This window comes from Streptomyces marokkonensis, assembly GCF_039539045.1.
In the GTDB taxonomy this organism is placed as follows: Bacteria; Actinomycetota; Actinomycetes; order Streptomycetales; family Streptomycetaceae; genus Streptomyces; species Streptomyces marokkonensis.
In genome coordinates this window covers 35,526-77,327 of record NZ_BAABCQ010000014.1, presented here as the reverse complement: position 1 = coordinate 77,327, position 41,802 = coordinate 35,526, and the positions used below count along the sequence as shown (strand labels likewise).

Here is a 41,802-nt window from a genome sequence, read left to right as displayed (position 1 = left end):
GGTTCCGACTCTATCAGATCCTTTCGGGCCTGATTCCCAGTCAGCGGGGTTTGTCGTGGCTTTCTGGACTTTCGCCCGTCGGCCTTTCGACATTCACTACGTTAGTCGATTCCTCCGTGGACTCATAATCGAGTCCCGCGAGCTTGAATTCAGGCATGCGAGCACGCCGAATTCGCCCCCGCTGAGGGGAAGTTGTTGCTAGTGGGTTGGCCGCTTCCGGCTGCAGGCGATTGCCGTACCCGGGTCAAGCGGCTCGGACTACGTTACGCGTCTCCCAAGGGGGAGTCAACTTCGACGCCGCCCTCACCGCCACGCAGGCGAGACCTACTCCCGGTGGGGGCGAGAGGCCGAATGAGCCGCGTCGGCTCCCTACGGACCGTCGTCATGCAGGTCTGCCGGCGAGCCACGTATCCGGGTGGGTTCTACCGCTCGTCGGCGAGCGAGGCGCACAGCGGCTCAGGCTCCGGCGGACGGCTTGGCTCTCGGGCTCAGTCGGTACGCCGAGACCGTCGGATCACCGGCGAGGTAGAACCGGTGTTGCCAGTCGTGGGCCTTGCTCACGCCTACCCGAGGACCAACCCGGACGAGTGCGGCAGGCACCGACTCACCCTCGGACAACACGACCGAGGCGCCTGTCAGGAGATCTGCGCCGTTGTGCTCCGCCGTGATGCCGAGTGCCTGGCAGAAGTTCCCCGGACCCCGGGCAAGCCGTGGACTCTCGACTCTCTCCCCTCGTCGCTTGCGTGCCAGGTCTTCCCCCTCGATGACCCTGCCTGCCCGGATGAGGACAGCCGAGGCGATGCCGTCCGTCCCGGTGACGACGTTGGCGCACCAGTGGAGTCCATGGGACCGGTAGACGTACAGGTGTCCTGCGGGTCCGAACATGACGGCGTTACGGGGAGTCCTGCCCCGGTAGGCATGGGAAGCGGGGTCGGCCGCACCGGAGTAGGCCTCGGTCTCCGTGATGGCGAGGCCCACGGTTCCCTCGGGGGTCCTGCAGGTGAGGACGCTCCCGAGCAGCTTGGGGGCGACCTCTTCAGCAGGATGGGCGAGGAGATCAACGTTCATGCTGACTGCCTTGACATGCCGTAGGTGTAGAAGACGTACACGTGGCCGGGGGACCGGACATCACGTCGTCGCGGGGTGTGCGACCGCGGCGGGCGTGGGAGCCGGGGCCGCTCTGACCGTCGCATGCCTCGACCTCTGTCAGGCGGAGGGCGATCGGACCGTCCGGGGCACTGCCTGCCAGGACGCGGCCCAGGAAGCCGGGGGCCACCCCGAGAACGGGGCGGTCGAGGAAATCTCTGGGGAGGCGCGTACGGTCGGGGCTCGCGATCATGCCGTCCGAGCGTAACGCAGACGGGTCCGTGCACGGGGTGGCCAGGGGGCGTACACCTTGCCAGGGTATGGCGGTGTGGAACCGGCCACCGCCGGATCGCGTTTGTAGGGATCAAGGGTTCACACACTGCCTGGAGAGGGAGAGACATGGCGTTCAAGAAGCTGCTCGCGAGCCTGGGGGCCGGCGGGGCTTCGGTCGAGACCGTGCTGAGCGAGGTCAACGTCGTTCCGGGCGGTGTCGTCCAGGGCGAGGTGCGGATCCAGGGCGGGTCCGTCGACCAGCAGATCGAGGCGCTCTCGGTCGGTCTGCAGGCCAAGGTCGAGGTGGAGAGCGGCGACCAGGAGCACAAGCAGGACATCGAGTTCACGAAGAGCCGGCTCGGTGGTGCCTTCGAGCTCAAGGCGAACGCGGTGCACGCGGTGCAGTTCGGCCTCGAGATCCCGTGGGAGACGCCGATCACGACGATCGACGGGCAGACCCTGCGCGGGATGGACATCGGCGTCACCACGGAGCTGGAGATCGCGCGTGCCGTGGACTCCGGTGACCTGGACGCGATCAACGTGCACCCGCTGCCGGCGCAAAAGGCGATCCTGGACGCGTTCATCCAGCTCGGCTTCCGCTTCAAGAGCGCGGACATGGAGCGCGGCCACATCCGGGGTACGCGGCAGAAGCTGCCCTTCTACCAGGAGATCGAGTTCCTTCCCCCGCAGCAGTACCGGGGGCTGAACCAGGTCGAGCTGAGCTTCGTGGCCGACGCGCAGGCGATGGACGTCGTGCTGGAGATGGACAAGAAGCCCGGACTGTTCAGCGAGAGCAGCGACACGTTCCGTTCCTTCAAGGTGGGGCTGAACGACTACCAGGGAACCGACTGGGTCGCGTACCTCAACCAGTGGCTGTCGGAGGTCGGCAGCAAGCGCAACTGGTTCTAGAGGGGGCTGTTCTAAGCTCGGTCGTCTCTGCACCACAAGATCAGGAGGTACCGAGGTGACCGAGCTCGAGCGGCGTCCGCTTCCCCATGACTTCCACCCGTCCGTACCGTCGTTCACGGTCACGAGCGAGGACGTCCAGGAGGGCGCGACGCTCAAGGACGCTCAGGTCCGCGCGGCCGGCAACACCTCGCCGCAGTTGCGGTGGAAGGGTTTCCCCGCCGGGACCAAAAGCTTCGCCGTGACGTGCTACGACCCGGACGCCCCGACGGGCAGTGGGTTCTGGCACTGGGTGGTGTTCGACATCCCGGCCTCGGTGACCGAGCTGCCGGTGGGCGCGGGCAGCGGCAGGTTCGAGGGACTGCCGGACGGTGCCGTACAGGCACGCAACGACTTCGGCAGCAAGGACTTCGGCGGTGCCGCGCCGCCGGCCGGGGACGGGCCGCACCGGTATGTGTTCACGGTGTACGCCGTGGACCAGGAGAAGCTGGGGCCGGACGCGGAGGCCACTCCGGCGTTCGTCGGGTTCAATCTGCGGTTCCACACGATCGCGCGTGCCCAGCTGATCGGTGAGTACGAGGTCCCCGCCGCGAGCTGAGTGTCCCGAGCGTTCATGGAACGTTTGCCCGCCTCTGGTCTTGGAATGGATCAGGGGCGGGCATTTTTTGTTGTGGGGGTGGCGGGGGCCCGTCCCCCGTAGGAACAGCAGATATTGCGTTGTCCATCTCGGCGTGCCCGGCCAGAGTTGATCCCAGCCCGCCAGGGGGTGGGCCGGTGCGCACGGGAGGTGGGCTGGTATGCGGGACACGCTGGTACTGAACGCGAGCTTCGAGCCGTTGTCGACGGTGACGCTTAATCGAGCCGTCGTTCTGGTGCTCCAGGACAAGGCCGTCGTCGAACAGGCCCACCCCGAACTGCGGATGCGCGGAGCCGCGCTCGACATACCGGCGCCCCGGGTGATCAGGCTGTGCCACTACGTACGGGTGCCCTTCCGAAGACGCGCGCCGTGGTCGAGGCGGGGGGTGCTGGTCCGGGACCGGCACCGGTGCGCGTACTGCGGGCGGCGGGCGACGACCGTCGACCACGTGGTGCCGCGGTCGCACGGCGGGCAGGACACGTGGCTGAACACGGTGGCCTCGTGTGCCGAGGACAACCACCGCAAGGCGAACCGGACGCCGGAGCAGGCGGGTATGCCACTGCTCCGGGTGCCGTTCGAGCCGACGCCTGCGGACGCGATGTTGCTGGCGTTGGGACAGGACGATTTCGCCACACTGCCGGAGTGGCTGGCCCAGCCGGCCGCGTAGTCCTTGGTCCTTGGTCCACCACTACGTCGATGGGGGCGCACCTCTGGCGAGAGGTGCGCCCCCATTGACGTAGTGGGTGCTGCTGTCAGTCGATGGGCGGCTTCTCACGCCGCTCCTGGGCCGGGACGCTCGCACCGGCGCCGCTGTTGCCAGAACCACCGCCCAGGCCGCCGAAGTTGCCCATGGCGCCGGACAGGCCCTTGAGGGCGTCACCGATCTCGCTGGGGACGATCCAGAGCTTGTTGGCGTCGCCCTCGGCGATCTTCGGGAGCATCTGAAGGTACTGGTAGGAGAGCAGTTTCTGGTCCGGGTCGCCGGCGTGGATGGCCTCGAAGACCGTGCGGACGGCCTGGGCCTCGCCCTCGGCGCGCAGGGCCGCGGCCTTGGCCTCGCCCTCGGCGCGCAGGATCTGGGACTGCTTCTCGCCCTCGGCACGCAGGATCTCGGACTGCCGGACGCCTTCGGCCTGGAGGATCGCGGCGCGCTTGTCGCGGTCGGCGCGCATCTGCTTCTCCATCGAGTCCTGGATGGAGGTGGGCGGTTCGATGGCCTTGAGCTCGACGCGGTTGACGCGGATGCCCCACTTGCCGGTGGCCTCGTCGAGGACGCCGCGCAGGGCCGCGTTGATCTCCTCGCGGGAGGTGAGGGTGCGCTCCAGGTCCATGCCGCCGATGATGTTGCGGAGTGTGGTGACGGTCAGCTGCTCGATGGCCTGGATGTAGCTGGCGACCTCGTAGGTCGCGGCGCGGGCGTCGGTCACCTGGTAGTAGATGACCGTGTCGATGTTGACGACCAGGTTGTCCTGGGTGATGACCGGCTGCGGCGGGAAGGGGACGACCTGTTCGCGCAGGTCGATGCGGTTGCGGATGGTGTCGATGAACGGGACGACGATGTTGAGGCCCGCGTTCAGCGTCCGTGTGTACCGCCCGAAGCGCTCCACGATGGCGGCGCTTGCCTGTGGGATGACCTGGATGGTCTTGATCAGGGCGATGAAGACCAACACCACCAGGATGATCAAGACGATGATGACCGGTGCCATCGTGGTTGTCCGTCCCCTTCTCCGCCTCGGCGCTCCGGCAGATCCTATTGATCCTGACTACTGGCCCCGACTACTGACCCTGACTACTGCTGATCCTACGGCTGTTGAGGATCTTGCCGGCCGAGTCTGACAGACCGTCGTGTACCCCGGGGGATGTTCGGTCCACTTTCGCCCGGCGAGGTCACATGATGATCGCCGTGGCCCCCTCGATTTCCACGACGTCCACTTCCTCGCCCGTCTCGTAGGCACGTCCGGTGTCGAGTGCACGTGCCGACCAGACCTCTCCGGCGAGCTTGATCCGGCCACCGGAGCCGTCGACCCTCTCCAGCACCACGGCCTGTCTGCCCTTCAGGGCGTCCACGCCGGTGGCGAGTCGGGGCCGTTGGGAACGGTGTCGGGCGGCGATGGGCCGTACGACGGCGATGAGCGCGACCGAGACGATGACGAAGACGAGTACCTGGACGACGACGTCCACACCGAACCCGGAGGCGACGGCGGCGGCGACCGCGCCGACCGCGAGCATCCCGAACTCCGGCATCGCGGTCACGACGAGCGGGATTCCGAGCCCTGCCGCGGCGACGAGCCACCACACCCATGCGTCGATGTCGTTCACACGGTCATGGTAGGTCCGCAGTGCGTACTGGGGACAGGGCGCACGGGGGGCGGGTCAGGACAGAGGGAGCCCCTGGGCTGTCCAGCGGTCGCCGACCTGCTCGACGACGAGCGGCAGCCCGAAGCAGAGGGACAGGTTGCGGGAGGTGAGCTCGAGCTCCAGCGGGCCGGCGGCCATGACCTTGCCCTGACGGATCATCAGGACATGGGTGAAGCCCGGGGCGATCTCCTCGACGTGGTGGGTGACCATGATCATCGAGGGGGCGATCGGGTCGCGGGCGAGGCGGCCGAGGCGGCGGACGAGGTCCTCGCGGCCGCCGAGGTCGAGGCCGGCGGCCGGCTCGTCCAAAAGCAGCAGCTCAGGGTCGGTCATCAGCGCGCGGGCGATCAGCGTGCGCTTGCGCTCGCCCTCGGAGAGGGTGCCGAACTTCCGGTCCAGGTGCTCGGTCATGCCGAGGCGGTCGAGGAAGGCCCGGGCGCGCTGCTCGTCGATGTCCTCGTACTCCTCCTGCCAGCCGGCCGTCATGCCGTAGGCGGCGGTCAGCACGGTCTGCAGGACGGTCTGGCGCTTGGGCAGCTTGTCGGCCATGGCGATGCCGGCCATACCGATGCGCGGGCGCAGCTCGAAGACGTCGGTGCCGGGCTCGCCGAGCGTCTCGCCGAGGATGGTGGCGGTGCCCTTGCTCGGGTAGAGGTAGCTGGACGCGACATTGAGGAGGGTGGTCTTGCCGGCGCCGTTGGGGCCCAGGATGACCCAGCGCTCACCCTCCTTCACCGACCAGGAGACCTGGTCCACCAGAGCCCGGCCCTCGCGGACCACGGATACGTCCTGAAGCTCCAGAACATCGCTCATGAGCGCGTTGTCTCCCCTTGCATTGTGGCCGGTCTCGGCTGTCGCGTACGCCTGTGGCTCGGGCCGCCGCGCCGGTGGGCGCAGGCCCTCCAGGAAATCTACGCCACCGGTCGGCTTCACTGTTCCATCGGTCCGGTCCTTAGGGTGGGGGCATGCTCTCGGAACCACGCGCAGGGCGCCTTGCCGCCTGGGGAAATGCCCTTATTGCCGGAATGGTCTCGCCGGATGACGCCGCGCTCGCGGTTGTCGGTGAAGACGCGGTACATCGGGTGGAGGGGCTGCCGGGTGAATCGGCGCCGGTCGGTCTCACGCTGGCGCTGGGACGGCTGCGGGCTCTGGGAGCGAGCGGGCTGCGGGTCGCGCTGCCCGCGCCGGGGCATCCGCTGGGGCTGAGTGGTCCGCCGGACTTCAACGCGCGAGCGCTGGAGGCCGAGGAGGCGGTGATCTGCCAGGGTGCCGCGCTGGGACTGGTGCCGGAGGTCTACGAGGCCGGGCCCAAGGGTGATGTGCATGTCGAGGTCGTCTGGCACTGTCTGCCGGTGCGGGAGGCGCCGCCGGCCGATGTGCCCTCGCTCGGGGAGGCGGAGCGGGAGCTGGCGGAGGCATTGCGGGACGCGACGGCGGTGCTGACGCGGCTGGATGTCGCCGGGTCGGGGCCGGTGGCGGAGGCGGCGGTCACGGCGTACCGGGCGCGGGCCGAGCGGGGGCGGGAAGTGCTGGCGCCGGGGTATCCACCTCGGGCGATGCGGGTGCTGGAGTTGGCGCAGAGGGTGGGGGCGCTGGTGTCGCTGGCCTATGAGAACGGTCACGGGGGTGCGGTGAGCGCCGCTGAGATGGCGGCGCGGGGAGAGGCGTTGCGGCCGGTGGAGCGGACGGCCCGACGGGCACAGGTCGCGGCGTACAACTCCGTTGTGGAGGAGCGGGAGCGGGGGGTGCGGTGACGTCCCCCGGTTGTGCGGGGGCGTTGCTCTGAGGAAGGGCCCGGCATTGGCGCGGGCCGGGGGTGCGCGGCCCGGCGCTGCGGGGTGCCTCCCCCAGAAGGGGCACGTCCAGCGCCCACCCGTGCCGCACCAGCGGCACGACTGCCCTCAGCGGGGTGGGGGACGCGACCGGCCTCCCGGGGGTGGACCCGGGAGGCCGTGGTCGGCTTGGTGGCCTGGGTCAGTGGTTGACGCCGAGGTTGCCGAAGGCCGGGTTCAGGACGCCGATGACGTTGACGCTGTTGCCGACGGCGTTCACCGGGATGTGGACCGGCGCCTGGACGACGTTGCCGGAGGCGACACCGGGGGAACCGATGGCCTCGCCGTGGGCGACGGAGCCGTCGGTGGCGGAGGCCATGCCCGCGCCGGCGGCGATCAGCCCGCCGGCCACCATCGTCACGGCCGCTGCCTTCTTCAGGTTCTTCACTTACAAGCCCTCCTTGCGATTGCCGCGGCAGTCGCCGCGGCACGCACTGGAGAACGGCCGGACCCCACAAAGGATGCGCCATATGGGGGACATTCCCACGACGGTATGAATCTCCGACCGGACGGGAACCCTCCAGGCTGCCGTCGCGTACCGGGGCAGTCGGTTCTGGGGCAGTCGGTCCCGGGTCAGCCGGTCACGTCGTGGCGCACGGCCCACAGCGCGGCCTGGGTGCGGTCCGCGAGGTCGAGCTTCATCAGGATGTTCGAGACGTGGGTCTTCACGGTCTTCTCCGAGAGCACTAGCGCGCGGGCGATCTCCCGGTTGGAGCGGCCGTCCGCTATCAGGCCCAGCACCTCGCGCTCCCGCTCCGTGAGCGCACCCGCTCTGCCCTGTCCGGAGTTGCTCTCCTCCTGGGACAGCAGGGCGCCCGCGACCTCGGGCTGGAGCAGGATGTGGCCGGCGTGGACGGAGCGGATGGCGCCCGCCAGCGCGTCGGGATCGACGTCCTTGTAGACGTAACCGGCCGCGCCCGCCCGCAGCGCCGGGACCACCGTGCGCTGCTCGGTGAAACTGGTGACGACCAGCACGCGCGCGCGGTTGTCCAGCTCGCGGAGTCTGCGCAGCGCGTCGACGCCGTCCATGCCCGGCATCTTGACGTCCATGAGGATCACGTCGGGTTCCAGCTCCTCGGCGCGGTCGACTCCCTCGGCCCCGTCCGCGGCCTCGCCCACCACCTCGATGTCGTCCTGCACCTCCAGGAAGGTGCGCAGGCCCCGGCGGACCACCTGGTGGTCGTCGACGAGCAGTACCTTGATTGCGTCAGCCACCGGGGACCTCCATCTCGATCGTGGTGCCCTTGCCGGGCGCTGATTCCACGGTCAGCGTGCCGCCGACGCCGTTCGCCCGGTCCCGCATGGAGACCAGGCCGAGGTGGCGTCCCGCGCGGCGCACCGTACGCGGGTCGAAGCCGCTGCCGTCGTCGGTGACCCGCAGCACGGCTCCGGTGCCGCGCCGGTGCAGCGTCACGTCGACGTGTTCCGCCGCGGAGTGGCGCAGGGCGTTGTGGAGCGCCTCCTGGGCGACGCGCAGCATCGCCTCCTCCTGGGCGGCGGGCAGGGCCTTGACCCCGCGCCCGGCGAAGGTCACCCGTGCGGCGTGGGCACGGTCGAGGACCTGGATCTGGGTGCGGAGGGTGGCGACGAGGCCGTCCTCGTCCAGTGCGGCCGGGCGCAGCTCGACGACGGCGGCGCGCAGTTCGTCGGCGGCCTCCGCGGCGAGCGCGGCGACCTGTTGCAGCTCGCCCTTGGCGCGCGCGGGGTCGCGGTCGACCAGGGTGGCGGCGGCCTGGGCGGTCAGGCGCAGGGAGAACAGTTTCTGGCTGACCGCGTCGTGCAGTTCGTGGGCGAGGCGGGAGCGCTCCTCGGCGATGGTCAGCTCGCGGCTGCGTTCGTACAGGCGGGCGTTGGTGAGGGCGATGGCGGCGTGCTGGGCGAGGATGCCCAGCAGTTCCTCGTCGTCCTGGGTGAAGCCGCAGCCACCGTCCGGTTTCGCACAGTTCTTGTTGGCCAGGAACAGCGCGCCGATGACCTCGTCACCGTCCCTGATCGGCAGACCCAGGAAGTCGACCAGGTCGGGGTGGGCGGACGGCCAGCCCTCGAAGCGGGGGTCCTTGCGGACGTCGCCGAGGCGCTGGGGCGTGGCCTCGTGCAGCATCGCGGCAAGGATTCCGTGTTGGCGCGGCAGGGGGCCGATGGCCTTCCACTGCTCCTCACTGACGCCGTCGACCACGAACTGGGCGAACCCGCCGTGGTCGTCGGGGACGCCGAGGGCGGCGTACTGCGCGTCGAGCAGCTCGCGGGCGGAGGCGACGATCGTCTTGAGGACGTCGCGCACCTCGAGGTGCCTGCTCATGGCCAGCAGCGCGGAGCTGACCGCGGCGAGGCCGGACCGGGGGCCATGACTCATGACCTCACGGTACCGGCGGGGTGTGACACCGGGATCGGACCTGTGACCGCCGTCACCTAGTGCGATGGGCCTGGGCCTCAGGTCCCCCGGCCGGTCCTGGGCCGGAGGACCCCCGGCCGGTCCTGGGCCGGAGGGCCCCCGGCCGGTCCTAGGGCGAAGGACCCCGCATGGTTGCGGCTCCTGGCCGAGGTGGCTGGTACGGCCCGGTTCCTACGTTGAGGAGCACGCCGCGCCGACCAGGAGGCGTGGACGACGAGGGGACCTGTCATGCCGGTCGCGATCATCACGGGAGCTTCGAAGGGACTGGGCCGGGCGCTCGCCGGGGCCTTGGCGGCACGGGGGTGGGACCTGGTGCTCGACGCCAGGACGCCGGAGACGCTCGAGGAGACGGCGGTGGCGCTGAAGGTGTACGGCACGCGCGTGACGGCGCTGCCCGGAGATGTCACCGACGCCGGGCACCGGGCCGGGCTGGTCGCGGCGGCACGCCGGCTGGGCGGGGTGGACCTGCTGGTCAGCAACGCGAGCGCGCTGGGGGCGGAACCGCTGGTGCGGCTGGAGGAACTGCCGACGGCCGGGCTGCGGCGGGCGCTGGAGGTGAACGTGGTCGCCGCGCTGGGCCTGGTCCAGGAGGCACTGCCTTCGTTGCGGGCGGCCCCGGCGGGCGCGGTGCTGACGGTCGGCTCGGACGCCGCGGTGGAGGCGTACGAGATGTGGGGCGGCTACGGGGCGTCCAAGGCGGCCCTGAACCAGCTGGCGGCGGTGCTGGGCGTCGAGGAGCCGGGGCTGCGGGTCTGGGCGGTCGATCCCGGGGACATGGCCACGGACCTGTACGCGGCGGCCGTACCGGACGACGACGGTCCGCGGCCCGATCCGGTGAGTGTCGTACCGGCACTGCTCAGGCTCCTGGACGAGCGGCCGGCCAGCGGTCGCTACGGGGCTGCGCTGCTGGAGGGAGTGCGATGACGCGGGCGACGGGAGTCCGCCCGCACGAGCCCGTCGGAGCGTGGGAGAGCGTTCCCGAGGAGCTGTCGGCGCGGGTGCCCGCCGAGCAGCGGGGGCCCGGGCTGGGCCGGGACGGCGTACGGCTGCTGGTGTCGCGTGGCACCGAGGTGTCGCATCACGGGTTCCGGGAGCTGCCGGAACTGCTGCGGGCCGGCGATCTGCTGGTCGTCAACACGTCGGCCACGCTGGCCGCCGCGGTGGACGGGCACATGGGGAACGCGCGCGTGGTGGTGCATTTCTCCACGCCGGGGGACGACGGCCGGTGGGCGGTGGAGCTGCGGGATCCGGACGGGCGGGGCACCACGCGCGCGCGTGTGGGGGGACCAAGAGGGGCGGAGGTGCGGCTGCCGTGCGGTGCTCGGCTGGTGCTGGAAGAGCCGTTGAGTACGCGCGGGGAGCGGTTGTGGTGGGCTCGGGCGTCGGGGGCGGAGGTGCCTGTGGTGCTGCGGGAGCGGGGGCGGCCCATTCGTTACTCCTATACGGAGCGGGATCAGCCGTTGTCCGCGTACCAGACGGTGTTCGCGCGGCCGGCCGCGGACGGGTCGGGGAGCGCGGAGATGCCGAGCGCGGCGCGGCCCTTCACGGCGCGGCTGGTGGCGGAGCTGGTGAGCCGGGGGGTGCTGTTCGCGCCGGTGACGCTGCACACCGGGGTGGCTTCGGCCCAGTCGTACGAGCCGCCGTATCCGGAGCGGTTCTCCGTGCCGGAGGCGTCGGCGCGGCTGGTCAACGCTGCGAAGGCCGGGGGCGGCCGGGTGGTCGCGGTGGGTACGACGGCCGTGCGCGCGGTGGAGTCGGCGGCCGGCGCCGACGGGGTGGTACGGGCTCGGGCGGGGTGGACCGGTCTGGTCGTGACTCCGGAGCGCGGGGTACGGGTGGTGGAAGGGCTGCTGACGGGGCTGCACGAGCCCGAGGCCTCGCATCTGCTGATGCTGGAGGCGGTGGCGGGGCGGGCGGCGATCGACCGCGGGTACGAGGCGGCGGTGCGGGAGCGCTACCTGTGGCACGAGTTCGGGGACGTCCATCTCCTCCTGCCGTAGAAGCGCCGTGCACAGCCCTCACAGTTTGCATTGCTCCAGCAACCACCGGTGAGAAAGGCGAGGGGTCGATGTGAGCCCGCACATAGGGTCCACGTCACGTACGAAGGGGGGTAGGAGAGAGACTCGTCCGTTTTGACCGGGCCGACAGTCCAGACTGCCCCGTTTTACCCGACCCTGATCCACTACCCCGGATCGTACGTCACACCTTTGCCTCCGAATTTTGCGGCCGCTAAGAATTGCTCTCGTCGCTCAACGCGGCGGGCCTCGTCCCGCGGCGTTTGTGCCGGAAGCACCAACTGTCCCCACCGGACGAGAGCGACCTCCGCGCTATTCGAAGAGGTCTATCCCGCCATGCCCAAGAACATCTTCACCCGTGGTCGCAGTCTTCCCCTGAACCGCAAGCACAAGATCGCGGTCGCCGGTGTCGGCACGCTCGGCGCCGCCGCCGTCGCGCTCACCGCGGTCCCGGCCAGCGGTCAGACGACCACGAGCGAGGCCGCTCCGACGGCCAAGGTGGCGTACAGCACCGAGCAGATCCAGGACGTGCACGCCGGTGTCACCGGCCAGCTCGCCGGTGCCAGCCAGAAGGTCGCCTCCATCGAGGCGAAGCAGGAGGCGGCCACCACGGCCACCTCCCCGAAGAAGGCCGCTGCCGAGAAGGCGGCGGAGAAGCGCACGGCCAAGGAGAGCACGAGCCGGTCCGCCGAGCGCGCCGAGGCCAAGCAGTCCCCGAAGAAGAGCTACGCCGACAACCTCGACGGCTGGATCCGCGAGGCCCGGGACATCATGAAGAAGCACGACATCCCGGGTACCTACGAAGGCATCCACCGCAACATCATCCGCGAGTCCTCCGGCAACCCGAAGGCCATCAACGACTGGGACATCAACGCCATCAACGGCATCCCGTCCAAGGGCCTGCTCCAGGTGATCCCGCCGACGTTCGAGGCCTACCACGTGCCGGGTACCTCCAAGAACATCTACGACCCGGTCGCCAACATCGCCGCCGCCTGCAACTACGCCGCGGACAAGTACGGCACCATGGACAACGTCGACAGCGCGTACTGAGGTCGGCGCGGACCTCTTCACGCCGGCTCGAACCGAACGCCGAAGGGCGGCACCCTCCTGACGGGGTGCCAGCCTTCGGAGCCTCTCGCCCGCGGGTTACTTGCGCATGACCTCAGGCTCGTGGCGGCGCAGGAAACGCGCCACGAAGAAACCGCAGATCACTCCGAGAACGATCAGCGCCGCCATGTTCAGACCCCAGGCACCGACGGTGTGCTCCCACAGCGGATCCACCTCGGCGCCCTTCTCCGGCGGAGCGACCTTGTTGAGGTCCAGCGTGGCGCCGGCCGCGGCGACCGCCCAGCGCGACGGCATCAGGTACGAGAACTGGTTGACGCCGACCGCCTCGTTCAGGGCGAAGAGGCAGCCGGTGAAGACGACCTGGATGATCGCGAACATGACCAGCAGCGGCATGGTCTTCTCGGCGGTCTTCACCAGCGAGGAGATGATCAGGCCGAACATCATCGAGGTGAAGCCCAGCCCCATGATCGGCAGGGACAGCTCGACGAGCGTCAGCCCGCCGAGGACCAGCCCCTCCTCCGGAATCTCCCGGGTGGCGAAGCCGATGATGCCGACCAGCAGGCCCTGCAGCACGGTGATCAGGCCGAGCACGAAGACCTTCGACATCAGATACGCGGACCGGGACAGGCCGGTCGCGCGTTCCCGCTCGTAGATGACCCGTTCCTTGATCAGCTCACGGACCGAGTTCGCGGCGCCGGCGAAGCAGGCGCCGACCGCGAGGATCAGCAGGACCGTGGTCGCCGTGCCGTTCGGGACGACCCGGCCCGCCGCGTTGGGCGCGTTGGGCAGCAGGCCCTTGTCGGCGTCGATCAGCAGGCTCACCGCGCCCAGCACGGCCGGCAGGATCACCATCAGGGCGAGGAAGCCCTTGTCGGAGACGATCACCGAGGTGTAGCGCCGCACCAGCGTGACGAACTGGGACGTCCAGCCCTGCGGCTTCGGCGGCTTCATCGCCTGCATCGTCGGCACCTGTACGGACTGCGGCGCGACGGCGTCGATGTCAGCGGCGTACATCTGGTAGTGCTGCGAGCCCTTCCAGCGGCCCGCCCAGTCGTAGTCGCGATAGTTCTCGAAGGCGGAGAAGACGTCGGCCCAGGTGTCGTAGCCGAAGAAGTTCAGCGCCTCCTCCGGCGGGCCGAAGTAGGCCACCGAACCGCCCGGCGCCATCACCAGCAGCTTGTCGCAGATCGCCAGCTCGGCCACCGAGTGGGTGACGACGAGGACGGTGCGGCCGTCGTCGGCGAGGCCGCGCAGCAGCTGCATGACGTCGCGGTCCATGCCCGGGTCGAGACCGGAGGTCGGCTCGTCCAGGAAGATCAGCGACGGCTTGGTGAGCAGCTCCAGCGCGACGGAGACACGCTTGCGCTGGCCACCGGACAAGGAGGTGACCTTCTTGTCCTTGTGGATGTCCAGCTTGAGCTCGCGCAGCACCTCGTCTATCCGGGCGTCGCGCTCGGCGCCCGTGGTGTCGGCCGGGAAACGGAGCTTGGCCGCGTACTTGAGCGCCTTCTTGACGGTCAGCTCCTTGTGCAGGATGTCGTCCTGCGGGACCAGACCGATGCGCTGACGCAGCTCGGCGAACTGCTTGTACAGGTTCCGGTTGTCGTAGAGGACCTCGCCCTGGTCGGCGGGCCGGTATCCGGTGAGTGCCTTGAGCAGGGTCGACTTGCCGGAGCCGGACGGGCCGATGACCGCGATCAGCGACTTCTCGGGCACGCCGAAGGAGACGTCCTTGAGGATCTGCTTGCCGCCGTCGACCGTGACGGTCAGGTGGCGGGCGGAGAAGGACACCTCACCGGTGTCGACGAACTCCTCGAGGCGGTCCCCGACGATCTGGAACGTCGAGTGGCCGACGCCCACGATGTCGGTCGGGCCGAGCAGCTGGGAGCCGCCCTTGGCGATCGGCTGACCGTTGACGTACGTGCCGTTGTGCGAGCCCAGGTCGCGGATCTCCATGCGCCCGTCGGGCGTCGAGTGGAACTCCGCGTGGTTGCGGGAGACCTGCAGGTCGGACACGACCAGGTCGTTCTCCAGGGCACGGCCGATGCGCATCACGCGGCCGAGCGAGAACTGGTGGAACGTCGTCGGACTGCGGTCCCCGTGGGCCGGCGGCGCCCCCGCCGCGCCGCCGGGCCCCTGCTGCTGGGGGAAGTGCGGTGCGGCTTGCTGTTGCCGCTGCTGCTGCTGTTGCTGTTGCTGTTGCTGCCAGCCGGCCTGCTGCTGCCCGTGCTGCGGGGGCTGCTGCTGCGGGGCCGCCTGTTGCTTCACGGCCTGCTGCGGCGGCTCCTGTGCCGGCGCCTGCTGGGCCCAGCCCGCGTTCGCGCCCTGAGCGGCGTACGGCTGCTGTGGCTGGGCCTGCGGCGTGCCGGCGGCGGCCTGGGCGCCGGTCAGGCTCAGACGCGGTCCGTCGGTCGCGTTGCCCAGGTTCACCACCGTGCCGGCGCCGAGCTCCATCTGCTGGATGCGCTGCCCGTGCACGAACGTGCCGTTGGTACTGCCGTGATCCTCGACGACCCAACTGCGGCCGTCGAAACGGATCGTGGCATGCCGCCAGGAGACCCTGGCGTCGTCGAAGACAAGCTCCCCCTGCGGATCGCGTCCGAGCGCGTATGACCGGGACGGATCGAGCGTCCAGGTCTGTCCATTGGATTCCAGTACGAGTTCCGGCACTCCATGCCCCACTGAGTTGTCCCCCGATTTGCCCCCGTCGCGGGGAGTCTAGGGATGTCGAACATCGGGGGGAACTATTTCAGGCTCGGCCCCCTGACCGAAAGTCGGGCCTTGTGAAAACTGCGCGGGCGCCCGTCGGTCGTTCCCGTTGACGGGGTTGAAACCTGCCCGGACAGTGGTATTCCACGCGAGGGGGACATGCGCGGCAACTCGGCCGCGCAGCGGATCGGGGGGTCTGCCATGAGCGTGTCCACGAGCGGCGAGGCCAAGGGGTACGGCACCAAAGTGCCGTGGGGAGATGTCCTGCTGTCCGCGATCGCCTCGGTGAGCTGGGCGCTGATCGGCATGGCGGGAACGGCCGCGCTCGGTCTGCGGCTGCTGGACGCGGACGCGGCGGGCTCGCTGGGCCCGATGACCGCGGCGGTCGTGGCGCTCGGAGCCGGCGGTTCGGTCACACCGGCCGGCGATGTGTCCGCGTTCGGGCTGAAGGGGGCCCAGGCCCACACGGCCATCGAATTCACGCCACTGGGCGTGGGGCTGGTCGGTGCGCTGCTTCTGTCGTTCTTCTTCCTCCGGTCCCTGCGGGCGGCCGGGGTCGTGGTCGCGCCCGCGGAACTCCTCGCGCGCGCGGGGGCGGTGATCGCCCTGTTCGTGGGGATGATGGGCGGACTGGCCTGGGCGGGTCACGACGTCATCACGATCGACGGCGGCTCGCTCGGACTCGACGACCTGCCCGGCGGGGGTGATGGTGGCGGTGGCGGTGGCGGTGGCGGTGGCATCGAGATTCCGGGACTCGGTGACCTGGGCGACATCGGCGGACTGCTGCCCGACCGGATCGGTGACCTCGTGGACGCCGAGGCGGCCGTCGGCTTCTCCGTCGACACCGCGCCGACGCTGCTGGGCGGCCTGGTCTGGTCCGCCGGAGTCCTGCTGATCGCACTGCTGGCCTCGCGCCGCGCTCCCCTGCCGCGCGGGTGCGGGGTCGTGCACCGGGTGGTACGGCCGGCCGTGTCCGCCCTGGTCACGGTGGCGCTGACGGCGGTGGTGGCGGGCTTCGCGGCGGCGGCCTACGCGGCGGTCGGCGACGACCATCCCCGGCGGATCGCGGGGGCCGCGCTGCTGGGCGCACCGAACGGGGTGTGGCTCGGCGTTCCGATCGGCCTGTTCGTGCCGTGGGACGGGCGTGCCACCGGTGAGCTGGTCCGGGCTCTCCCGGCTCCGCTGGACGAGTTGCTCGGCGCCGGCACCGAGCAGCCGGTCACCCTCGGGCGGTTGGCGGAGCTGGACGAACGGGTGTGGCTGCTGGGAGTGGCGGCGGTCCTGATGATGCTGCTGGCCGGGGTACTGACGGCGGTACGGACACCTGTGGCGCGGGACGAGGCACGCTTCGTGGCTTTCGTCGGGCGGTGCGCCGTGCGGCTGGGTGCCCTGACCGCGCTGACGCTGCCGTCGCTGGCCCGGCTGACGGAGGTGTCCGTGGACGCCTCGCTGTCGGTGCTCGGCGTCGACGCCTTCGGCGCGGGCGTCGACCTGCGCGGGCACCTCGGTACGGCCCTGCTGCTGGGTGCCGGGTGGGGCGCGGGGGCGGGGGCCGTGGGGGCGTTGCTGGCATGGGCGAGCGGGGCGGCGGGGTCGCGGGCTACGGCGTTGGCACGGGGTGCCGGGACGGCGGGAGCGAGTGGCGCGGACGGCGGTGGCGCAGGCGGTGGCGGTGGCGGTGGCGGTGGCGGTGGCGGTGGCGCTACGGCTTACGCGGGGTCACCGTCCTCGGGACCGTACCGGCCGGGGGCGCCACACCGGCCGCCCGACCCGGGCAGCAATCCGTACCTGCGACCGCGGGAAGGGCCTAGCGCGGGGGCGGAGGAGCCCGAGGACGCGTGGCCTGCCGGGTCGTGTACGCGTCCGCCGTCCGACCTGGGGCATGCGCCGGGTGCCGGGCGGCCCGCTCCCGGGACCCGGCCGCCCGGCGGTACGGGGCAGGGACAGGGGGGCGAGGGCCGGCGACCCGAGAGCACGGGGCAGCGGCCCTGTAGCGACGAACAGCAATCAAGCGACGACGTGTACGGCGCTCCCACGGTGGCCGGGCCGTTGAGGCCGCGGCCGGGAACACCGCAGCGGCCTCCGCGCCGCGGGGAACGGCCCGGAGGTCGACCGCCGTCCCGGTGGGGCGAGGGGCCGGTGCCCCCGCCTCCCCCGCCCCCTCCTCCCCCGCCTCCGGCACCACCGCGACGGCCCGGGGACGGGCAGTGAGGAAACCGGATCCGAGCGGGCGAGCCATGGCCGCCGAACGTGGTTCCCACAACGGGGCCGCCGGACGGCTGGAATCACCGTCCTGCGCGCCTCCGCAGTCTCCGCAGTCTCCGCAGTCTCCGCGTTCTCCGCGGCCTCGGCGGCCTCGGCGGCCTTCCACGGCCTTCCGCGCGGCCTTCCGCGGTCCGGTGAACGGCCACAACCGGTGGCCGTCCCCACCGGGTCCGCTCCCACGCTCCTGTCCGTCAGGCGGACCTCGGGGGCGGGAGGCACCGGGTGCCGGATACGGTTGGAGCACCATGAGCGCTTCGCAGACCTCTGACGTTCCCACGCTTCTCGTCAAGATCTTCGGCAAGGACCGACCGGGCATCACGGCCGGCCTGTTCGACACCCTCGCCGCCTACTCCGTCGACGTGGTCGACATCGAGCAGGTCGTCACCCGTGGCCGGATCGTGTTGTGCGCGCTCGTGACCGAGCCGCCCCAGGGTCTGGAGGGCGGTCTGAGGGCCACCGTCCACAGCTGGGCGGAGTCGCTGAAGCTGCAGGCGGAGATCATCTCCGGTATCGGCGACAACCGTCCGCGCGGTCTCGGCCGCTCCCTGGTCACGGTGCTCGGACACCCGCTCACCGCGGAGGCGACGGCCGCCATAGCGGCCCGGATAACCGAGTCCGGCAGCAACATCGACCGTATCTTCCGGCTGGCCAAGTACCCGGTGACCGCCGTCGAATTCGCGGTGTCCGGTGTTCAGACCGAGCCGCTGCGCACCGCGCTGGCCACCGAGGCCGCGGCGCTCGGTGTGGACGTCGCGGTCGTTTCGGCGGGACTGCACCGGCGGGCGCAGCGCCTGGTCGTGATGGACGTGGACTCGACGCTGATCCAGGACGAGGTCATCGAACTGTTCGCCGCGCACGCCGGTTGCGAGGACAAGGTCGCCGAGGTGACGGCGGCCGCGATGCGCGGGGAACTGGACTTCGAGCAGTCACTGCACGCGCGCGTGGCGCTGCTGGCGGGGCTGGACGCCTCGGTGGTGGACAAGGTGCGCAGCGAGGTGCGGCTGACACCGGGTGCCCGCACCCTGATCCGTACGCTGAAGCGGCTCGGCTACCAGGTGGGGGTCGTCTCCGGCGGCTTCACGCAGGTCACCGACGATCTGAAGGAGCGGTTGGGACTGGACTTCGCCCAGGCCAACACGCTGGAGATCGTCGACGGCAGACTGACGGGCCGGGTCACCGGGGAGATCGTGGACCGGGCGGGCAAGGCGCGGCTGCTGCGCCGGTTCGCCGCCGAGGCCGGCGTACCGCTGGCGCAGACCGTGGCGATCGGGGACGGGGCCAACGATCTGGACATGCTGAACGCGGCCGGGCTCGGCGTCGCCTTCAACGCCAAACCGGTGGTGCGCGAGGCGGCGCACACGGCGGTGAACGTGCCCTTCCTGGACACGGTGCTGTACCTGCTCGGCATCACCCGGGAAGAGGTCGAGGCTGCGGACACGCTGGACGAGGGTCTCCTCGATGGCCTCGGACTGCCCCTCGACGGGATCTGACCGGGGATCTGACCCACCTGATCCGGCCCACCCGCCCGACCGGGTGGTCTGCCCCACTCGCTCCAGGCGCCTCGTACGGTCCGGCCCGGACCGCCTCGTACGGCCGGGGCCCGGACCGCCTGGGTGCCCAGCCCCGGCCCTTGTCCCGCGGGGTCGATTCAGTCGGTCGGCGCCCAGTAGTCGACCAGGGAGGCCACGCCCGGCTCCACGTCCTTCCAGGAGCCCGTGAAGGTCAGGACGGCGAAGGCCGCGGTCGGGAAGCCACGGCGGCCCATCCGCTCACGGACGTCGTCCTCGGCCGAGCCGGCCAGGATCTCGGCGAGTGCCTCCATGCCCGGGTTGTGGCCGATCATGAGCACGTTCCGCAGGTCGTCGGGGGTTTCGTTGAGCACGGCGATCAGCTCGCCGGGTGAGGCCTCGTAGATCCGCTCCTCATAGACGGTTTTCGGTCGCTGCGGGAACTCCTGGACTGCGAGCTTCCAGGTCTCGCGGGTCCGGGCCGACGTGGAGCACAGGGCCTGGTCGAAGGGGACGCCGGTATCCGCCAGCCTGCGTCCGGCCTCTGCGGCGTCCTTGCGGCCCCGATCGGCGAGCGGCCGCTCGTGGTCGGTCACCTGTGGCCAGTCGGCTTTCGCATGCCGGAAAAGGATGATCCTGCGGGATTCTGCGACGCTCATGGCATCCAGCTTCGCATGAAACAGGCCACGAGGCGCAGGGAGTTGACATGCGGGTTCACCGCTCTGAGCGCACCCGGAGGGGGCCGGTCCGGCATCAGCGGGCGGTCAGCTGCTGCACCCGTTCCAGGAGGTGGGCGATCGCGGGTTCACCGGCGGTGGCGTGGGCCTCGGCGGGATTCAGTATCAGCAGGAGCAGCGCGACGAAGGCGAGCACGGGCAGGGCGAGGGCCCACCAGGGCAGCCGGATCTCGACACCGCCCCGGGTCGTCCGGGGAGGCCGGGTGTGGGTAGGGGCCGACATGAGTGCCTCCGCTGGTCTTCGAGCGTCCCTGGACCGTGCTCCGCGGCCCGCCTGCCGTGCTGCGGGCACATCTCGAAACTACGGAGTCCGCGGGCCCCAACCCATCCGGAAGTCCACCCACTTGACCCTGACCCTCGCCCCCTAGGGGATGGTGGGGTCAACCCCACCATCGGGCGAAGGAGGGCGGGATCACGGTGAGGCGATCGTCGCGACGATGCCGATGATCACGAAGATCGCGAGGAAGCCGCCGAAGACGAACAGCATCTTCTTCTGGCCGTGCTGGGGGTTCGGGTCGAGGACTGGCATACCGCCAGTCTCCCATCCGTCGCCCGCACCGGAGCAGGCGGGCCGCATCCTGGGGGCGGGCCGGCCACCGACCGGGACGGGCAGACCACCGACCGGGACGGATCGGCCGCCGACCGGGACGCACCGGCCGCTGCTGGGGTCAGCGGGCCGCTTCCTCCTCCACCGTGCGGTCGCGTCCCGCCAGGAAGCCCACCAGCATCTGCGGCACCATCAGGGCACTCATCAGCGCGATCGGCATGCCCCAGCCCCCGCTGTGCTGGTAGAGCACGCCCACCAGCAGCGGCCCCGGGATGGAGATCAGGTAGCCGGTGCTCTGCGCGAAGGCGGACAGCTGGGCGACGCCCGCGCCCGTCCTGGCCCGCATCCCGACCATGGTCAGCGCGAGCGGGAAGGCGCAGTTGGAGACGCCGAGCAGCAGGGCCCAGGCCCAGGCACCGCCGGCCGGGGCGAAGTACAGGCCGGCGTATCCGGCGAGCCCGCACACGCCCAGCACCAGCACGATCGGGCCCTGGTGGGGCAGGCGGGTGGCCACGCGCGGGATGACGAAGGCGAGCGGCACGCCCATCACCATGATGACGGCGAGCAGGAGCCCGGCGGTGCCGGCGGACACACCCGCGTCCCGGAAGATCTGCGCCATCCAGCCCATCGTGATGTAGGCCGCGGTGGCCTGGAGGCCGAAGAAGACGGCGAGGGCCCAGGCCGTACGGCTGCGGGTGATCCTCAGTGGAGGCTGCTCGGCGGGCTGGGCCACCGGTCCGCCCGCACGGCGCGCGGCCGCGGGCTCCGCGGGGTTCTCTGCGATCTCGTCGCCTGCCTCGTCGGCGTCCTTGGAGGCGTTCCGGGCGGGCGAGGGCTCGGACGGCGCCTTCCGGTCGCGTACGAAGGGGATCCACGGCAGGACGGCCACCACCGCCAGGACGGCCCAGACCGCGAGGCCGGGCTGCCAGTCCCCGCCCAGCGCGTTCGTCATGGGCACGGTCGCCGCGGCGGCGATCGAGGTGCCGAAGGCCAGGGCCATCGAGTACAGGCCGGTCATGGAGCCGACGCGGTCGGGGAAGAAGCGCTTGACGATGACCGGCATAAGCACGTTGCTGACCGCGATGCCCATCAGCGCGAGGGCCGTGGCGGCCAGGAAGCCCGCCGTGCCGCCGGCGTACGGGCGTATGAGCAGGCCGGCGGTGATGGCGACCATGCCCGCGCAGACCACCGCGCCGGGCCCGAAGCGGCGGGCCAGCCGCGGGGCGGTGACCCCGAAGACGGCGAAGCACAGTGGGGGCACGGAGGTGAGCAGTCCGGCCACACTGCCGCTCATGCCGAGCCCGTCGCGGACCTCTTCCAGGAGCGCGCCCAGGCTCGTGATGGCGGGGCGCAGGTTGGCCGCGGCCAGGACGATGCCGAGGAGGAGCAGGCGGGTCGTCCACGTCGTCCACGCGCGCGTGCCGGGCGGGCCGGGCGTCCTGCCGGGTACTCGGGCGTCACGTTCGGCCGCCTCGCGGCCGAGGGGCGCGGACTTCGAGGTCTCCGTCCGAGTCACCGTCCGGGTTTCGTCACTAGCCATGAGACCCATCATAGAATCATGGGATGATTGGTTGTCCATCCGGTGTTCTCCCCGGTGGCTGCCCGCCGCCGGGTCCCGCGTGCGAAGGTGAGCCATGCCCCTGAGCCATCCCCGTCGTTCCGCGCTGTCCGAGCAGGTCATCGCGGCGCTGCGCCAGCAGATCGCCTCGGGCGAGTGGCCGGTCGGCTCCCGCATCCCGACGGAGCCCGAACTGGTCGAACAGCTCGGTGTCGCCCGGAACACGGTCCGTGAGGCGGTCCGCGCGCTGGCCCACAACGGTCTGCTGGACATCCGCCAGGGCTCCGGCACGTACGTCGTGGCGACCAGCGAGCTGGCGGGCGTGATGCAGCGCCGCTTCTCCGACGCCGACCCCCGGCACATCGCCGAGCTGCGTTCCACGCTCGAGTCGGCCGCTGCCCGGCTCGCCGCCGAGCGGCGCACGGAGAAGGACCTCAAGCAGCTCGACGCGCTGCTGGTGCGCCGCGAGGAGGCCTGGGAGTCGGGCGCCACGGAGGCGTTCGTGACGGCGGACGCCACCTTCCACCTGGCCGTCGTGGCCGCCTCGCACAACGACGTGATGACCGCGATGTACGCGGATCTGGGCGAGGTGATGCGGGACTGGCTGCGCGTGGACGTCGGCAGCGAGCTCACCCCGGAGTCGCACATGGACCACACCCGGCTGGTGGACGCGATCCGCTCGGGGGACGCGGTGACGGCCGCCCAGGAGGCCGCCGGTTATCCGTTCCTGTGCCGCCCGGGCCGCTTCAGTGCGCCCTCTGGTGGCTGACCCACGCCGCCCGGACCTCCTTCCAGCAGCGTCCGTCCAGACGTACGGTCTGCGCGGGCCCGGCCGAAACCGCCGAACCGTCGCTGTCGAGGTCCCACCAGCGGACGCACTCGATGTGCAGGCGCACCCGGTCGGGTCCCGGATACGGGTTGTGGCAGTGGGCGGTCACCCGGGAGCCGTCGACGCGGACCCTGCACTCGGCGCCGAACGGCTCCTGTGACGCGGAGTCCCCGGCGTCGCCCGTGTCCCCGGCGGGCACGCGCGCGTGGGACACCGCTTGGGACGGCAGGACCAGCACGCAGGCGAGGGCGGCGGTCACCGAGGCCAGGCGGGAGAGCAGACGCACAGGGGACCCCCTCGGCCGTGCGGGGAACTGGGGAGGCAAAGCGCGTGGTGGACTCGTACCCCAGCGTGTGCCGCAGGCCCTCCCACCGCCCGGCCGACTGGGCCGAACGGGTGACATGCCGGAGGCCCGCACCCGTGAAGGATGCGGGCCCCCGGAGAAGCAGCCGGTCAGGCGCCGACGGCGTGCAGACCGCCGTCGACGTGGACGATCTCACCCGTGGTCTTCGGGAACCAGTCGCTCAGCAGCGCGACGACACCGCGGCCGGCCGGCTCCGGGTCCTTCAGGTCCCACTCCAGCGGAGCGCGGTTGTCCCACACGGAAGCCAGCTCGGCGAAGCCCGGGATGGACTTGGCGGCCATGGAACCGATCGGGCCCGCGGAGATCAGGTTGCAGCGGATGTTCTGCTTGCCCAGGTCACGCGCCATGTAGCGGCTGGTGGCCTCCAGGGCGGCCTTGGCCGGGCCCATCCAGTCGTACTGCGGCCAGGCGTACTGCGCGTCGAAGGTGAGGCCGACGACCGAGCCGCCGTTCTGCATCAGCGGCAGGCAGGCCATGGTCAGCGACTTCAGGGAGTACGCCGAGACGTGCATGGCGGTGGCGACCGACTCGAACGGCGTGTTGAGGAAGTTGCCGCCGAGCGCGTCCTGCGGCGCGAAGCCGATGGAGTGGACGACGCCGTCGAGGCCGCCCAGCTCCTCGCCGACGATGTCGGCCAGGCGACCGAGGTGCTCGTCGTTGGTGACGTCCAACTCGATGACCTTGGTGGGCTTGGGCAGCTTCTTGGCGATGCGCTCGGTCAGCGTGGGCCGCGGGAACGCGGTCAGGATGATCTCGGCACCCTGCTCCTGGGCCAGCTTGGCGGTGTGGAAGGCGATGGAGGACTCCATCAGCACACCGGTGATGAGGACGCGCTTGCCCTCGAGAATTCCGCTCATGATGATCAGTGACCCATTCCCAGTCCGCCGTCAACGGGGATGACGGCTCCAGTGATGTACGAGGCGTCGTCCGAGGCGAGGAACCGCACCGTCGCGGCGATCTCCTCCGACTGCGCGTACCGGCCGAGCGGCACCTGCGCGAGGATCTTCGCCTGCTGCTCCTCGGTGAGCTCCCGCGTCATGTCGGTGTCGACGAAGCCCGGCGCGACGACGTTGAAGGTGAGGTTGCGCGAGCCCAGCTCACGGGCGAGGGAACGCGCGAAGCCGACCAGGCCCGCCTTGGAGGCGGCGTAGTTGGCCTGCCCCGCGGAGCCGAGGAGCCCGACGACCGAGGAGATGAGCACGACACGGCCCTTCTTGGCCCGCAGCATGCCGCGGTTGGCGCGCTTGACGACGCGGAAGGTGCCGGTGAGGTTGGTGTCGACGACGGAGGTGAAGTCCTCCTCGGACATGCGCATCAGGAGCTGGTCCTTGTTGATGCCCGCGTTGGCGACCAGGACCTCGACGGGACCGTGTGCTTCCTCGATCTCCTTGTAGGCCTGCTCCACCTGCTCGCTGTCGGTGATGTCGCACTTGACGGCCAGGCAGCCCAGCTCCGCCAGGGCGGCGGGCGGCTCACCCGAGCGGTACGTGATCGCGACCTTGTCGCCGGCGTCGGCGAAGGCGCGGGCGATGGCGAGGCCGATGCCCCGGTTGCCTCCGGTGACGAGAACCGAGCGGCTCAACGGATCACCCTTTCAATAGCGGTCTGGTGGCCGCCCGAACACCCGGTTGACGGGCGGCGATGACAGGCGGCTTCCTCGAAAACCTATCGGTCACCACACGTCCGCAAAGACTCGGGCACCCACAGTGGCTTACGGGACTGACTGTCGGGTCCCTACAGAAACGGTCCGGGTGTCAGCCGTCCGGCACGGCCGCCGAGGTCGCCCCGGCGACACTGCTGCCGGCCGGGCCACGGAGGCGGGGCGCGCGGAGAGGACACTGCCCGGGAAATGGGGCGACTGGTTCACCAGGGCGGCGATGCCCGCGCCGCACGTCCCCGATTTCGATTTGAGCGTCCCCGATTTCGATATGAGCTCTGTTCGATATGAGCTCTGTCGGTCGGGGCGTATAACCTCGTAGTCGGCTGTCACCCGACTGCCCGAAGGTCATCAGCACGCGTCAGCACGCGTGAACACGTAGGAGACACGAGAACCGTGACGGACATCGTCGACGAGCTGCAGTGGCGCGGGCTGTTCGCCCAGTCCACCGACGAGAACGCATTGCGCAAGGCGCTCGCGGACGGTCCCGTCACGTTCTATTGCGGTTTCGACCCGACCGCGCCGTCCCTGCACGTGGGGCACCTGGTGCAGGTGCTCACCGTGCGCCGGCTCCAGCAGGCCGGTCACCGGCCGCTGGCGCTGGTCGGTGGCGCCACGGGTCAGATCGGCGACCCGCGCCCGACCGCGGAGCGCACGCTGAACTCGCCGGAGACCGTCGCCGGCTGGGTAGCCCGGCTGCGCGGCCAGATCGAGCCGTTCCTGTCCTTCGAGGGCGAGAACGCGGCCGTGATGGTCAACAACCTCGACTGGACCGAGGGGCTCTCCGCGATCGAGTTCCTGCGGGACATCGGCAAGCACTTCCGGGTCAACAAGATGCTGACCAAGGACTCCGTCGCGCGGCGGCTGGAGTCCTCCGAGGGCATCAGCTACACGGAGTTCAGCTACCAGCTCCTGCAGGCGATGGACTTCCTCCAGCTCTACCGGAGGTACGGCTGCACGATGCAGCAGGGCGGCAGTGACCAGTGGGGCAACCTCACGGCCGGCCTGGACCTGCTGCACCGGCTGGAGCCGGACGCCACCGCGCACGCCTACGCGACGCCGCTGATGACGAAGGCGGACGGCACCAAGTTCGGCAAGACCGAGGGCGGCGCCGTCTGGCTCGACCCGGAGATGACCACGCCGTACGCGTTCTACCAGTTCTGGCTGAACGTGGACGATCGGGACATCTCGAAGTACATGCGCATCCTGTCCTTCCGGTCCCGTGAGGAGCTGGAGGAGCTGGAGCGGCAGACCGAGGAGCGTCCGCAGGCCCGGGCCGCGCAGCGTGCGCTGGCCGAGGAGCTCACGACACTGGTGCACGGCGCCGATCAGACGGCCGCCGTGATCGCGGCGTCCAAGGCCCTCTTCGGCCAGGGCGACCTGACGGAGCTGGACGACCGGACGCTGGCCGCGGCCCTCTCCGAGCTGCCGCACGTCAGGGTCGCCGAGCTGGGTCCGGTGGTGGACCTGTTCGCCGAGGTCGGCCTGGTCGCCAGCAAGTCCGCCGCGCGCCGCACGGTCAAGGAGGGTGGCGCCTACGTGAACAACGCCAAGGTCACCGGTGAGGACGCGGTCCCCGCCGCAAAGGACCTGCTGCACGGGCGCTGGCTGGTGTTGCGCCGCGGCAAGAAGAACCTGGCGGCGGTGGAGGTCACCAGCGCCTGAGCGCGGCACTGCCCGCGCCCGAGCGTGCGTACGAGGGGCGGTTCCGGTGCCGTGCGGCTGCCGGAGGCCGCCCCTTCGTCGTACGGGTGGTCGTACGTGGCATCAAGCCCGTTCGCGCCGCTTGTTCCCCCGCACCGCCATGTAGATCGCGTCGCCCACGGCCACGATGACGACCGCGGCCACCAGCTGGAAGACGTGCCGCCACCAGTCGATGCCGGAGGTCGCGTCCACGCCGGCCGCCCGTGCGATCGCGTTGCCGGCGATCGCGCCGAGCATGCCGAAGATGGTGGTCAGCCACAGGGGGCTGTGCTGCTTCCCGGGAATGATCGCCTTGGCGATCAGACCGAGCACGAATCCGACGATGATCGCCCACAACCAGCCCATGACTGCCTCCTCATACGGCTCTACGCGAGCATTACCGCCAGTGTTCGGCCGTACCGCGTACGGCGCATGCCGGATACGGCCGAACGGGGTACCGGACTACGCGGCGCGGCGCACGCCGTGCGCGCGGATCGGGGGTGCCCCGGTCTCGTAGGCGACGCAGGCGCGGCGTAACGTGGGGAGTTGTCCGGGACCGGAGTCCCCGAGCGGCCGCGGACAGGAGCGGGCGGGGAAAGTCCGATGCGGGCGGATGGTGGAACCAGATGCGGAAGCAGAGTGCCGGCGGCAGCGCCGAGGTGTTCCGGATCACCGGGGCCCGGACGGGTCTCCAGGAAGACGTGCGCGGGCGGCAGCGCCGCTACATCATCTCGATGTCGGTCCGTACGCTGTCGGTGATCCTCGCGGTCTGCCTGTGGAACGTGGAACGGCACGTCGCGATCGTGGCCCTGGTCCTCGGGGCGGCCCTGCCGTACGTCGCGGTCGTGATCGCCAACGCCGGGCGCGAGAACGCGCCATCGTTGCCGTCGACGTTCGTGGCGGCGCAGACTGCCCCGATGATCATGCCGCCACGTGCTGAGGACGGTTCGGCGAAACCCGTTCCGGAGGACGCCAGGGCCGACCCGGCGCCGGGCCCGGCCGGTGAGCCACGTGGCCGGGCGTGACCCCTGGGCGGGCGCCGAGACCGACGCCGAGGCGGCCGTCGATTCCACGCCAGGTCGAAGAAGTGCTCAGATGAATCGGGTGGTTCCGGTGCCGGGCCACGGGTGACCCGTGACATACTTCGTACTCGCTCCGCATCCCCCGTCGGAGCGACGGACCGACGCCGGGCAGCTCCCCCCGTGGCTGCTCGGCGTCGCCTTTTTCCGGGGCCGTCTCCGCGTTGTCGCGTGGTCGTTCTGTTGTCTTTCGGTAGTCGTGATTCGGTAGTTGTAATTCGGTAGTTCTGATTCGGTAGTTGTGGGACGAAACTGTGAGTGACGAGACGAGCGCGATCTGCTCCGCCAAGGGCTGCCGCACCGCCGCCGAGTGGGTGCTGGCGTGGAACAACCCGAAGATCCACACGCCGGAGCGCCGCAAGACGTGGATCGCCTGCGACGAGCACCGGGAGCATCTGTCCCAGTTCCTCGGGGTGCGGGGCTTCCTGAAGGACGTGGTCCCGCTGGCCGACTGGGAGGCCCCCGCGGGCTCCTAGCCAGGGCGTGCCGCCCGGGCTCCTAGCCAGGGCGTGCCGCGGGCGGGCCCTGAGCAGGCCTGGAGCTGACCCTGAAGGCCTCTGAAGGCCCGCCCTCACGACCCTGGGCAGGCCTAGCCTCCGATCGCCGACATCGGCCGGTCGGGCTGGACGAAGGTCGGGTCGTCGAGGCCCGCGCCCGCCTTCTTCCCCCACATGGCCAGCCGCCAGACGCGGGCGATCTCCTCGTCGGGAGCGTCGGAGCGCAGGGCGGCACGCAGGTCGGTCTCCTCCGTGGCGAACAGGCAGGTGCGCACCTGGCCGTCGGCGGTCAGACGGGTGCGGTCGCAGGCCGAGCAGAACGGGCGGGTGACGGAGGCGATGACGCCGACGCGGTGTGGGCCGCCGTCCACGAGCCAGCGCTCGGCGGGTGCCGAGCCGCGCTCCTCCGAACCCTCGGCGGTCAGCTCGAAACGGGTGCGCAGGGAGGCCAGGATGTCACCGGCGGTGACCATGCCCTCGCGCTTCCAGCCGTGCTGGGCGTCCAGCGGCATCTGCTCGATGAAGCGCAGCTCGTAATCGTGCTCGACGGCCCAGGCCAGCAGGTCGGGAGCCTCGTCGTCATTGAGGCCCGGCATCAGGACCGAGTTCACCTTGACCGGGGTGAGCCCGGCCTCGCGGGCGGCTTCCAGGCCTTCCAGGACGTCCTTGTGGCGGTCCCTGCGGGTGAGGGTCTTGAAGACGTCCGGGCGCAGGGTGTCCAGCGAGACGTTGACCCGGTCCAGGCCCGCGGCCTTCAGGGCGGGTGCCGTGCGGCGCAGGCCGATGCCGTTGGTCGTGAGGGACATCTGGGGGCGCGGCTCCAGGGCGGCGACGCGCTCGACGATGCCGGTCAGGCCGGGGCGCAGCAGGGGCTCGCCGCCGGTGAAGCGGACCTCCTCGATACCGAGGGAGGTGACGGCGATGCCGATGAGGCGGACGATCTCGTCGTCCGTGAGCAGGTCGGGCTTGGCCAGCCACTGGAGGCCCTCTTCGGGCATGCAGTAGGTGCAGCGCAGGTTGCAGCGGTCGGTGAGCGAGACCCTCAGGTCGGTGGCCACTCGGCCGTAGGTGTCGATGAGCACGTGGGCCCCCTCCCTCGACGCGGATCGGCGGAGCCCTTCCACTTCTCTCCTCCGACACCTGCGAGCCTACGTGACGGGTCCGACATCGACAGCGGCCCGATCCCACGACGTGGGACGCGGCCGCGTCGTAGAGATCTACGAGCGGCCGCGTCCCCGGTGGCGCTGCGCGGGGCCCGCTGCGTGGCCCCGTACGCGGTATTCAGTACCCGATGCAGCACGTGGGCCCGTGCGTGGCCCTGTGCGTGGGCCCGTGCGTGGGCCCGTGCGTGGCTCAGTGCGCTCCGGTGCCGGTCAGGGACCGGACCTCGAGCTCCGCGTACTTCGCCTCGTCGGGCTCCTCCTTGGACAGCATCGTGCCGAGCCAGCCCATCAGGAAGCCGAACGGGATGGAGATGATGCCCGGGTTCTTCAGCGGGAACCAGGCGAAGTCGACGTCGGGGAACATCGCCTTCGGGTCGCCGGAGACCACGGGTGAGAAGAGCACCAGGCCGACGGCGACGATCAGCCCGCCGTAGATCGACCACAGGGCGCCCTGGGTGGTGAACCGCTTCCAGAACAGGCTGTAGAGGATGGTCGGCAGGTTGGCGGACGCGGCGACCGCGAACGCCAGGGCGACCAGGCCGGCCACGTTCAGGTCGCGGGCGAGGGCACCGAGCGCGATGGAGGCGATACCGATGAAGACGGTCGACCAGCGGGCCGCCCTCATCTCCTCCTTCTCGGTGGCCTTCCCCTTGCGGATGACGTTGGCGTAGATGTCGTGCGCGAAGGACGAGGACGAGGCGAGGGTGAGACCGGCGACCACGGCGAGGATGGTCGCGAAGGCCACCGCCGAGATCGTGGCGAGCAGGATCGCGCCCCAGGCCGAGTCGACGCCGCCCACATGCAGGGCGAGCAGCGGCGCGGCCGTGTTGCCGGACGGGTTGGACGCGATGATCTCCTTCTGCCCGACGAGCGCGGCGGCGCCGAAGCCGAGCGCGATGGTCATCAGGTAGAAGGCGCCGATGATGCCGATCGCCCAGTTCACGGACTTACGGGCGGCCTTGGCGTTGGGCACCGTGTAGAAGCGGATCAGGATGTGCGGCAGGCCGGCCGTGCCGAGCACCAGGGCGATGCCCAGGGAGATGAAGTCGAGCTTGGTGGTGCCGCTGGCGCCGTACTGGAGGCCGGGCTCCAGGAAGGCGGCGCCCTTGCCGCTGTTCTCGGCGGCCGTGCCGAGCAGGTCGGAGATGTTGAAGTTGAACTTCAGCAGCACCAGGAAGGTGATCAGGATGGTGCCGCCGATCAGCAGCACGGCCTTGACCATCTGGACCCAGGTGGTGCCCTTCATGCCGCCGATGGAGACGTACACGATCATCAGCAGGCCGACGAGGGCGACGATGAGGATCTTGCCCGCGTCGGAGGTGATGCCGAGCAGCAGCGAGACGAGAATGCCCGCGCCCGCCATCTGGGCCAGCAGGTAGAAGATCGACACGACGATCGTGGAGGTGCCGGCGGCGGTACGCACGGGACGCTGGCGCATGCGGTAGGCGAGCACGTCGCCCATGGTGTAGCGGCCGGAGTTCCTCAGCGGCTCGGCCACCAGGAGCAGGGCGACCAGCCAGGCGACCAGGAAGCCGATGGAGTAGAGGAAGCCGTCGTAACCGAAGAGGGCGATGGCACCGGCGATGCCGAGGAAGGACGCGGCCGACATGTAGTCGCCGGAGACGGCGAGTCCGTTCTGGAAGGCGCTGAACTGGCGGCCGCCCGCGTAGAAGTCGGCGGCGTCCTTGGTCTGGCGGCCGGCCCAGACGGTGATGCCGAGCGTCGCTAGGACGAAGATCGCGAAGAGCGTGATGATGAGCGGGCGGTGCTCGCTGGCCTCGTTGGCGGCGAGCTGGGTGGCGAGAACGGTCTGTGCGGGGCTCATGCGCCGCCCTCCATCCGGGACTTGATGGCCTCGGCCTTGGGGTCGAGCTTCGCGGCGGCGTACCGCGAGTACCACCAGGCGATGAGGAACGTGGTGACGAACTGGGCGAGACCGAAGACGAGGGCGACGTTGATGTTGCCGAACAGCTTGGTGCCCATGAAGCCGCCGGCGTAGTTCGACAGCAGCACGTACAGCAGGTACCAGGCCACGAAGGCGATCGTCAACGGGAACGCGAAGGAGCGGAAGGAGCGGCGCAGTTCGGCGAACTCGGCGCTCTGCTGCACTTCGGAGAACTCCTCGGCGGACGGAAGTGGGCGTTCCTCTTTCGAGGGGGGCGGTGCGTCGGTGGCCACGGAGTCTCCTCGTACGACGGACATGACGGCTTGGACCTCGGTGTTCATACGGGGGCCTGATCGTGCTCGGGCTCCCTGTCCAACGACACGGCGCCCCACGGGGACCGGTTCAACACGCGGGGCACTTTCCGAAGTCACCCGTGGCGGGTCATTGCTGGCCAGGGACTGCGGGGGATAGCTTCGCCCTGCACCACTCCGTCATGTACCTGCCCGAGCACCACCTGTGTCTCGGGCCGGTTTCGTTTCCGGATGATGTGGAGACCCCATGGATCATCTGCATGCGCCGCGTTCGTCGCGTTCCCCGCGTCCCTCGCGGTCCTCGCGTTCCAGACGGCGGCTCGCCCTCGCCGTACCCGTCGTGCTGTCGCTGACCGCGTCGCTCGGCTTCCTGCCCGCGGCCGCCTCGGCGGCCCCGCAGGCGGAAGCCGCCGCCGAGGCCACGCGGGCCGGCCTGGCCGAGGACGCGCCCAGTCTGGCGTACGTCGTCAACACGCGGACGGACCACCGCACGATCGCGTCGGTGAAGCGCGCGATAGCCAGGGCCGACGGCAGCGTCGTGGCCACGTACCAGAAGATCGGTGTGATCGTCGTCCACTCGGCGAACCCGGACTTCGGGGAGCGGATACGCAAGGCGCGCGGAGTGCAGTCGGCGGGCGCGACCCGCACCGCGCCGCTGACCGCCGCCGGGACGACGGACCAGGGCGCCGCGGAGATACTCTCCGCCGAGCAGGCGGCGCGGACCGCGAAGGCGTCCGAGGCCGCGGGGGTCGGCGAGCCGCTGGAAGCCGAGCAGTGGGACCTGCGCGCGATAGGCGCCGACAAGGCCGCGAAGATCAACCCGGGCAGTTCCAGGGTCACCGTCGCCGTGATCGACACCGGTGTCGACGACACCCACCCCGACCTCGCCCCCAACTTCTCCGCCTCGCAGTCCGCCAACTGCGTCGGCGGCAAGGCGGACACCAGTGAGGGCGCCTGGCGGCCGTACACCGCCGACGACTACCACGGCACCCACGTGGCGGGTGAGATAGCCGCCGCCCGCAACGGCACGGGCGTCGCCGGTGTCGCGCCGGGCGTGAAGGTGTCGAGCATCAAGGTGAGCGACCCGGACAACGGCCTCTTCTATCCCGAGAACGTCGTGTGCGCGTTCATGTTCGCCGCCGACCACGGCGTGGAGATCACGAACAACAGCTACTACGTGGACCCCTGGCTGTACAACTGCATGGACCACCCCGACCAGCGCGCGATCGTCGACGCGGTCAACCGGGCCCAGCTGTACGCCCAGCGCAAGGGCACCCTGCACCTCGCCTCCGCGGGCAACTCCAACCACGACCTGGACTCCGACGCGATCGTCGACGACTCCAGCCCGAACGACACCACGCCGGGGACGCGGACCATCGATCCGCACGAGTGCTACGACATCCCGACCCAGCTGCCGGGCATCGTCACGGTCAGCGCCACGGGCGTCGACAAGGAGAAGTCCTACTACTCCACGTACGGCAACGGTGTCGTCGACATCGCGGCGCCGGGCGGTGACGGGCGCTACCAGATCCCGGACACGCCGTCGAAGAACGGCCGCATCCTGTCGACCATGCCGAACAACGAGTACGCCTGGCTCCAGGGCACGTCGATGGCCTCGCCGCACGCCGCGGGCGTCGCCGCGCTGCTGAAGTCGGAGCACCCGTGGGCGTCCCCGGCGCAGTTGCAGTGGCTGCTGAAGGCCCAGGCGGACAACCCGGGCTGCCCGGCCTCCTACGACCAGGACGGCGACGGCACGCAGGACGCCGACTGCGAGGGCGGCAAGCGGGTCAACGGCTTCTACGGCTTCGGCATCGTCGACGCGCTGCGCGCGGTGAAGTGACCGGCTCGTCCGGCCCCGAACGCCCGCACCTCCGCTCACGAAGTTCCTCGGACCAACTGGAGACATCGCACATGACAGCGTCCCACCCGCGTCACCGCCGCGCCCTGGCGATCCCGGCCGGCCTGGCCATGGCCGCGTCGCTCGCCTTCCTGCCGGGCGTCCCGGCCTCCGCCGCGCAGGCCTCCGAGGCCGCTCGGGCCGCGTCCTCCGGATCGGCCGACCCGGCGTCCTCGTTCAGCTACGTCGTCAACGTCCGCCCCGGGCACGGCCCCTCGGCGAAGGTCGAACGCGCGATAGCCAGGGCCGGCGGCACGATCGTGACGTCGTACGACCGGATCGGCGTGGTCGTCGTCCACTCCGCCAACCCGGACTTCGCCAAGACCGTCCGCAAGGTGCGCGGGGTGCAGTCGGCCGGTGCCACCCGCACCGCCCCGCTGCCCTCGGCCGCCACGACCGACACGGGCGCACCGAAGGTGCTGGGCAGCCAGGAGATCGCCGCCGCCCGGGCAGCCGCCCAGGACACCGAGGGGCAGGACCCGCTGCAGCCCCTCCAGTGGGACCTGCCCGCCATCAAGGCGGACAAGGCGCACGAGAAGTCGCTCGGCAGCAGCAGGGTGACGGTGGCCGTGATCGACACCGGCGTGGACGACACCCACCCGGACATCGCCCCCAACTTCGACCGGGACGCCTCCGTCAACTGCGTCTCGGGCAAGCCGGACACCACCGACGGCGCCTGGCGGCCGAGCGCCGCGGAGAGCCCGCACGGCACGCATGTGGCCGGGGAGATAGCCGCGGCCAAGAACGGCGTCGGCATGACCGGCGTGGCGCCCGGGGTGAAGGTCGCCGGCATCAAGGTGTCCAACCCCGACGGCTTCTTCTACACCGAGGCCGTGGTCTGCGGCTTCATGTGGGCGGCCGAGCACGGCGTCGACGTGACCAACAACAGCTATTACACCGACCCCTGGTACTTCAACTGCAAGGACGACCCGGACCAGAAGGCGCTCCTGGAAGCCGTCACCCGGGCCTCGCGGTACGCGGAGCGCAAGGGCGCGGTCAACGTCGCCGCGGCCGGCAACGAGAACTACGACCTCGCGGCCGACGAGATCACCGACCCGTCCTCCCCCAACGACTCCACGCCCTCGGACCGGGTGATCGACCCGTCCGAGTGCCTCGACATGCCGACTCAGCTGCCGGGTGTCGTGACGGTCGCGTCGACCGGTGCGAAGGACCTCAAGTCGTCCTTCTCCAACCACGGCCTGGGTGTCATCGACATCGCCGCGCCCGGTGGCGACTCGACGGCCTACCAGACACCGGAGCCGCCCGCCACCAGCGGACTGATCCTCGGCACGCTGCCCGGCGGCAAGTGGGGTTACATGGCCGGTACGTCGATGGCGTCGCCGCACGTCGCGGGTGTCGCCGCCCTGATCAAGTCGACGCACCCGCACGCCTCCCCGGCCATGGTCAAGGCCCTGCTGTACGCCCAGGCCGACGCCACGCCGTGCACCAAGCCGTACGACATCGACGGCGACGGCAAGGTCGACGCGGTGTGCGAGGGCTCGAAGAACCGCAACGGCTTCTACGGCTGGGGCATGGCCGACGCGCTGGACGCGGTGACCTGGTAAACGGCACGCGCGCGTGAAGCGGGCCGGGGCTGCCCCGGCCCGCTTCACGCGTATTTCTCCTCGCCGGTTCCGTCTTCCTCCTCACCGGCCCCCCTGCTGCCCGCCGCCGGGCTGCGGGGTCCTGGACCTGACCCGGGTCATCGCGGGCCGGCCGCCACCCGCACGCTCGCCCTGCTCGGCGCGGACACACTGGGTCCGGATCCGCCGGAACTGCCGGAACTGCCGGAACTGTCCGACCGCATTCCGACACGCGCTTCGAGAAGCGGTCGGCGACGCTCGGCTCGGCCGACATCGTCGCCGGGTACCGGCCGGGCGCGCTGGACCGGTTCGGGCTGTCTCCCGAGGCGCTCGTCGGGCGCAGGCCGGGCCGGTCGTGGCACAGCTGTCGGCGTGGGGCGCGTACGGGCAGTGGGCCGGGCGGCGCGGCTTCGACAGCCTGGTACAGGTGGCCACCGGGACCGCCGCGGTGGAGAGGACGGCCGAGCGGCCGGACGCTGACGCGGGCGCCGACCGAGCGGTCCTACGAGGACGGCAGCCGACCCGTCCGGGTGGCGCCGGCGCGGACCGCGGCCCGGCCGACCGGCGTCATCCGGCCGGGCGGCACGGACGGCACGGACGGCACGGACGGCACGGACGGCGTCGGACGGCGTCGGACGGCGCGCGGTGGATGTGACGCGTTCCTCATCCTTTCCCCGGCCGTCCCGAACCGTACGGCGGCCGAAAACGTCCTCATGTACGGAATGCCGGACCGCCAGTTGTTTTCCGGAACTTGCCCGGATCTGGGGGAGCTGGTGAAGATCTCGAGGTGACCTTGACAAGACCCCCGTCCCGGACCGCCGACACCGGACGGCACGCGCGGCCCTCCGGTGCCGGCCGGACCACGGCCGTGCTCCTGTTGGTGGTGCTGGCCGCTCTGATACCCGCCCTCGGCCCGTCTCCCGCCCTGCACGGCACAGGGGAGGCCGAAGCCCCCGGCACCGGCGGAATAGCCCTGCTGCGCACGGTGCTCTTCGCCGCGCTGAGCGTTCCGCTCGGCGAGCTCTTCGTGAACCGGCTGGCCCGGTCACTCCCCGACACTCCCCCCGAACGGCCCCGCAGCTGGTCCCCCTACGCGACCTCCGTGGGTTTCGTCGCCGCGCTGGGTCTGGCCTCGGTCGTCGCCACGGGCAATCTGGTGCCGGACAGCGTCGCCGACATCGACGTCGGCGGCCTCTACGAGTCCCGTGACGGCAAGCTCGCGCTCCTGGAGGTCAACGGGTTCCTCGCGGCCGGCCTGTGCGCCACCTCGCGCCGGCCGGGCCTCCAGGTCTGGCCGCTGGCCGCCGTGGTCGTCGCGGAGGCGCTGCGCGCACATCCCACGACCGAGTACAGCCCACTGATCGGCTCCGGTCTGACCCTCGTCCATCTGACGTGCGCGTCGCTGTGGGTGGGCGGCCTGCTGTACGCGCTGCGGACCCTGCGGTGGTGGCGGGGCTCCGAGGCGGGCCCGGCCCTGCTGGGACTCTACGCGCGCGTGGCGGCCGTTCTGCTCGCCGCCGTCACGGCGACGGGGGTGTGCAGTTCGCTGCGCCGGATGCCGGCGGGCACGATCACGGACCAGCTGACGGACACGGCGTACGGGCGGGTCCTGCTCGCCAAGGTGATCCTTGTGGCCGCCGTCGCCGCCCTCGCTCTGTGGGCCAGGATCCGGCTGACCCGCGCGTCCGACCCGCTGACCGCCTGCTCCCCCGCGCGCGCGGAGGTCGTCGCCCTGGGTGTGGTGGTCGCGGTGTCGGGACTTCTGACGGCCCTTCCGGTACCGATCCGGTGGTGACCGCGCGCCGGCCGCCCGGGGCCTCGTCCTGCGTGGGTTGCGTCACACGCGGGACGACGACATCCGGCGTGTCGCCTGCTTCGCACCGATGCCCCGCATCCGCCTCCGCGCCCGTAGCCTCGTGTCTCCTCGCGCCTTCCCACGTCGCCTCACTCCAGCCCTCCTCCAATCCTCCCCGACCGCGCGGAACTTGACGGAGGAACCGTTTCACCGGGCGGCAGGGGGCACCTGCCGGGCCGGAGTGTCAGTCGCGGCCCGTATCCTCATGGACCATGCTCGAAGACCACACGACCGCAGCGTCGCCCGCCACGACGTGGCCGGCCGCGTATCCGCAGGGGTACGCGGTCGTCGACGTGGAGACCACCGGCCTGGCCCGCGACGACCGCATCATCTCCGCGGCCGTCTACCGGCTGGACGCCCGCGGTGAGGTCGAGGACCACTGGTACACCCTGGTCAATCCGCAGCGGGATCCGGGCCCGGTGTGGATACACGGGCTGACGAGCGAGGTACTCCGGGGCGCACCGCTCTTCCCGGACGTCGCCGAGGAGTTCGCGGCCCGGCTCGACGGGCGGGTGCTCGTCGCGCACAACGCCGTCTTCGACTGGCAGATGATCGCCCGCGAGTACGCGCGCGCGAAGCGCGAGGCGCCGGTGCGCCAGCGGCTGTGCACCATCGCGCTCTCCAAGGAACTGGGCCTGCCCCTGCCCAACCACAAGCTGGCGTCGCTGGCCGCCCACTTCGGCGTCGTACAGCAGCGGGCGCACCACGCGCTGGACGACGCGCGCGTGCTGGCGGAGGCGTTCCGGCCCAGTCTGCTCGCGGCGGTGGCCGGCGGCGTCAGGCTGCCGCTGCACGAGTGCCGGCCGCTGACCGAGTGGTCGGACCGGCCCACACCTGTGATCGGACAGCAGGCGGGCTACGGCGGCCACCGGCCGACCAGTTGGCGCCCTTCCCGCAAAAGACCCGCATGCCCCCACCCCAACCCCGGCCGGTACGAAGAGGGCAAACGACTCAAGCAGGGCATGCGGGTCGCCTTCTCGGGTGACACCTCCGTCGAGCGGGACCTGCTGGAGGACCGCGCGACCGAGGCCGGACTGCATGTGGCCACCAGCCTGTCCCGGCTGACCAGCCTGCTGGTCACCAACGATCCGGACTCGGGCACGTCGAAGGTGGTCAAGGCCCGCCAGTACGGCACGCCGGTGGTGGACGAGGCGGCGTTCGGTCAGCTGCTGGCGGATGTCGAGCCCGCGGGCGGCTGAGCCGTACGTGAGTCGTACGCAGGACGGCGCGTGAGCCGTACGGACGAGTGATTCCGGGCGACTCGCCCGCCGTCCGCTCGCCCACGTCACGGCGACGGCTCACCCTGTGGCCCATGGCGACATGCGAAGTCTGCGGCAACAACTACGGAATGACCTTCGAGGTCCACGCCCAGGGAGCGGTGCACGTCTTCGACTGCTTCTCCTGCGCGATCCACCGGATGGCCCCCATCTGCGAACACTGCCGGGTGCAGATCATCGGCCAGGGCGTCGAGGTCGAGGGCCACTGGTACTGCGGCGCCCACTGCGCCCGTGCCGAGGGAAGGGCGGGGGTCGTCGACAAGGTCTAGAGGCCCACGGCCCACGGCCGCGCAAGGCCGTACCCGCCGCATCGCACCCCACGACCGAGTTGTACCGTCGTGGGGTGTACCGGTTCCTGTTGTCCCGCCAGTGGGTGATCCTCACCCTCGTGGTCCTCGCGCTCATCCCGACGATGATCGAGCTGGGCTTCTGGCAGCTGCACCGCCACGAGCGCAGGGTCGAGCTGAACGGGGAGATCGCGGACTCCCTGGCGGCGGATCCCGTGCCGGTCGAGTCCATGACCTCGCCGGGAGCGAAGGTCGACGACGAGGACCGCTATCGCAGGGTGACCGCGAAGGGGCGTTTCGACCGGGCCGACGAGGTCGTCGTGCGCCGCCGCACCAACGCGGACGACCGGGTCGGCTACCACGTCCTGACCCCCTTCGTCCTGGACGACGGCAAGGTACTGATCGTCAACCGGGGCTGGATCCCGGCGAACGGCGCGAGCCAGACCGCCTTCCCGAAGATCCCGGCGCCCCCGGAGGGCGAGATCACCGTCACCGGCCGGCTGATGCCCGACCAGACGACCGAGGGCAGCGGGATCAAGAACGTCGAGGGCCTGCCCGACCGCCAGGTCATGCTGATCAACAGCGGACAGCAGGCCGAGCGCCTCGGCAAGCCCGTCCTCGGCGGCTACGTCGAGCTGACCGAACCCGAACCCGCTGGGGACACACCCGAGCGGATCCCGGAGCCCGACCACGACGGCATCGGCAACCACATGGCGTACGCCGTCCAGTGGTGGCTGTTCACCGCGGGCGTCCCGGTCGGCTGGTTCGTCCTCGCCCGCCGTGAGGCGCGGGACCGGGCGTCCCAGGACGAGCAGGAGACCACGGAGGCGGAGCCCGCGGCGGTGTAGCCGGTGGCGGGGTGGCCCTCGACGGTCGAGCCGGTGGCGGTACAGCCGGTGGCTCCTGCGGGGTGGCCGATCGGCCGGTGGGCCGTGGGAGCGGATCCGATTGCTCCGCTCCCCGTCGGGAAGACGGAGACCCGTGCACCCACACATCGAGGACTACGCGCTCATCGGCGACCAGCAGACCGCCGCGCTGGTCTCCACGGACGGCTCCGTGGACTGGCTCTGCCTGCCCCGCTTCGACTCCGCCGCCTGCTTCGCCAAGCTCCTCGGCGACGAGGGCAACGGCCACTGGCGCGTCGCCCCCGTGGGCGCCGGGCGCTGCACGCGGCGTTCCTACCGGCCGGACACCCTGGTCCTGGACACCGAGTGGGAGACCGAGGACGGTGCGGTACGGGTCACCGACTTCATGCCCCAGCGCGACCGCGCCCCGGACCTCGTACGCGTCGTGGAGGGCCTGAGCGGTGAGGTGACGGTGCACAGTGTGCTCCGGCTGCGCTTCGACTACGGCTCGATCGTGCCGTGGATGCGCCGGGCCGACGGGCACCGGGTGGCCGTGGCCGGGCCGGACTCGGCGTGGTTGCGCAGCGAGCCCGAGGTGCGCAGCTGGGGCCGGGATTTCGGGACGCACGCGGAGTTCACGGTCGCCGCGGGCGAGAAGGTCGCGTTCGTCCTGACCTGGCATCCCTCGCACGAGCCCCGCCCGCCGGTGATCGACCCGTACGTGTCGCTGGAGCACAGCGTCGAGGACTGGCGGGCCTGGGCCGCCCACTGCGGCTACGACGGCCCGCACCGGGACGCCGTGGTCCGCTCCCTGATCACCCTCAAGGCGCTCACGTACAAGCCGACCGGCGGCATCGTGGCCGCCCCCACCACCTCGCTGCCCGAGGAACCGGGCGGCGTGCGCAACTGGGACTACCGCTTCTGCTGGCTGCGCGACTCCACTCTCACCCTGGGCGCCCTGCTGACGGCCGGATACCTGGAGGAGGCCGAGGCCTGGCGCGACTGGCTGCTGCGGGCGGTCGCGGGCAACCCGGCGGACCTGCAGATCATGTACGGCCTGGCGGGCGAGCGGCGGCTGCCCGAGTTCGAGCTGCCGTGGCTGTCCGGCTTCGCCGGGTCGACGCCCGTGCGGGTCGGCAACGACGCGGTGAACCAGCTCCAGTTGGACGTGTACGGCGAGGTCATGGACTCGCTGTCGCTGGCGCGGCTGGCGGGCATGCACCCCCAGCCGCAGATGTGGCAGCTGCAGTGCGCCCTGATGGACTTCCTGGCCACGGCGTGGCGGCAGCCCGACGAGGGGCTGTGGGAGGTGCGCGGCGGACGCCGGCAGTTCGTGCACTCGAAGGTGATGACGTGGGTGGCCCTGGACCGGGCGGTGCGCACCCTGGAGGACCATCCCGAGCTGGGCGGCGGTGACCCGGACGGCTGGCGCACGCTGCGCGAGGAGGTGCACCGCGAGGTGTGCGAGAAGGGCTACGACCCGGGGCGCAACACCTTCACCCAGTCCTACGGCTCCTCGGAGCTGGACGCCTCCCTGCTGCTCATCCCCCGCCTCGGCTTCCTCCCGGCGGACGACCCGCGGGTCGTCGGCACGGTCGACGCGATCGGCGAGGAGCTGACCCGGAGCGGGCTCGTGCGCCGCTACAGCACCGAGGGGGACCCGGTCGACGGGCTGCCGGGGGGCGAGGGGACCTTCCTGGTGTGCTCCTTCTGGTACGCGGACGCGCTGCACGCGACCGGCCGGACGAAGGAGGCCCGGGAACTGTTCGAGCGGCTGGTGGGCCTCGCCAACGACGTGGGGCTGCTGGCCGAGGAGTACGACCCGGTCTCCGGCCATCAGCTCGGCAACTTCCCGCAGGCGTTCAGCCACATCGGCCTGGTGAACACGGCTCTCGCCCTGTTCGGGGACAAGGGGGCAGGATAGGGCCATGGATCTTGGACTGAGGGACCGGGTGTACGTCGTCACGGGAGCCACCCGCGGCCTGGGCAACGCCACCGCGCGCGAGCTGGTCGCCGACGGCGCGAAGGTGGTCGTCACGGGGCGGGACGAGAAGAGCGTCGCGGATGCCGCGGCCTCGCTGGGCCCGGACGTGGTGGGGGTGGCCGCCGACAACGCCGACCCCCGGACCGCCGACCGGCTGATCGCGACCGCCCGTGAGCACTTCGGCCGCTTCGACGGCGTACTGATCAGTGTGGGCGGGCCGCCGCCCGGGTTCGTCGCCGACAACACGGACGAGCAGTGGCAGGTGGCGTTCGAGTCGGTGTTCCTCGGCGCGGTGCGACTGGCCCGGACGGCGGCGGCGGAACTGGAGCCGGGCGGTGTCATCGGCTTCGTGCTGTCGGGCTCGGTGCACGAGCCGATTCCGGGCCTGACCATCTCCAACGGCCTGCGGCCGGGACTGGCCGGCTTCGCCAAGTCCCTCGCCGACGAACTTGGCCCGCGCGGCGTCCGCGTCGTCGGCCTGCTGCCGGGCCGCGTCGACACCGACCGGGTGCGCGAGCTGGACGGCCTGTCCGCCGACCCGGAGGCGACCAGGGCGGCCACCGAGTCCCGCATCCCGCTGCGCCGCTACGGCGCCCCGGAGGAGTTCGGCCGCGCGGCGGCGTTCCTGCTGTCCCCGGCGGCGTCGTACGTGACAGGCGTGATGCTGCCGGTGGACGGCGGGGTGCGACAGGGGTTCTGACCCCGGGCCCCGGGT

General features: G+C 70.9%; 40 protein-coding genes and 2 pseudogenes. 22 read left to right on the top strand and 20 right to left on the bottom strand.

Going from position 1 to position 41,802, the window contains the following annotated elements; genetic code table 11:
* Positions 1 to 456: 456 nt before the first annotated feature.
* Positions 457 to 1,068, bottom strand: a complete 612-nt coding sequence (locus ABEA26_RS05690) for a DNA-3-methyladenine glycosylase (protein ID WP_345589788.1) — start codon at positions 1,066 to 1,068, stop codon at positions 457 to 459.
* Between the two features lie 14 nt (positions 1,069 to 1,082).
* Positions 1,083 to 1,339 (bottom strand): annotated as a pseudogene (locus ABEA26_RS05685) (DNA-3-methyladenine glycosylase); the annotation flags it as partial.
* Between the two features lie 146 nt (positions 1,340 to 1,485).
* Here ABEA26_RS05685 and ABEA26_RS05680 point away from each other — a divergent pair.
* The 3 genes from ABEA26_RS05680 (at position 1,486) to ABEA26_RS05670 (ending at position 3,569) form a co-directional block, all read left to right on the top strand.
* Positions 1,486 to 2,268 carry a sporulation protein gene (locus ABEA26_RS05680; protein WP_279566091.1) on the top strand — a complete coding sequence of 261 codons (783 nt, stop codon included), beginning with the start codon at positions 1,486 to 1,488 and terminating at the stop codon, positions 2,266 to 2,268.
* A 55-nt stretch (positions 2,269 to 2,323) separates the two neighbouring features.
* Entirely contained in the window at positions 2,324 to 2,863 is a 540-nt protein-coding gene (locus tag ABEA26_RS05675) for a YbhB/YbcL family Raf kinase inhibitor-like protein (RefSeq protein WP_345589786.1), read from the top strand.
* Between the two features lie 199 nt (positions 2,864 to 3,062).
* Positions 3,063 to 3,569: an HNH endonuclease gene (locus ABEA26_RS05670; RefSeq protein WP_345589785.1), complete on the top strand. Its 507-nt coding sequence runs from the start codon at positions 3,063 to 3,065 to the stop codon at positions 3,567 to 3,569.
* 85 nt (positions 3,570 to 3,654) lie between these two features.
* Here the strand turns inward: ABEA26_RS05670 and ABEA26_RS05665 are convergent, their stop codons facing one another.
* From ABEA26_RS05665 to ABEA26_RS05655, 3 genes are all read right to left on the bottom strand, one after another.
* Positions 3,655 to 4,608, bottom strand: a complete 954-nt coding sequence (locus ABEA26_RS05665) for an SPFH domain-containing protein (protein ID WP_345589783.1) — start codon at positions 4,606 to 4,608, stop codon at positions 3,655 to 3,657.
* Between the two features lie 181 nt (positions 4,609 to 4,789).
* Complete coding sequence (locus ABEA26_RS05660; protein WP_345589781.1) at positions 4,790 to 5,221, bottom strand: NfeD family protein; 432 nt, start codon at positions 5,219 to 5,221, stop codon at positions 4,790 to 4,792.
* A 54-nt stretch (positions 5,222 to 5,275) separates the two neighbouring features.
* Positions 5,276 to 6,073 (bottom strand): ABC transporter ATP-binding protein, encoded by a 798-nt coding sequence (locus ABEA26_RS05655; RefSeq protein ID WP_345589780.1) that lies wholly within the window; start codon positions 6,071 to 6,073, stop codon positions 5,276 to 5,278.
* 152 nt (positions 6,074 to 6,225) lie between these two features.
* On the opposite strand from ABEA26_RS05655, the gene ABEA26_RS05650 reads away from it, so the two are divergent.
* Positions 6,226 to 7,014 (top strand): hypothetical protein, encoded by a 789-nt coding sequence (locus tag ABEA26_RS05650; RefSeq protein ID WP_345589779.1) that lies wholly within the window; start codon positions 6,226 to 6,228, stop codon positions 7,012 to 7,014.
* A gap of 220 nt (positions 7,015 to 7,234) precedes the next feature.
* On the opposite strand, the gene chpE is transcribed toward ABEA26_RS05650, so the two are convergent.
* From chpE to ABEA26_RS05635, 3 genes are all read right to left on the bottom strand, one after another.
* On the bottom strand, positions 7,235 to 7,480 hold the full coding sequence (gene chpE, locus ABEA26_RS05645) for a chaplin ChpE (protein WP_100044926.1): 246 nt from the start codon (positions 7,478 to 7,480) through the stop codon (positions 7,235 to 7,237).
* A 185-nt stretch (positions 7,481 to 7,665) separates the two neighbouring features.
* On the bottom strand, positions 7,666 to 8,307 hold the full coding sequence (locus tag ABEA26_RS05640; protein ID WP_345589775.1) for a response regulator: 642 nt from the start codon (positions 8,305 to 8,307) through the stop codon (positions 7,666 to 7,668).
* Positions 8,300 to 9,445: a GAF domain-containing sensor histidine kinase gene (locus ABEA26_RS05635; protein WP_345589774.1), complete on the bottom strand. Its 1,146-nt coding sequence runs from the start codon at positions 9,443 to 9,445 to the stop codon at positions 8,300 to 8,302. Before ABEA26_RS05635 ends, ABEA26_RS05640 begins: the two co-directional genes overlap by 8 nt.
* 267 nt (positions 9,446 to 9,712) lie before the next feature.
* Between ABEA26_RS05635 and ABEA26_RS05630 the strand changes: the two genes are divergently transcribed.
* The 3 genes from ABEA26_RS05630 to ABEA26_RS05620 all read left to right on the top strand — a co-directional run bounded on the left by ABEA26_RS05630 (position 9,713) and on the right by ABEA26_RS05620 (position 12,549).
* Positions 9,713 to 10,408, top strand: a complete 696-nt coding sequence (locus ABEA26_RS05630) for an SDR family NAD(P)-dependent oxidoreductase (protein WP_345589773.1) — start codon at positions 9,713 to 9,715, stop codon at positions 10,406 to 10,408.
* Positions 10,405 to 11,484 carry an S-adenosylmethionine:tRNA ribosyltransferase-isomerase gene (locus ABEA26_RS05625; protein WP_345589772.1) on the top strand — a complete coding sequence of 360 codons (1,080 nt, stop codon included), beginning with the start codon at positions 10,405 to 10,407 and terminating at the stop codon, positions 11,482 to 11,484. Before ABEA26_RS05630 ends, ABEA26_RS05625 begins: the two co-directional genes overlap by 4 nt.
* A 351-nt stretch (positions 11,485 to 11,835) precedes the next feature.
* A complete protein-coding gene (locus ABEA26_RS05620; protein WP_345589770.1) occupies positions 11,836 to 12,549 on the top strand; it encodes a transglycosylase SLT domain-containing protein in 714 nt (237 codons plus the stop codon).
* 96 nt (positions 12,550 to 12,645) lie between these two features.
* Here ABEA26_RS05620 and ABEA26_RS05615 read toward each other — a convergent pair whose 3' ends face one another.
* Positions 12,646 to 15,237 (bottom strand): FHA domain-containing protein, encoded by a 2,592-nt coding sequence (locus tag ABEA26_RS05615; protein ID WP_345589767.1) that lies wholly within the window; start codon positions 15,235 to 15,237, stop codon positions 12,646 to 12,648.
* Between the two features lie 240 nt (positions 15,238 to 15,477).
* On the opposite strand from ABEA26_RS05615, the gene ABEA26_RS05610 reads away from it, so the two are divergent.
* Both ABEA26_RS05610 and serB read left to right on the top strand, forming a co-directional pair.
* Positions 15,478 to 17,487 carry a streptophobe family protein gene (locus ABEA26_RS05610; protein WP_345589765.1) on the top strand — a complete coding sequence of 670 codons (2,010 nt, stop codon included), beginning with the start codon at positions 15,478 to 15,480 and terminating at the stop codon, positions 17,485 to 17,487.
* Between the two features lie 299 nt (positions 17,488 to 17,786).
* Complete coding sequence (gene serB / locus ABEA26_RS05605) at positions 17,787 to 19,031, top strand: phosphoserine phosphatase SerB (protein WP_345589763.1); 1,245 nt, start codon at positions 17,787 to 17,789, stop codon at positions 19,029 to 19,031.
* Positions 19,032 to 19,189: 158 nt separating this feature from the next.
* Here serB and ABEA26_RS05600 read toward each other — a convergent pair whose 3' ends face one another.
* The 4 genes from ABEA26_RS05600 to ABEA26_RS05585 form a co-directional block, all read right to left on the bottom strand.
* Positions 19,190 to 19,708: a SixA phosphatase family protein gene (locus ABEA26_RS05600; RefSeq protein ID WP_345589761.1), complete on the bottom strand. Its 519-nt coding sequence runs from the start codon at positions 19,706 to 19,708 to the stop codon at positions 19,190 to 19,192.
* 94 nt (positions 19,709 to 19,802) lie between these two features.
* Entirely contained in the window at positions 19,803 to 20,009 is a 207-nt protein-coding gene (locus tag ABEA26_RS05595; RefSeq protein ID WP_345589760.1) for a hypothetical protein, read from the bottom strand.
* A gap of 189 nt (positions 20,010 to 20,198) precedes the next feature.
* A complete protein-coding gene (locus ABEA26_RS05590) occupies positions 20,199 to 20,315 on the bottom strand; it encodes an SGM_5486 family transporter-associated protein (protein WP_345589758.1) in 117 nt (38 codons plus the stop codon).
* A 139-nt stretch (positions 20,316 to 20,454) separates the two neighbouring features.
* Positions 20,455 to 21,882, bottom strand: a complete 1,428-nt coding sequence (locus ABEA26_RS05585; protein ID WP_425587789.1) for a CynX/NimT family MFS transporter — start codon at positions 21,880 to 21,882, stop codon at positions 20,455 to 20,457.
* Positions 21,883 to 21,967: 85 nt separating this feature from the next.
* Between ABEA26_RS05585 and ABEA26_RS05580 the strand changes: the two genes are divergently transcribed.
* Positions 21,968 to 22,660, top strand: a complete 693-nt coding sequence (locus ABEA26_RS05580; protein WP_345589754.1) for a FadR/GntR family transcriptional regulator — start codon at positions 21,968 to 21,970, stop codon at positions 22,658 to 22,660.
* Here ABEA26_RS05580 and ABEA26_RS05575 read toward each other — a convergent pair.
* The 3 genes from ABEA26_RS05575 to fabG all read right to left on the bottom strand — a co-directional run bounded on the left by ABEA26_RS05575 (position 22,638) and on the right by fabG (position 24,666).
* Complete coding sequence (locus tag ABEA26_RS05575) at positions 22,638 to 23,006, bottom strand: hypothetical protein (RefSeq protein ID WP_345589753.1); 369 nt, start codon at positions 23,004 to 23,006, stop codon at positions 22,638 to 22,640. The two genes, ABEA26_RS05580 and ABEA26_RS05575, sit on opposite strands and share 23 nt — an antisense overlap.
* 167 nt (positions 23,007 to 23,173) lie before the next feature.
* A complete protein-coding gene (fabI, locus tag ABEA26_RS05570) occupies positions 23,174 to 23,941 on the bottom strand; it encodes an enoyl-ACP reductase FabI (protein WP_279566108.1) in 768 nt (255 codons plus the stop codon).
* 5 nt (positions 23,942 to 23,946) lie between these two features.
* Complete coding sequence (gene fabG, locus ABEA26_RS05565; protein ID WP_345589752.1) at positions 23,947 to 24,666, bottom strand: 3-oxoacyl-[acyl-carrier-protein] reductase; 720 nt, start codon at positions 24,664 to 24,666, stop codon at positions 23,947 to 23,949.
* Positions 24,667 to 25,137: 471 nt separating this feature from the next.
* Here fabG and tyrS point away from each other — a divergent pair, with 471 nt between their 5' ends.
* Complete coding sequence (tyrS, locus tag ABEA26_RS05560) at positions 25,138 to 26,406, top strand: tyrosine--tRNA ligase (RefSeq protein ID WP_345589751.1); 1,269 nt, start codon at positions 25,138 to 25,140, stop codon at positions 26,404 to 26,406.
* A 102-nt stretch (positions 26,407 to 26,508) separates the two neighbouring features.
* Here tyrS and ABEA26_RS05555 read toward each other — a convergent pair whose 3' ends face one another.
* Positions 26,509 to 26,790: a GlsB/YeaQ/YmgE family stress response membrane protein gene (locus ABEA26_RS05555; protein ID WP_345589749.1), complete on the bottom strand. Its 282-nt coding sequence runs from the start codon at positions 26,788 to 26,790 to the stop codon at positions 26,509 to 26,511.
* 260 nt (positions 26,791 to 27,050) lie between these two features.
* Here ABEA26_RS05555 and ABEA26_RS05550 point away from each other — a divergent pair, with 260 nt between their 5' ends.
* Both ABEA26_RS05550 and ABEA26_RS05545 read left to right on the top strand, forming a co-directional pair.
* Positions 27,051 to 27,449 (top strand): DUF3099 domain-containing protein, encoded by a 399-nt coding sequence (locus ABEA26_RS05550; protein WP_345589748.1) that lies wholly within the window; start codon positions 27,051 to 27,053, stop codon positions 27,447 to 27,449.
* A gap of 308 nt (positions 27,450 to 27,757) precedes the next feature.
* Complete coding sequence (locus ABEA26_RS05545) at positions 27,758 to 27,979, top strand: hypothetical protein (RefSeq protein ID WP_345589746.1); 222 nt, start codon at positions 27,758 to 27,760, stop codon at positions 27,977 to 27,979.
* Between the two features lie 113 nt (positions 27,980 to 28,092).
* On the opposite strand, the gene moaA is transcribed toward ABEA26_RS05545, so the two are convergent.
* The 3 genes from moaA to ABEA26_RS05530 form a co-directional block, all read right to left on the bottom strand.
* Positions 28,093 to 29,082 carry a GTP 3',8-cyclase MoaA gene (moaA, locus tag ABEA26_RS05540; RefSeq protein ID WP_279566116.1) on the bottom strand — a complete coding sequence of 330 codons (990 nt, stop codon included), beginning with the start codon at positions 29,080 to 29,082 and terminating at the stop codon, positions 28,093 to 28,095.
* Positions 29,083 to 29,353: 271 nt separating this feature from the next.
* Positions 29,354 to 30,988, bottom strand: coding sequence for a solute symporter family protein (locus ABEA26_RS05535; RefSeq protein ID WP_345589743.1), 1,635 nt, complete (start codon positions 30,986 to 30,988; stop codon positions 29,354 to 29,356).
* Complete coding sequence (locus ABEA26_RS05530) at positions 30,985 to 31,341, bottom strand: DUF485 domain-containing protein (protein ID WP_345589741.1); 357 nt, start codon at positions 31,339 to 31,341, stop codon at positions 30,985 to 30,987. The genes ABEA26_RS05535 and ABEA26_RS05530 overlap by 4 nt, the downstream gene beginning before the upstream one ends.
* A 265-nt stretch (positions 31,342 to 31,606) precedes the next feature.
* Between ABEA26_RS05530 and ABEA26_RS05525 the strand changes: the two genes are divergently transcribed.
* The 9 genes and pseudogenes from ABEA26_RS05525 (at position 31,607) to ABEA26_RS05485 (ending at position 41,787) form a co-directional block, all read left to right on the top strand.
* Positions 31,607 to 33,199 (top strand): S8 family serine peptidase, encoded by a 1,593-nt coding sequence (locus tag ABEA26_RS05525; RefSeq protein ID WP_345589738.1) that lies wholly within the window; start codon positions 31,607 to 31,609, stop codon positions 33,197 to 33,199.
* Positions 33,200 to 33,270: 71 nt separating this feature from the next.
* On the top strand, positions 33,271 to 34,821 hold the full coding sequence (locus ABEA26_RS05520; protein ID WP_345589736.1) for a S8 family peptidase: 1,551 nt from the start codon (positions 33,271 to 33,273) through the stop codon (positions 34,819 to 34,821).
* A gap of 69 nt (positions 34,822 to 34,890) precedes the next feature.
* A pseudogene (locus ABEA26_RS36270) lies at positions 34,891 to 35,630 on the top strand (CoA transferase); the annotation flags it as partial.
* A complete protein-coding gene (locus ABEA26_RS05510) occupies positions 35,627 to 36,634 on the top strand; it encodes a CopD family protein (RefSeq protein WP_345589734.1) in 1,008 nt (335 codons plus the stop codon). The pseudogene ABEA26_RS36270 and the gene ABEA26_RS05510, both read left to right, overlap by 4 nt.
* A gap of 272 nt (positions 36,635 to 36,906) precedes the next feature.
* Entirely contained in the window at positions 36,907 to 37,893 is a 987-nt protein-coding gene (locus tag ABEA26_RS05505) for a DEDDh family exonuclease (RefSeq protein WP_345589733.1), read from the top strand.
* A 113-nt stretch (positions 37,894 to 38,006) separates the two neighbouring features.
* Positions 38,007 to 38,240 (top strand): hypothetical protein, encoded by a 234-nt coding sequence (locus ABEA26_RS05500; RefSeq protein ID WP_161164690.1) that lies wholly within the window; start codon positions 38,007 to 38,009, stop codon positions 38,238 to 38,240.
* Between the two features lie 74 nt (positions 38,241 to 38,314).
* Positions 38,315 to 39,106, top strand: coding sequence for an SURF1 family cytochrome oxidase biogenesis protein (locus ABEA26_RS05495; RefSeq protein WP_345589729.1), 792 nt, complete (start codon positions 38,315 to 38,317; stop codon positions 39,104 to 39,106).
* A 133-nt stretch (positions 39,107 to 39,239) separates the two neighbouring features.
* Entirely contained in the window at positions 39,240 to 41,027 is a 1,788-nt protein-coding gene (locus ABEA26_RS05490; RefSeq protein WP_345589727.1) for a glycoside hydrolase family 15 protein, read from the top strand.
* A gap of 4 nt (positions 41,028 to 41,031) precedes the next feature.
* Complete coding sequence (locus ABEA26_RS05485) at positions 41,032 to 41,787, top strand: SDR family oxidoreductase (protein ID WP_345589726.1); 756 nt, start codon at positions 41,032 to 41,034, stop codon at positions 41,785 to 41,787.
* Positions 41,788 to 41,802 lie beyond the last annotated feature (15 nt).

What these genes read in the sequence shown, in the direction of transcription:
- ABEA26_RS05630 (WP_345589773.1), top strand. Translation starts at nt 9,713, where the DNA reads ATGCCGGTCGCGATCATCACGGGAGCTTCGAAGGGACTGGGCCGGGCG.
- ABEA26_RS05650 (WP_345589779.1), top strand. Translation starts at nt 6,226, where the DNA reads ATGCTCTCGGAACCACGCGCAGGGCGCCTTGCCGCCTGGGGAAATGCC.
- ABEA26_RS05500 (WP_161164690.1), top strand. Translation starts at nt 38,007, where the DNA reads ATGGCGACATGCGAAGTCTGCGGCAACAACTACGGAATGACCTTCGAG.
- ABEA26_RS05620 (WP_345589770.1), top strand. Translation starts at nt 11,836, where the DNA reads ATGCCCAAGAACATCTTCACCCGTGGTCGCAGTCTTCCCCTGAACCGC.
- ABEA26_RS05610 (WP_345589765.1), top strand. Translation starts at nt 15,478, where the DNA reads ATGAGCGTGTCCACGAGCGGCGAGGCCAAGGGGTACGGCACCAAAGTG.
- ABEA26_RS05580 (WP_345589754.1), top strand. Translation starts at nt 21,968, where the DNA reads ATGCCCCTGAGCCATCCCCGTCGTTCCGCGCTGTCCGAGCAGGTCATC.
- serB (WP_345589763.1), top strand. Translation starts at nt 17,787, where the DNA reads ATGAGCGCTTCGCAGACCTCTGACGTTCCCACGCTTCTCGTCAAGATC.
- ABEA26_RS05665 (WP_345589783.1), bottom strand. Translation starts at nt 4,608, where the DNA reads ATGGCACCGGTCATCATCGTCTTGATCATCCTGGTGGTGTTGGTCTTC.
- fabI (WP_279566108.1), bottom strand. Translation starts at nt 23,941, where the DNA reads ATGAGCGGAATTCTCGAGGGCAAGCGCGTCCTCATCACCGGTGTGCTG.
- ABEA26_RS05555 (WP_345589749.1), bottom strand. Translation starts at nt 26,790, where the DNA reads ATGGGCTGGTTGTGGGCGATCATCGTCGGATTCGTGCTCGGTCTGATC.
- ABEA26_RS05590 (WP_345589758.1), bottom strand. Translation starts at nt 20,315, where the DNA reads ATGCCAGTCCTCGACCCGAACCCCCAGCACGGCCAGAAGAAGATGCTG.
- ABEA26_RS05625 (WP_345589772.1), top strand. Translation starts at nt 10,405, where the DNA reads ATGACGCGGGCGACGGGAGTCCGCCCGCACGAGCCCGTCGGAGCGTGG.
- ABEA26_RS05690 (WP_345589788.1), bottom strand. Translation starts at nt 1,068, where the DNA reads ATGAACGTTGATCTCCTCGCCCATCCTGCTGAAGAGGTCGCCCCCAAG.
- ABEA26_RS05520 (WP_345589736.1), top strand. Translation starts at nt 33,271, where the DNA reads ATGACAGCGTCCCACCCGCGTCACCGCCGCGCCCTGGCGATCCCGGCC.
- ABEA26_RS05535 (WP_345589743.1), bottom strand. Translation starts at nt 30,988, where the DNA reads ATGAGCCCCGCACAGACCGTTCTCGCCACCCAGCTCGCCGCCAACGAG.
- ABEA26_RS05670 (WP_345589785.1), top strand. Translation starts at nt 3,063, where the DNA reads ATGCGGGACACGCTGGTACTGAACGCGAGCTTCGAGCCGTTGTCGACG.
- ABEA26_RS05655 (WP_345589780.1), bottom strand. Translation starts at nt 6,073, where the DNA reads ATGAGCGATGTTCTGGAGCTTCAGGACGTATCCGTGGTCCGCGAGGGC.
- ABEA26_RS05600 (WP_345589761.1), bottom strand. Translation starts at nt 19,708, where the DNA reads ATGAGCGTCGCAGAATCCCGCAGGATCATCCTTTTCCGGCATGCGAAA.
- ABEA26_RS05550 (WP_345589748.1), top strand. Translation starts at nt 27,051, where the DNA reads ATGCGGAAGCAGAGTGCCGGCGGCAGCGCCGAGGTGTTCCGGATCACC.
- ABEA26_RS05505 (WP_345589733.1), top strand. Translation starts at nt 36,907, where the DNA reads ATGCTCGAAGACCACACGACCGCAGCGTCGCCCGCCACGACGTGGCCG.
- ABEA26_RS05485 (WP_345589726.1), top strand. Translation starts at nt 41,032, where the DNA reads ATGGATCTTGGACTGAGGGACCGGGTGTACGTCGTCACGGGAGCCACC.
- ABEA26_RS05525 (WP_345589738.1), top strand. Translation starts at nt 31,607, where the DNA reads ATGGATCATCTGCATGCGCCGCGTTCGTCGCGTTCCCCGCGTCCCTCG.
- ABEA26_RS05595 (WP_345589760.1), bottom strand. Translation starts at nt 20,009, where the DNA reads ATGTCGGCCCCTACCCACACCCGGCCTCCCCGGACGACCCGGGGCGGT.
- ABEA26_RS05585 (WP_425587789.1), bottom strand. Translation starts at nt 21,882, where the DNA reads ATGGGTCTCATGGCTAGTGACGAAACCCGGACGGTGACTCGGACGGAG.
- ABEA26_RS05680 (WP_279566091.1), top strand. Translation starts at nt 1,486, where the DNA reads ATGGCGTTCAAGAAGCTGCTCGCGAGCCTGGGGGCCGGCGGGGCTTCG.
- ABEA26_RS05635 (WP_345589774.1), bottom strand. Translation starts at nt 9,445, where the DNA reads ATGAGTCATGGCCCCCGGTCCGGCCTCGCCGCGGTCAGCTCCGCGCTG.